Here is a 57,671-nt window from a genome sequence, read left to right on the forward strand (position 1 = left end):
TTGGAAAATATCGCTGATCTTTGGGAAAAAGCATTGTCCGTGATAGAAAAGAAGATCAGTAAACCCAGCTTTGACACCTGGCTCAAGTCGACTAAGGCATACTCGCTGAAAAACGATACGTTTGTCATTTCCGTGCCGAATGAGTTTGCCAGGGACTGGCTGGAGGGCCATTATATTCCGCTCATCACAACGGTCTTGTACGACATAACCGGAGAAGAGCTTGAAATTAAATTTGTTATTCCGCAACAGCAGGACAGTGATGAACCGGAGCTGTTCCCGTCCCCGAAAAAATCAGCGGATAAATTGAATGATACCCGCGATTATCAGAGCATGCTGATTCCAAAGTATACATTCGATACCTTTGTCATTGGTTCCGGTAACCGTTTTGCGCACGCTGCTTCCCTTGCCGTTGCCGAAGCGCCGGCAAAAGCCTATAACCCGTTGTTCATATACGGCGGGGTGGGCCTTGGAAAAACGCATTTAATGCATGCGATCGGCCACTATGTACTAGAGCATAATCCAAAAGCCAAAGTGGTGTATTTGTCTTCTGAAAAATTCACGAATGAATTCATCAATTCCATCCGGGACAATAAAGGAGGCGAATTCCGGAACAAATACCGGAATGTGGATATCCTTCTGATAGATGATATTCAGTTTCTCGCCGGAAAAGAATCCACGCAGGAAGAATTTTTCCATACATTTAATGCGCTGCATGAGGAGAGCAAGCAAATCGTCATTTCAAGCGACCGGCCCCCGAAAGAAATCCCGACGCTTGAAGAAAGGCTGCGTTCGCGGTTTGAGTGGGGATTAATCACAGACATCACACCGCCTGACCTTGAGACGCGCATCGCCATTTTGCGAAAAAAGGCGAAAGCGGACGGTTTGGATATTCCGAACGAAGTGATGCTTTACATCGCGAATCAAATTGACACGAACATCCGTGAACTGGAAGGCGCATTGATCCGTGTTGTCGCCTATTCTTCGCTGATCAACAAGGATATCAATGCCGACCTTGCCGCAGAAGCACTGAAAGATATCATCCCAAGCGCCAAGCCAAAAACGATTACGATCGAGGACATTCAAAAAGTTGTCGGGGAAGAATACCATGTGAAAATGGAAGATTTTAAAGCGAAAAAGCGCACGAAATCCGTTGCATTTCCGCGCCAGATTGCCATGTATTTATCCAGGGAACTGACGGATTTTTCGCTGCCGAAAATCGGGGAGGAGTTCGGCGGGAGAGATCATACAACCGTGATCCATGCCCATGAGAAAATTGCCAATTTGATTCAAACGGATGCGCAATTTCAAAAGAAAATTGAAGAACTGCAAAATTTGCTGAAAAATGGGTAGCCCACGGTTCAAAAAGCGGGCTAGCGCATATTGTGCATAACAACGGATAATGTATGAACAGTCTGTCCACATGTGGATAGACTGTATTTCATTGCAGCGGCAACGTTATCCACATGTTCACAACCCCTATTACTAGTACTACTGTTTTTTAAAAAAAGATTAAGTATAAGTATATGCGTCACACGATGGAGGAATAACCATGAAATTTTCTATTTTGCGGAACCGCCTGATCGAAAGTGTCCAAGATGTGTCAAAAGCCATTACGTCCAAAACCACGATTCCGATTTTAACCGGCATTAAAATTACCGCTTCAGAAGAAGGGATCACGTTTACAGGCAGTGATTCCGATATTTCAATTGAGTCGTTTGTCCCAAAAGAAGAAGACGGGGATGAAATTGCTGTCATTCAGCAAACAGGCGGCATTGTGCTGCAGGCAAAAATTTTTGGGGAACTGGTCAAAAAGCTGCCAATGGATATTGTGGAGATAGAAGTGGCCAATCAATTCCAGACCATCATCCGTTCAGGCAAATCCAACTTTAATTTAAACGGGCTTGATGCGGAAGAGTACCCGCATTTGCCGCAAATTACGGAAGACAAAGTGATCCGGATTCCGGCAGATATTTTAAAAAATCTGATCCGGCAAACGGTATTTGCCGTTTCCACCGCGGAAACCCGCCCGATCTTGACAGGTGTAAACTGGAGCATTAAAGGCAACAGGCTGAACTGTATTGCAACAGACAGCCACCGCCTGGCGCAAAGGACAGTGGAAATCGAAACGGCCGCAGATGCCGAGTATAATATTGTAATTCCGGGGAAAAGTTTAAATGAGTTGAATAAAATTTTGCCGGATTCGAATGAACCGGTGGGAATTGTCATAACGGATAATCAGGTTTTATTTAAAGCAAAGCATTTATTGTTTTTCTCGCGTCTGCTGGAAGGAAATTACCCGGATACATCACGGCTGATCCCGACAGATGGAAAAACGGAAATCGTTGTGAATACAACAGAGTTTCTGCAAGCCATTGACAGGGCATCGTTACTCGCAAAAGAGGGGCAAAACGCAAATGTCGTGAAACTTTCATCCGTTACGGATATCCCGGGCACGATTGAAATCACATCCAATTCGCCGGAAATCGGGAAAGTGACGGACAGGGTAAACTGTAAATCCATTGAAGGGGAAGAATTAAAAATCTCGTTTAGTTCCAAATATATGATGGACGCGTTAAGAGCGCTGGAAGGAACGGAAATCACCATCCGTTTTACCGGGGCGATGAGGCCTTTTATCATCCGGCCGGTGCATGATGATACGACGCTGCAGCTGATTTTGCCGGTAAGGACGTACTGATGAAAATTGCCTGTTGAAAAACAGGCTTTTTTCATCTCCGCTGCATGCGGAAAACTGCGGGCGGCAACGGGAATTCCTTGGTATGCTTTGTGTTTCTGCCTGATTTTTAGTAAAATAATATGTTAGTGAGTACATGAAAAGAGTGAAGAAATGGCAAAAAATGTAAAAATCTCAACAGATACCATTACGCTTGGCCAATTTTTAAAATTAGCGGATATCATTCAAAGCGGCGGAATGGCAAAATGGTTTTTAACCGAACATGAAGTGCTCGTCAATGGAGAACCGGAGCAAAGAAGAGGGCGGAAACTGAAAGAGGCGGACCGGGTTGAAATTGGCGGAATCGGTATGTTTCACATTATCCGCGGTTGACCGGCGCTTTTTCCGCATAAAGGATGTTGGCATATGTACCTGCAGGAACTGGAACTTCACAATTACCGCAACTATGAAACATTAACCATTCCGTTTGAAAACAAAGTCAATGTGATCCTCGGGGAAAACGCCCAGGGAAAAACCAACCTGATGGAAGCCATTTATGTTTTGGCACTGGCGAAATCCCACCGGACATCAAATGATAAAGAACTCATCCGCTGGGACGCAGAATATGCTAAAATAAAAGGGAGACTTCACAAAACGCATGGTACTGTCCCCCTTGAACTGACCATCTCCAAAAAAGGCAAAAAAGCAAAGTACAATCATATTGAGCAAAAAAAACTAAGCCGGTATATCGGCAATATGAATGTGGTCATGTTTGCGCCCGAAGACTTGAATCTCGTAAAGGGGAGCCCGCAGGTCAGGCGGCGCTTTATCGATATGGAGATCGGGCAAATTTCGCCGGTTTACCTGTATGATATGAGCCGGTTCCAAAAAATATTGCAGCAGCGGAACCACTATTTGAAGCAGCTGCAGATGAAAAAACAGACAGACCGGACGATGCTCGATATTTTAACCGAACAGCTAATTGAACAAGCCGCTAAAATTGTCATGCGGCGGTTTGAATTTGTGCGGATGCTCGAAGAATGGGCCCGCCCGATCCATCATTCGATTTCCCGCGGTCTTGAACAACTTGAGATCCAATATAAACCCTCTGTGAATGTATCAGAAGAGCTCGATTGGTCAAAAATGATAAAATCATACGAAAATAAATTTGCCGAAATAAGGGAGCGGGAAATTGACAGGGGCGTTACGATGGCCGGTCCGCACCGCGATGATTTAGCCTTTGCAGTAAACGGCAGGGATGTTCACACATTCGGATCACAGGGGCAGCAGCGGACAGCCGCATTATCTGTTAAATTGGCCGAAATTGAACTGATTTATTCGGAAATCCGGGAATATCCGATCCTGCTGCTGGATGACGTGTTATCGGAGCTGGATGACTACCGCCAGTCCCATCTGCTGAACGCGATACAGGGAAGGGTGCAGACTTTTGTGACAACGACAAGCGTGGATGGGGTGGATCATCAAACTTTACGGGAAGCATCCATGTATACAGTGAAGGCAGGACAAATTGTCAGGTGAGGTGTGCCTATGTATCTCTATCTCGCGGAAGATGTCATGATCCGAAGCGATGATATTATCGCCATTATGGACGAGAGATCGCTCAACAGCTCCATAATCAACGAAGCCTATTTGCAGGCTTTCGAAAAAGCCACGGTCAATTTGGCAAAGGGCAGTTTTAAATCAGCCGTGATTACCCAAAATGCGGTCTATTTATCGCCTTTTTCCCCAGGCATTCTGTTCAAACGGGCAATCGGTCTTTTTCCGGCGGGGTTTTTAACCGAACATTTTACCGGAAAACCGGTTTAACATAAGAGAATGTTGCTTACTCAACCGGTGCTTGCTTGTAACACCCGTTACAGGTTGAACCGGCTTTATGCAAGGCGTGTTTTTTGGCACGTCTGTTTCCGGCTAACCGCAAACACGGCGGGTACAGCCTGCCGGGATAACCGGAGGGTGCTCCAGTATCCGCAGGAATCCCGCAGGTTCAATTTAAGAGAGTGCAGGTGGTATAATTGGAACAAGAACAATTACAGAAGCAGTCTTATGGTGCCGAGCAAATCCAGGTTCTTGAAGGGCTGGAAGCGGTGCGCAAACGTCCGGGGATGTATATTGGCTCGACAAGTGCGAGAGGCCTTCACCATCTTGTCTGGGAAATTGTGGACAACAGCATTGACGAGGCACTGGCCGGTTTCTGCGATGAAATCAATGTTTTTATTGAAAAAGACAACAGCATTACGGTGAAGGACAACGGGCGCGGCATCCCGGTCGGCATCCAGGAAAAAGTGGGCAGGCCTGCCGTTGAAGTCATCATGACCATTTTGCATGCCGGCGGGAAATTTGGCGGCGGCGGATATAAGGTGTCCGGCGGCCTGCACGGGGTCGGCGCGTCTGTTGTGAACGCCCTGTCTACAGAGCTCGATGTCTATGTCCACCGCAACGGGCATATTTACCACCAAAAATACCGCCGCGGTAAACCTGCCTTTGACTTAAAAATCATTGGCGAAACGGACCGTACCGGCACAACGACCCACTTCAAGCCGGACCCGGAAATTTTTACGGAAACGATCGAATTCGACTATGATATTCTTACAACCCGGCTCCGGGAATTGGCTTTTTTAAATAAAGGCATCAAAATTACCATTGAGGATAAACGCGAAAAAAATCCGCGCAAACAAGTATACCATTACGAGGGCGGGATCAAATCGTACGTGGAGCATTTGAACCGCTCGAAAGAAGTGCTCCATAAGGAACCGATTTATGTGGAAGGCGAAAAAGACGGCATTACGGTTGAAGTATCCCTTCAATACAATGACGGGTTTGCCAGCAATATCTATTCTTTTGCCAATAATATCCACACCTACGAAGGCGGCACACATGAGTCCGGTTTTAAAACGGCTTTAACGCGCGTCATCAATGATTATGCCCGGAAAAACAATCTGATCAAAGAAAATGAAGCCAATTTAACAGGCGAAGATGTCCGGGAAGGCCTCACTGCGATCGTTTCCATCAAACACCCGGATCCACAATTTGAAGGGCAAACGAAAACGAAACTTGGAAATACAGAAGCAAGAACGATTACAGATGCGGTATTTTCCGAGGCGTTCGAGAAGTTTATGATGGAAAATCCTCAAGTGGCGCGGAAAATTGTCGAAAAAGGGCTGATGGCTGCCCGGGCAAGGATGGCTGCGAAAAAAGCACGCGAACTGACACGGAGAAAAAGCGCGCTCGAATCGACAAGCCTGCCGGGCAAACTTGCAGACTGCACATCACGCGACCCGTCTGAGAGCGAGCTCTACATTGTTGAAGGTGACTCGGCCGGCGGATCTGCCAAGCAGGGAAGGGACCGGATGTTCCAGGCGATCCTGCCGTTAAGAGGGAAAATTTTAAACGTAGAGAAAGCGCGTTTGGATAAAATTTTGTCAAATGCGGAAATCCGTACCATTATTACCGCGCTCGGCACAGGTGTCGGGGAAGATTTTGACATCTCGAAGGCGCGTTATCATAAAGTCGTGATCATGACGGATGCGGATGTCGACGGCGCCCATATCCGCACGTTATTATTAACGTTTTTCTACCGTTATATGCGCCCGTTAATCGATGCAGGCTATATTTATATCGCCCAGCCGCCGCTTTATAAAGTGCAGCAGGGCAAAAAGGTTGAATATGTATACAGCGACCGCGGCCTTGAGGAGTTGCTTAATACGCTGCCTGCCCATCCGAAGCCGGCCATCCAGCGTTATAAAGGCCTCGGTGAAATGAATCCGGAACAGCTTTGGGAGACGACGATGGAACCTGCTAACCGGACGATGCTGCAAGTGAGCCTCGATGATGCGATTGAAGCGGACGGCACGTTTGAAATGTTGATGGGTGATAAAGTGGAACCGCGGCGGAATTTTATCGAAGAAAATGCCATTTACGTGAAAAACCTGGACATTTAAAGAAAAGGAGGTTGCATAAATGGCTGACACACCGGAATCGAATATTGTGGAAGTAAACTTAACCCAGGAGATGCGCACATCTTTTCTTGACTATGCGATGAGCGTCATCGTATCCCGGGCCATTCCGGATGTACGGGACGGATTAAAGCCTGTGCACCGGAGAATTTTATATGCGATGAACGATCTCGGGATGACTCCTGATAAAGCGTATAAAAAATCGGCGCGTATCGTCGGGGAAGTCATCGGGAAATATCACCCGCACGGCGATTCGGCCGTGTATGAAACAATGGTGCGGATGGCGCAGGATTTCAGCTACCGCTATATGCTGGTTGACGGGCACGGCAACTTCGGATCGGTTGACGGCGACCCGGCTGCTGCCATGCGTTACACGGAAGCGCGCATGTCAAAAATTTCCCTTGAACTGCTGCGCGATATTAACAAAGATACAATTGATTTTCAGGACAACTATGATGGTCAGGAAAAGGAGCCGGCTGTCCTGCCTTCCCGTTTTCCGAATCTGTTGGTGAACGGTTCTTCCGGGATTGCGGTCGGCATGGCGACGAACATTCCACCGCATCAACTCGGTGAAGTCATCGACGCGATTCTTGCTTTAAGCAAAGACCCGGATATCACGATCCAGGAATTGATGGAATATATCCCAGGGCCGGATTTCCCTACGGGCGGTTTAATTGTCGGAAGAAGCGGCATCCGCCGTGCTTATGAAACGGGAAGAGGCTCTATCACACTTCGCGCAAGGGTGGAAATTGAACAAAGATCAAACGGCAAAGAATCCATCATTGTGACCGAACTGCCTTACCAGGTCAACAAAGCCAAATTGATCGAACGGATTGCAGAACTTGTGCATGAAAAGCGGATCGACGGCATTACCGATCTGCGTGACGAGTCCGACCGCAACGGCATGCGGATGGTGATTGAAGTCCGCCGTGATGCAAATGCGAATGTGATTTTGAACAATTTGTACAAGCATACCGCCATGCAGACGACATTCGGTATCAACCTGCTGGCGCTTGTTGCAGGCCAGCCAAAAGTGCTGAATTTAAAACAGGCGCTTAAGTTTTACCTTGACCATCAGGAAGAAGTGATCCGCCGCAGAACGGCTTTTGAACTGAAAAAAGCGGAAGCGCGTGCCCATATTTTGGAAGGCCTGCGCATTGCACTTGACCATATTGATGCGATTATCCAGCTGATCCGTTCCTCGCAAACAACGGATATTGCCCGTACCGGCTTAATGGAGCAATTTTCCCTGTCCGAAAAGCAGGCACAGGCAATTCTCGATATGCGGCTGCAACGTTTGACCGGGCTGGAACGCGAAAAAATTGAAGAAGAATACCGGGGCTTGATCCAACTGATTGCAGAACTGAAAGCCGTTTTGGCAGATGAAGAAAAAGTGCTTGAAATCATCCGAGAAGAGCTTCTCGAAATTAAAGACCGGTTTAATGATGAACGGCGCACGGAAATTATAGCAGCAAGCGTTGATCAGATTGAGGACGAGGATTTGATCCCGCAGGAAAGCATCGCCATCACCCTGACCCATAACGGCTATATCAAACGCCTGCCGATTTCGACGTACCGGAGTCAGAAACGCGGCGGCCGCGGCGTGCAGGGGATGAGCACGAATGAAAACGATTTTGTTGAACATCTCTTAACGACATCAACACATGATACGATCCTTTTCTTCACAAATAAAGGAAAAGTCTATAAGAAGAAAGGATACGAAATCCCGGAATACGGCAGAACGGCAAAAGGCATTCCGATTGTCAACCTGCTTGAAATTGACAGGGATGAATGGATCAATACGATGATCCGTGTGGAAGATTTCGTAGAAGACTGGTTTTTATTTTTTACCACAAAAAAAGGCATTTCAAAACGCACGCCTGTAACTGAATTTGCCAATATCCGGACGAACGGCCTGATTGCCATTCATCTGAAAGAAGAAGATGAGCTGATTTCCGTAAAACTGACGGACGGCCATAAAGAAATCATTATCGGTACGAAGAACGGCATGCTGATCAGATTTCCCGAAACGGATGTCCGTTCAATGGGAAGGTCGGCAACAGGGGTAAAAGGCATTACCTTAAGCGGCGATGATGAAGTGGTCGGCATGGAGATTCTGGAAGAAAACGATGATGTGCTTATTGTGACCAAAAACGGCTATGGAAAACGGACAAAGGGAAGCGAGTACCGTATCCAGAGCCGGGGCGGAAAAGGTTTGAAAACCTGCAATATCACAAGCAAGAACGGCCCGCTTATTGCTGTGAAGACGGTAACGGGAGAAGAAGATGTCATGCTCATTACAGCGGGCGGCGTGCTGATCCGGATGGCTGTCGGGGATATTTCAGTGCTCGGCAGAAATACAATGGGCGTCAAACTGATCCGTCTTGGTGACGAAGAATATGTTGCCACAGTCGCAAAAGTGGAAAAAGATGATGAAGAAAATCATGCTGATCTGGTGGAAGAAACCGGAGAGGAATAAGAAATCTCGGGAAGCATTGCACACAATGCTTCTTTTTTTTGATAAAATATGGGCAGCACAGTTGCTTGTTGACGGAGGGAGAAAAGCTTGAAGATAAAAGTATGCGATCTCGTCCCCGGCTATATTTTGGCCAAGGATGTCATGGGGAAAACGGCCCGCCCCATTATGCCGAAAGGAACCCTTTTAACGCACAAAATGATCAATGTCCTGAAAGAGTTCGGGATAGAAGAAGTGGATGCGGGCCGTTACAATAGCCGCAAAGAGGCGGAAGAAGGCGTGAAGGAAGAAAACCAGGAAATGGCAACAGTGCCTGAAGCATTCCGGGAGCGGTATACGTCTGCAGTTGGCAGCTACAAGAAAATGTTCCAAAGCTGGCAGTCCGGTTCCAAAGTCAGTGTAGGCGCAGTAAGGGATTTTTTTATTCCGCTTTTTGAATTTATTGAACAGGATCCCGGGAAAATCCGCATTATTCATCAATATGCAACAAAAGAGGAATATATCTATCACCATGCCATCTCGGTCGGGCTGTTAAGCGGCGCAATCGCCCAAAAACTGCAGCTCGGGAAGGGGACCTGTTACCAGGCCGCATTGGCGGGCTGCCTCGCGGATGCTGGCATGGCAAAAGTCCCTGCGCATTTGCTTAGAAAATCAGCCTCCTTAACAAAAGAAGAATACGAAGAAATCAGGAACCATCCGGTATACGGTCTGAAAATGGTCCAGCACTCGCCCCTTTTGAAATCCGAAACGAAACTTGCGATTTTACAGCATCATGAACGTCTTGACAAAAGTGGCTATCCATTTGGCGAAAAACCGGACAGAATCCCAATCCTGTCAAGAATTGTTGCCGTAGCGGATGTATACCATGCCATCGTGTGCGACCATATTTATAAAAAGAAGAAAATCCCGTTTCAAGCCATTGAAGAGCTGCTGGAGGACCACTTCGGGGAGTTCGATATCGCTGTGATCCATGCATTGATCCCCCTTGTTGCCCATTTAACGATTGGATCAAAGGTCTTTTTATCCAACCATGAGGAAGCAGAAGTGCTTTACATTAAACCGTCCGCTCCCATTAAACCGCTTGTAAAAATTTTAAGCAGCAATGAAATGGTTGATTTGGAAAGCCGGCCTGATTTGTTTATTACAGAATTAATCCGGTAATGTTTGCAGCAGAAACCGGACTTTTGTTGCAGGAAAATAGAAGCTTTATTATCTTTCGTTCTGATAAACAACTCGTGCTCATGCCGCATTCATTGCCGCACCGGCGCAAGAATGAAAACCAGCCGGCTCATATTTTCGGGTGGATTTTGTTCATTGGACAGAGAATGTTGCACAAACCGAAAAAAACACTTGCGATTTACTGCATAACGAGTATAATAGAAATTGTGCTTTTTATGGTTGCTTGTTGATTTGCTTTTTTTGTTGACACAAGCTTCCGGATATGTTATGATATAAAAGTCGTCACAATATGTGATTGTTCCTTGAAAACTGGACAAAACGAAACGTCAAATTCTTTTTGAGCTTTTATCAAACATCTTTACTGAGAGTTTGATCCTGGCTCAGGACGAACGCTGGCGGCGTGCCTAATACATGCAAGTCGTGCGGACCTTTTAAAAGCTTGCTTTTAAAAGGTTAGCGGCGGACGGGTGAGTAACACGTGGGCAACCTGCCTGTAAGACTGGGATAACGCCGGGAAACCGGGGCTAATACCGGATAGTTTTTTCCTCCGCATGGAGGAAAAAGGAAAGGCGGCTTCGGCTGCCACTTACAGATGGGCCCGCGGCGCATTAGCTAGTTGGCGGGGTAATGGCCCACCAAGGCAACGATGCGTAGCCGACCTGAGAGGGTGATCGGCCACATTGGGACTGAGACACGGCCCAAACTCCTACGGGAGGCAGCAGTAGGGAATCTTCCGCAATGGACGAAAGTCTGACGGAGCAACGCCGCGTGAGTGAAGAAGGCCTTCGGGTCGTAAAACTCTGTTGCCGGGGAAGAACAAGTGCCGTTCGAACAGGGCGGCGCCTTGACGGTACCCGGCCAGAAAGCCACGGCTAACTACGTGCCAGCAGCCGCGGTAATACGTAGGTGGCAAGCGTTGTCCGGAATTATTGGGCGTAAAGCGCGCGCAGGCGGCTTCTTAAGTCTGATGTGAAATCTTGCGGCTCAACCGCAAGCGGTCATTGGAAACTGGGAGGCTTGAGTGCAGAAGAGGAGAGTGGAATTCCACGTGTAGCGGTGAAATGCGTAGAGATGTGGAGGAACACCAGTGGCGAAGGCGGCTCTCTGGTCTGTAACTGACGCTGAGGCGCGAAAGCGTGGGGAGCAAACAGGATTAGATACCCTGGTAGTCCACGCCGTAAACGATGAGTGCTAAGTGTTAGAGGGTTTCCGCCCTTTAGTGCTGCAGCTAACGCATTAAGCACTCCGCCTGGGGAGTACGGCCGCAAGGCTGAAACTCAAAGGAATTGACGGGGGCCCGCACAAGCGGTGGAGCATGTGGTTTAATTCGAAGCAACGCGAAGAACCTTACCAGGTCTTGACATCCTCTGACCTCCCTGGAGACAGGGCCTTCCCCTTCGGGGGACAGAGTGACAGGTGGTGCATGGTTGTCGTCAGCTCGTGTCGTGAGATGTTGGGTTAAGTCCCGCAACGAGCGCAACCCTTGACCTTAGTTGCCAGCATTGAGTTGGGCACTCTAAGGTGACTGCCGGTGACAAACCGGAGGAAGGTGGGGATGACGTCAAATCATCATGCCCCTTATGACCTGGGCTACACACGTGCTACAATGGATGGTACAAAGGGCTGCGAGACCGCGAGGTTAAGCCAATCCCAGAAAACCATTCCCAGTTCGGATTGCAGGCTGCAACCCGCCTGCATGAAGCCGGAATCGCTAGTAATCGCGGATCAGCATGCCGCGGTGAATACGTTCCCGGGCCTTGTACACACCGCCCGTCACACCACGAGAGTTTGTAACACCCGAAGTCGGTGAGGTAACCTTTACGGAGCCAGCCGCCGAAGGTGGGACAGATGATTGGGGTGAAGTCGTAACAAGGTAGCCGTATCGGAAGGTGCGGCTGGATCACCTCCTTTCTAAGGAATAAAAGGAAAACTTCGTTTTCCAAAATCAAGTTTGGCGTTTCCGTTTTGTCCAGTTTTGAAGGTTCAATCCTTCCTTATATTTCCTTTCATTAAGGGCCTGTAGCTCAGCTGGTTAGAGCGCACGCCTGATAAGCGTGAGGTCGATGGTTCAAGTCCATTCAGGCCCACCATTCCTTAATGATCGGGGCCTTAGCTCAGCTGGGAGAGCGCCTGCTTTGCACGCAGGAGGTCAGCGGTTCGATCCCGCTAGGCTCCACCTTTATAAACGTGTTCTTTGAAAACCGGATAGGAGAAATAAACCAAGTAAACCGAGAATCGCTTATTTTTGGATTTAAACCTTTTATGGTTAAGTTAGAAAGGGCGCACGGCGGATGCCTTGGCACTAGGAGCCGATGAAGGACGGTACAAACACCGATATGCTCCGGGGAGCTGTACGTAAGCTTTGATCCGGAGATTTCCGAATGGGGAAACCCCCTGTCTTTAATCGGACAGGATTCCTGCCTGAATCCATAGGGCAGGAAGGGCACACCCGGGGAACTGAAACATCTCAGTACCCGGAGGAAGAGAAAGCAATTGCGATTTCCCAAGTAGCGGCGAGCGAACAGGAAACAGCCCAAACCGGAAGGCTTGCCTTCCGGGGTTGTAGGACACTCATATGGGAGTTACAAAAGAACGGGGTAAGTGAAGCGGCCTGGAAAGGCCTGCCGGAGAAGGTAAAAGCCCTGTAACTGAAACTTCGTTCTCTCCCGAGTGGATCCTGAGTACGGCGGGACACGAGGAATCCCGCCGGAATCCGGGAGGACCATCTCCCAAGGCTAAATACTCCCTAGTGACCGATAGTGAACCAGTACCGTGAGGGAAAGGTGAAAAGCACCCCGGGAGGGGAGTGAAAGAGATCCTGAAACCGTGTGCCTACAAGTAGTCAGAGCCCGTTAACGGGTGATGGCGTGCCTTTTGTAGAATGAACCGGCGAGTTACGGTCTCATGCAAGGTTAAGCTGAAGAAGCGGAGCCGCAGCGAAAGCGAGTCTGAACAGGGCGAAAGAGTATGAGGCCGCAGACCCGAAACCAGGTGATCTACCCATGTCCAGGGTGAAGGCAAGGTAACACTTGCTGGAGGCCCGAACCCACGCACGTTGAAAAGTGCGGGGATGAGGTGTGGGTAGCGGAGAAATTCCAATCGAACTTGGAGATAGCTGGTTCTCTCCGAAATAGCTTTAGGGCTAGCCTCAAGCGGAGAGTTTTGGAGGTAGAGCACTGTTTGGACGAGGGGCCCTCATCGGGTTACCGAATTCAGACAAACTCCGAATGCCAAAAACTTATGCTTGGGAGTCAGACTGTGAGTGATAAGATCCATGGTCGAAAGGGAAACAGCCCAGACCGCCAGCTAAGGTCCCAAAGTATACGTTAAGTGGAAAAGGATGTGGCGTTGCTTAGACAACCAGGATGTTGGCTTAGAAGCAGCCATCATTCAAAGAGTGCGTAATAGCTCACTGGTCGAGTGACGCTGCGCCGAAAATGTACCGGGGCTAAACGTATCACCGAAGCTGCGGATGGACACCGTTTGGTGTCCGTGGTAGGAGAGCGTTCTAAGGGCGTTGAAGCCGGACCGGAAGGACCGGTGGAGCGCTTAGAAGTGAGAATGCCGGTATGAGTAGCGAAAGAAGGGTGAGAATCCCTTCCACCGAATGCCTAAGGTTTCCTGAGGAAGGCTCGTCCGCTCAGGGTTAGTCGGGGCCTAAGCCGAGGCCGAAAGGCGTAGGCGATGGACAACAGGTTGATATTCCTGTACCGCCTCTTCACCGTTTGAACGATGGGGGGACGCAGGAGGATAGGGCAAGCGCGACACTGGTTGATCGCGTCCAAGCAGTTAGGCCGGTGCGGAGGCAAATCCTTCGCGCCAAGGCGGAGCTGTGATGGCGAGGGAAATTAAAGTACCGAAGTTCCTGATTCCACACTGCCAAGAAAAGCCTCTAGTGAGGTGAAAGGCGCCCGTACCGCAAACCGACACAGGTAGGCGAGGAGAGAATCCTAAGGTGAGCGAGAGAACTCTCGTTAAGGAACTCGGCAAAATGACCCCGTAACTTCGGGAGAAGGGGTGCTTTTTGGGGTGTATGCCCCGGGAAGCCGCAGTGAATAGGCCCAGGCGACTGTTTAGCAAAAACACAGGTCTCTGCGAAGCCGCAAGGCGAAGTATAGGGGCTGACACCTGCCCGGTGCTGGAAGGTTAAGGAGAGGGGTTAGCCGCAAGGCGAAGCTCTGAACTGAAGCCCCAGTAAACGGCGGCCGTAACTATAACGGTCCTAAGGTAGCGAAATTCCTTGTCAGGTAAGTTCTGACCCGCACGAAAGGTGTAACGATCTGGGCACTGTCTCAACGAGAGACTCGGTGAAATTATAGTACCTGTGAAGATGCAGGTTACCCGCGACAGGACGGAAAGACCCCATGGAGCTTTACTGCAGCCTGATATTGAATTTTGGTACAGCTTGTACAGGATAGGTAGGAGCCTTGGAAACCGGAGCGCCAGCTTCGGCGGAGGCATCGGTGGGATACTACCCTGGCTGTATTGAAATTCTAACCCGCACCCCTTACCGGGGTGGGAGACAGTGTCAGGCAGGCAGTTTGACTGGGGCGGTCGCCTCCTAAAAGGTAACGGAGGCGCCCAAAGGTTCCCTCAGAATGGTTGGAAATCATTCGCAGAGTGTAAAGGCATAAGGGAGCTTGACTGCGAGACTTACAAGTCGGGCAGGGACGAAAGTCGGGCTTAGTGATCCGGTGGTTCCGCATGGAAGGGCCATCGCTCAACGGATAAAAGCTACCCTGGGGATAACAGGCTGATCTCCCCCAAGAGTCCACATCGACGGGGAGGTTTGGCACCTCGATGTCGGCTCATCGCATCCTGGGGCTGTAGTCGGTCCCAAGGGTTGGGCTGTTCGCCCATTAAAGCGGTACGCGAGCTGGGTTCAGAACGTCGTGAGACAGTTCGGTCCCTATCCGTCGCGGGCGCAGGAAATTTGAGAGGAGCTGTCCTTAGTACGAGAGGACCGGGATGGACGCACCGCTGGTGTACCAGTTGTCTTGCCAAAGGCATCGCTGGGTAGCTATGTGCGGAAGGGATAAGTGCTGAAAGCATCTAAGCATGAAGCCCCCCTCAAGATGAGATTTCCCACAGTTTAACTGGTAAGATCCCTGAAAGATGATCAGGTTGATAGGTCCGGGGTGGAAGCGCGGTGACGCGTGCAGCTGACGGATACTAATCGATCGAGGACTTAACCAAATAGAAAAGCGAAGGTGCCTTGTTTAGCCCCGACAAGCGAATGTTCTGACCGGCATGGAGCCGTCTTTTGGCTCCGTGACGGGCAGGTGACTCGACCTCGAGGGGCTAGGCACCGGAGCTAGACAATAGAAAAGCGGAAGCGCCTTGGTCATCGGCGTATGAACTTCAAGGCCCCCGCCTGAGATAAAGGAAACACGACGAGCCCTAAAGGCGAGTCGATGCCCGCTTATCGTAGGAAAGGGGGACGGGAAGTTCACTAGCCGATAGGCGCTGGAGCTGGACAATTCTCAAAGTTAGAAGCAGAAACGCATTCTCCGTTTACAGTTTTTTCTCCCATCCGGTTTTCAGGGAATACAATTATTTCTCTTGATAAATAACAGCAACTGTGTTATACTATTTCTTGTCATTAAGGTCCGGTGATGATGGCGGAAAGGTCACACCCGTTCCCATCCCGAACACGGAAGTTAAGCTTTCCAGCGCCGATGGTAGTTGGGGGTCTCCCCCTGCGAGAGTAGGACGTTGCCGGGCCAAATCAAAACCGCAGGCGATTTGTCTGCGGTTTTTGCCTGTTTTTATGGAAAAATGGATGTTAAAAACGGCTTCTTTTCGCATTGGGGCGGTTCTTTTCAGACATACACACACCTGGAAAACCGGCATACGATACCATACATCAATCTATTTCGTTGCAACATTTGAAAAAATCCCTTTGATTGTGAATAGTCGGCGGGAATGATGGCAAATATAATGAGCAGGGGGTGGAGCAGATGAATCGGAGTGCCCGGAGAAATGAACCGGAAATGTGCATTGTTTGTGAGAAATTAAAACATAGCGGCATCCATCTTTATACATCATTTATCTGCAGTGACTGCGAACAGGAAATGGTCCGTACTGATACAGGAGATCCGCGTTATTCCTATTTTGTCCGACAGTTGAAGGCAGTCCAAAATCAAAAATGTATACATGACCAAGCGTACTAAAACAGGCTTGGTTATTTTTTTGCCCTGCCCGTGTAAATTCAGCTCTATGAAAAGCGATGCCTGGACAATCGGAAAAAACTTCATCTATCCGTTTCCTGCCCGCTTTTGCCCGTTTATAGTAAAATAGAAAAAGTAAACCCGGGGCTAATTTTTACAGGCGGCCCCGTATGATAAGGGGTACGGATATGGATCAAAATCGAATGCCGTTATTTGAAGCGCTATGCCGCTATCAACATACCAATCCCGTTTCGTTCCACGTGCCGGGGCATAAAAACGGCTTGTTGATCGAGCCGTTATTAAAAGAAAGCGCGTCTTTTTTGCAATATGATGCAACAGAACTGTCCGGGCTGGATGATTTGCACCATGCGGAAGGAGCCATTCAAGAAGCCCAGGATTTGTTGGCTGATTATTACGGCAGTGAAAAGAGCTATTTTCTCGTAAACGGAAGCACCGTTGGCAACCTCGCCATGATCCTTTCCGTGTGCCGGCCGGGGGATCGTGTGCTTGTGGACCGGAACTGCCATCAATCGGTTTTGCATGCCCTCAGGCTTGCCAGGGCCAATCCGGTTTTTGTTTTTCCTGAAATTGATGAGGAACTCCAAATGCCGGCCGGATTTTCAGAAAAAGTATTTGTACAGGCGTTCAGGCAATACCGGGACGTGAAAGCGTGCATTTTGACTTATCCGACTTACTATGGCATTACCTGCGATTTGCGGGCCGTGGCTGAAATCGCGCATCAAAACGGCGCTTATGTGCTGGTGGATGAAGCCCATGGTGCGCATTTTCAGGTTGGCTCCCCGTTTCCGGAGACGGCGCTCCACCAGGGGGCAGATGCCGCCGTCCAGTCTGCCCATAAAATGCTGCCGGCGATGACAATGGGGTCTTTTTTACATATCAGGGCGCCGCATTTTCCGTTTGAAAGGTTAAAATTCTATTTATCAGCGCTGCAATCGAGCAGCCCGTCGTATCCCATTATGATGTCGCTCGATTACGCAAGGTGGTATGCCGCCAATTTCAGCCGTGAAGATATCTGCTATACCCTGTCACAAAGGGAGCAATTTTCCGCGCGGCTCGGCAAGATGTTAAAACTGGAGGAAAAAAAGGGGCAGGATCCGCTGAAATTGCTGGCGGCATTCCCCGGCCTCTCCGGGTTCAAGCTTCAATCCGTGCTTGAAAAAGCCGGTGTGTACACAGAAATGGCGGATTTACAACGGGTTGTCTTTGTGCTGCCGCTTTTAAAAAACGGCATGCCTTTTCCGTATGAGGATGCTGCCGGGCGGATCGAAGCAGCGCTTGCCGGAGCATCTCCACAAGCCGGGAACCAACCCAGGCTGGAACGGGCGGAACAAAAACCGGCATCGGGAGAAACAGCAGGTTTGGACACCCTGCAAGGGTTAACGGAATTGCACCTTGCCTATGATGAAATGGAAGAAAAAGAGGCGGAATGGGTATCATTTGAAGAAGCAAAGGGGCGGATTGCGGCAAAAATGGTTACGCCGTATCCGCCCGGTGTGCCGCTGCTTGTGCCGGGTGAACAGGTTCGAGACGCCCATCTTTACCAAATCCAACAACTGCGCGCTTGCGGGGCGGGGTTTCATGCGGATGCCCCGTTTTTTGAAAACAGGCTGGCAGTTTATAGATAGAAAGGGAGAGAACATGAAAGGAATTTTTATTACAGCAGAAGGGCCTGAGGGCGCGGGGAAAACGACCATTACCGGGATGATTGCCGCACACTTAAAGGAAAACGGCTATCCCATTGTGTTGACGCGGGAACCCGGGGGCATTAAAATTGCCGAACAGATCCGGCACATTATTTTGAACCCGGAAAATACGGAAATGGATGCGCGGACGGAAGCTTTGCTATATGCGGCAAGCCGCCGCCAGCATCTTGCGGAGAAGGTCCTGCCGGCACTGGAAGAGGGGCGCATTGTCCTGTGCGACCGGTTTATTGACAGTTCGCTCGCGTATCAGGGCTATGCGAGAGGAATCGGAATAGAGGAAGTGTACCGGATCAACCAGTTTGCAACGGGCGGTCTGCTGCCGGATTTGACGCTCTATTTTGATGTGGAAGCAGAGACAGGCCTCAGCCGGATTGCCAAAAATCAAAACCGGGAAGTAAACCGCCTTGACCTGGAAGCCATCGACTTCCATAGAAAGGTAAGAGAAGGGTTCCAAATATTGTTAAAACGGTTTCCGGATAGAATCCATGCCATTGATGCCAATAAAGAGGTAGAATATATATATCATACCGCTTTGCAAAAAGTGCTGGGCGCCATTTGCCGGCATTACGGGAAAAATTTCCCCGGATAAAAGGAAATTCACATACAGAAGCAGAATTTCATATATAACGGTAAATGGAAGATGATATAATGAAGGATAAATACACGGTTGGAAATTCAGGAGGGGAAAAAATGAAACTGATAGTCGCAGTCGTACAGGACCAGGACAGCAACCGGTTGATGAAAGCCATGGTTGACCATAATTTTCGTGTGACAAAACTTGCATCGACAGGCGGGTTTTTAAAATCGGGCAATACGACTTTTCTGATTGGGACGGAAGAAATTCGTGTCAATAAAGCGCTGCAGGTCATCAAGGAAAATTGCAAATCGAGGGAACAGTTTATTACCCCGGTTTCACCGATGGGCGGAAATGCCGACAGCTACATCCCGTATCCGGTCGAAATCGAAGTGGGGGGCGCGACGGTATTTGTCCTGCCGGTAGATGAATTTCACCAGTTTTAACGGGGGAATAAGGGATTGAAAATACAACAGGATTTGCGTATTGGTTTGGACAAAACGGCCCGGGAAGCAAAAAGCATGGCAACGGGCACAACAAATTTTGCCGAAGTGATGGACACAAGCAGGGAAAAGCTGCAAATGGATGAATTTCAACAGCTCTTGTCGCAAATTGACGAAGCCGGCAGCCGGCTTGCCCGTTCGCGCAGTCTCAAAGACTTGTCCAAATTCAAGTCGCTTGTAAAACAATTTGTGAAGCAAACTGTCGAATACGGGATGAAAAATAAACAGTCACAAAGCTTCGACCGGTTCGGGGAAAGCCGCAAATTGAATATAGTGGAAACAATAGACAAAAAACTGGCGGATCTTACCGACGCCTGTCTCAGAAAAGAGCAGCCCGCACTCGATATACTGGGGAAAATCGGCGAGGTAAAAGGTTTGCTGATTAATTTATATACTTAAGAGAGTGGAAGAAGCCATGACATGGGAAGAATTTGAAAATATCCAGCCTGTTGCGGCAACTTTGCTGAAAAACAGCATCAGACGCAGCCGGATGGCGCATGCTTATTTATTTGAAGGCGGACGCGGCACAGGGAAAAAAGAGGCCGCGCAGCTACTGGCGAAAACATTGTTTTGCCTGCAGCCGGCGGATGATTTTTTTCCATGTGAAAGCTGTTCGAACTGCTTAAGAATCAGCCACGGCACACATCCTGACGTTCATCTGGTTGAACCGGACGGCCTTTCAATCAAGAAAGAGCAGATTAAAGCGTTACAGCAGGAGTTTTCCAAACGGGCGGTGGAGTCGAAACGAAAGCTGTATATGATTGCGGACGCCGAAAAAATGTCGACAGGCGCCGCCAACAGCCTGCTGAAGTTTTTGGAAGAGCCGAACCCCGGCACGACGGCCGTGCTCATGACAACCCAGCTGCACCGGATCCTGCCGACCATTTTATCACGCTGCCAGGTCGTTTCATTTAAGCCGGTCCCGCCCGCCATACTGAAACAACAGCTGATTGAGGGCGGGGTCAGCCCCGATTTGGCCCCGCTTCTTTCCCATATGACAAGCCACTTGGAAGAAGCGCTTGAATTAAGCAATGATGAGTGGTTTGCACAAGCCCGAAAAATCGTGTTAAAATTGTATACAACCCTTTCAAAATCGCCTTCCCGCGCAATGGTTTTTTTGCAGGAAGCGTGGTTTGGGCATTTTAAAGAAAAAAATCAACTGGATCTCGGGTTGGATCTGTTGATATGGATTTATAAAGATCTTCTTTCCATCCATCTGGGAAAACAGGAAGATGTCGTTTATCCCGATCAGCTAAACCTTTTTTCTGCAGATCTTCTTTCCTGCTCCCCGCGTTCTCTGGCTGAAAAACTGGCAGCCATTCTTGATGCAAAAAAGAAATTGGGTGCCAATGTCAATCAACAGCTGCTCATGGAACAGCTTGTTTTAAATTTGCAGGGGGGAACGGCCTTTGTTTAATGTAGTAGGAATCCGGTTTAAAAAAGCCGGCAAAGTATATTATTTCGACCCAGGCGATTTTCCCGTTAAAAAAAATGATGCCGTCATCGTCGAAACCGCGCGCGGCATTGAGTATGGCTTTGTTGTGACAAATCCCAAAGTTGTCGGGGAACACGATGTCGTGCTGCCGCTGAAAAAAATCATCCGGATTGCCGACCAGAAAGATCATATGACAGTGGATGAAAATAAAGCGGCCGCAAAAGAAGCGTATGGAATTTGCATGAAAAAAATTGCGGAACACCAGCTTGAGATGAAGCTGGTGGATGTGGAGTATACATTTGACCGGAATAAGATTATTTTTTATTTTACCGCTGACGGGCGCGTCGATTTCCGGGAGCTCGTAAAAGATTTGGCGTCCATTTTCCGGACAAGGATCGAACTCCGCCAGATCGGGGTGCGGGATGAAGCGAAAATGCTTGGCGGCATCGGCCCTTGCGGCAGGATGCTGTGCTGCTCCACGTTTTTGGGCGATTTTGAGCCGGTATCGATCAAAATGGCAAAAGACCAGAATTTGTCATTAAATCCGGCAAAAATTTCCGGGCTTTGCGGACGGCTGATGTGCTGCCTGAAATATGAAAATGATGAATATGAAGCGGTAAAAGAAGCGTTTCCGGATGTCGGGGAAATGGTAAAAACGCCTTACGGAACTGGAAAAGTAACCGGCTTGAACATTTTGGAAAGAGTTTTGCAAATTGAATTACAAAGCCAGGGGCGTACGATTGAGTATACGATGGAAGAATTTCTAAGTGCGGATGTTGTGTCAATTCAATCCACGGATTAATGAGGTGGAGAACTGATGGATAGGAAAGAATTATTTGAGGAGATACAGCAAATGGAAGTGCAGATCGGGGCGCTCCAGGAAAAGTTGGGGGAACTGAAACGGGATTTAACGGAAGTCATTGAAGAAAACAGCATTCTGAAAATCCAGAATGACTATTTCAGACGCCAGTTGCAGCCTGAATCCGGCGGGGAAGGCACAGATCCGCATGATGAACCGGCCGAGATTGTTCGGAAAATCAAGGAAAAGGGCGTGCCGCAGACGCTTCTTGATATCGGCGAAGGGTATGACAATCTGGCCCGCCTTTATCAGGAAGGCTTCCATATTTGCAATGTCCATTTCGGCAGCCCGCGCAACGGGGAAGATTGCCTGTTCTGCCTTTCCTTTTTGAATAAGAAGTAACGAACGGTCCAAGATGAAAAGCCTTCCTTTTACCGGGAAGGCTGTTTTATGCAGCCGTTGTTTTTGGAGGCTACAGGATGATGGTGACATTATCAGGAGACGAACGATTGGATTATTTGCTTGCGGAAAATTTAAGGATTGTGCAAAGCCCGTCCGTGTTTGCTTTTTCATTGGATGCGGTGCTTCTGGCAAAGTTTGCCTGGCTGCCGATCCAAAAAGGGAAAGTGCTTGATTTATGCACGGGAAACGGGGTGATCCCGCTTTTATTAAGCAGCCGTACGAAAGCGGAGATTACCGGGGTCGAAATCCAGGAACGCCTCTGGGATATGGCAAAAAGAAGCGTCGCTTATAACGGGCTTGAGGACAGGATCCGGATCATTCACGGCGATTTGAAGGAAATGCCGGATGTGCTCGGCTGCAGCAAATTTGACGTGGTGACGTGCAACCCGCCTTATTTTCCTTCGCAGACGAAGAATTTTCAAAATGAAAATGAGCATTTTGCGATTGCCCGCCATGAAATTTTCTGCACATTGGAAGATGTCGTAAAAGTCAGCAGCCGGATGCTCAAGCAGGGCGGCAAAGCAGCGTTTGTGCACCGCCCGGGACGTCTGGTCGACTTGGTTACGTTGATGAAAAAACACCGCCTCGAACCGAAACGGCTCCGGTTTGTTTATCCGAAAGCAGGCAAAGAAGCGAATACGATTCTGGTTGAAGGCATAAAAGACGGAAAACCGGATTTGAAGGTTCTCCCGCCCTTGTTCGTGTACGGGCAGGATGGCGAATATACGGAAGAAGTGAAAGAACTGCTGTATGGAAACAAAAACTAAATCTTATTTTTACGTGCTTCTATGCTGTGACGGCAGTTTTTACGGCGGGTATACCGTTGATTTGAAACGGCGCTTCCGCGAACACAGCGAAGGCCGGGGCGCCAAGTATACGCGAACGCGGACACCGGTTAAGCTTTTGTATTTTCAGGAATATGAGACAAAAAGCGGGGCCATGAAAGCGGAATATGCTTTTAAAAAACTCCCGCGCCGGGAAAAAGAGCGATTTTTGGAGAAGGCAGGTGTCGACCTTGCACAGGCAGCAAAGTTTCCATGATGAAAAAAATAAAGGGATTCTCTATTTGGTCCCGACCCCGATCGGCAATCTCGAGGATATGACATTCCGGGCAGTGCGCATTTTAAAAGAAGCTGACTTGATTGCTGCTGAAGATACGAGAAACAGCAAAAAATTGTGCAGCTACTTTGATATCCACACGCCGCTTGTAAGCCATCATGAACATAATAAAGAAGCGAGCGCACGCGATTTAATCACGAGGCTCGCGCGCGGCGAAAAGATTGCCCTTGTAAGCGATGCAGGCATGCCGTGCATTTCGGACCCGGGTTATGAGCTTGCCGCTGCCTGCATTCGCGAAGGGATCCCGGTTGTGCCGCTTCCGGGCGCAAACGCGGCGCTTACGGCGTTAATTGCTGCCGGGATTGCACCGCAGCCGTTTACGTTTTACGGGTTTCTGCCGCGGGAAAAGCAGGAAAAGCGGGCGGCACTGGAACGGCTCGCAAAAATCCCTTCCACCTTCATTTTGTATGAAGCGCCGCACCGGCTGAAACATACGCTGCAGATGATGGCGGAAGTGCTGGGGGACCGGAAAATTTCCATCAGCCGCGAGCTGACGAAAAAATTTGAGGAATTTTTGCGGGGGACGATTCAAGAAGCGGTGGAATGGGCCGAAAACAATGAAGTGCGCGGCGAGTTCTGCCTGGTTGTGGAAGGAAGCCCGGAAACAGGGGAAGAAGACGACAATTTCTGGTGGACGGCGCTATCCGTCAAAGAACATGTAGAAGCCTATATGCAGCAAAAACAGCTGCCAACAAAAGAAGCGATCAAGCTTGCGGCAAAAGACCGGAAACTGCCAAAAAGGGAAGTCTACCAAATCTATCACGAACTGTGAATCAAAAACCGGGGAGGATGTTTGGCAACAACGATCTGTCCAAGGCGTAAAAAAAACCCGCGTTTCAGCGGGGGTCCGGTTCCGGCTCAGGTTTGGATGCGAATGGTTCTGCTTCGTCCGCTGCCTGTTCATTTTCAGCCGGCTGATCTTCCAAATGGAAATTTTCTTGGATTTCTTTCATCAGCAATTCTGCACCTTCACGGCTTAAAACAATTTTTCCACCTGCCAGCCGGAGATTGTCATCCGAGACTTCCCCGGTGACGAGGCAGGTCATATTGGGCTTGTACTTTTTCAAAATGATCTTGTCATCATCGACATAAATCTCCAATGCATCTTTTTCAGCAATGCCAAGATTTCTCCGCAATTCAATTGGAATGACAACACGGCCGAGTTCATCGACTTTCCGTACAATGCCTGTTGATTTCATTAACGCTTTCCTCCCTTAAAGTAGATGTGAACCTGTACAGAACCCTGATACCAAACCCGATTGCGCAAATGCTGTACGTCTATATCTATCAAAAACTGGCGAATACCCCTGAATCTTCAAAACCTGTACAACCTATCTAATTGTATTATAGAAGATAAATTGGAATAAAAAAACAAATTTGTTTAAAATATTTTTCGACAAGGATAAAAACCATGGCCCTGCACCGGTTAAGCCGGCGGTATGCCGTCTATAATGGATAATGCGCTGCACCGGGCGCCATGAAGATGCAAGTCATCTCCTTGATGCGGTATACTAAACATAAGAGACTTTTTTTAAAAATCCACGTTTTTTGCTTATTTTCACGAAAAGTTTTATACTTATTGTTTAGAAGTTCTAAGCAGCGCGTGAAATGTGCAAAAGAAATGTCTAATGTTATCGAAAGGTGGAGGCTGGTTTGGAAGAGAAACGGAAAACTTTTTATATCACAACGCCGATCTATTATCCGAGCGGAAATTTACATATCGGCCATGCCTATACAACCGTTGCAGGCGATGCGATGGCCCGTTATAAAAGGCTGCGCGGGTTTGACGTCATGTTCCTGACCGGCACGGATGAGCACGGCCAGAAAATCCAGCGCAAGGCAAAGGAAAAAGGCGTGACACCGCAGCAATATGTCGACGAAATTGTCGCCGGCATCCAGGATCTATGGAAAAAACTCGAAATATCCAATGATGATTTTATCCGCACGACACAGGACCGCCACAAAAAGGCAGTGGAAAAGATTTTCAAGAAGCTGCTCGACCAGGGCGATATTTATTTGGGAGAGTATGAGGGCTGGTACTGTACGCCTTGTGAATCCTTCTTCACGGAACGCCAGCTTGTGGACGGCAAATGCCCGGACTGCGGCAGGCCGGTAGAAAAAGTAAAAGAGGAATCGTACTTTTTCAAAATGGGGAAATATGTCGGCCGGCTTTTGCAGTACTATGAGGAAAATCCAGATTTCATTCAGCCGGAAAGCCGGAAAAATGAAATGATCAATAACTTTATCAAACCGGGGCTTGAGGATCTTGCCGTATCGCGGACAACGTTTGACTGGGGGATAAAAGTGCCCGGGGACCCGAAACATGTCATCTATGTCTGGATTGATGCCCTGACCAATTATATTACGGCGCTCGGTTATGGCAGCGATGACGATTCGGACTACCGGAAATACTGGCCGGCTGACGTCCATCTTGTCGGCAAGGAAATCGTCCGCTTCCACACGATTTACTGGCCGATTATGCTGATGGCGCTCGGCCTCCCGCTGCCGAAAAAAGTGTTTGCACACGGCTGGCTGCTCATGAAAGACGGGAAAATGTCGAAATCAAAAGGAAATGTCATTGACCCGGTTACTTTGATTGACCGGTACGGGCTCGACGCACTCCGCTATTACTTGCTGCGTGAAGTGCCGTTTGGGGCGGATGGCATTTTTACGCCGGAAGGGTTTGTGGAACGGATCAATTTTGACCTCGCCAATGATCTGGGCAATCTGCTGAACCGTACGATTGCGATGATGAACCAGTATTTTGACGGTGTCATTCCAACGTTTGCCGGTTCGCACAATCCGTATTCCATCCAGCTTGTGACCGCATATAAAGAGGCTGTGAAGAAATACGAAGATGCGATGGAAAACATGCAGTTCTCGGTTGCACTCGCTTCTTTATGGGAATTTGTCAGCCGTACAAACAAATATATTGATGAAACAACTCCGTGGACATTGGCAAAAGATGAAACCAAACGGGCGGATCTTGCCGAAGTGATGGTCCATTTGGCGGAGTCGCTGCGCCATATCGCCATCCTTTTACAGCCGTTTTTGACATCAACGCCAAAGAAAATGTTTGACCAGCTGAACATTACGGATGAGAGCTTGCATACATGGGAAAGCCTGTCCTTATTCGGCAGCATTCCGGAAGGCACAAAGGTTGTGAAAAAAGGCAAGCCGATTTTCCCGCGTCTCGATATGGAAAAAGAAATTCAGTTTATCAAATCGCAAATGCAAGGTGCGGCTCCGAAAAAAGAAGAAACGAAAGAAGAAAAAGCGAAAGCGGAAGACACAAAAGCCGGGATCACGATCGATGATTTCGAAAAAGTGGAATTACGTGTCGCAAAAGTAACCGCTTGTGAGCCGGTAAAAAAAGCCGACAAACTGTTGAAACTGCAGCTTGACCTTGGAGATGAACAGCGCCAGGTTGTTTCCGGCATTGCGGAATATTACAAACCGGAAGAACTGGTCGGGCGCAGAGTCATTGTCGTGGCCAATCTGAAACCTGTCAAATTGCGCGGTGAATGGTCACAAGGCATGATTCTCGCAGGCGAAAAAGACGGCATATTGTCATTGGCAACCATTGATGAAAGCCTGCCGCTCGGCGCGATTGTCAAATAAAGGGACCAGATGAGATGAAAAACATAGAGATGTTTCACGTGGAACAAATTTCGACGGATCTCTCTATGTTTTTCTTTTACTTTTCAAGAAAAATAGATGTTTTTCCCGATCATATGTGAAAACAAACGTGAAGAATTTGAGGTGAAAAAGATGTTATTTGATACCCATGTGCATATCAATGATGAAGCGTTCAAAGAGGATTTGGAAGCCACCATCGCACGTGCGCGGGCGGCCGGGGTGGAAAAGATGATAGTCGTCGGGTTTGACAGGCCGACCATCCAAAAAGCGATGGCGCTGATTGACCAATACCCGTTTCTGTATGCAGCGATCGGCTGGCACCCGGTTGATGCGATTGACATGAAAGATGAAGACCTGGACTGGATTGAATCTCTTGCCCATCATCCGAAAGTGGTGGCGATCGGTGAAATCGGGCTGGATTACCATTGGGATAAATCGCCGAAAGCGGTGCAGCAGGAAGTGTTCAGGCAGCAAATCCGGCTGGCCAAAAAGCTGGCATTGCCCATTATTATCCATAACCGGGAAGCGACAGAAGACTGTGTGCAAATTCTAAAAGAGGAAAATGCACAGGAAACAGGCGGCATTATGCATTGTTTCAGCGGCAGCCCGGAAACGGCGAAGGAATGCATCAAAATGAATTTCTACATTTCACTTGGCGGACCGGTGACGTTTAAAAATGCAAAAAAACCGAAAGAAGTGGCTGCCGAGGTCCCACTTGAAAAGCTTTTGATTGAAACAGACTGCCCTTATCTTGCCCCGCATCCGTACCGCGGGAAACGCAATGAGCCGGCATATGTAAAACTGGTTGCTGAGCAGATTGCGGAAATCAAAGGCATTCCTTTTGAAAAAGTTGCCGAGCAGACGATGTTAAATGCAGAAAAATTGTTTAAAATAAAAGATCATGCATAGAAAGCGAGTTTTATCCGCATGGCAAAATTAAAAGAGGTTATTGTCGTGGAAGGCAAAGACGACACAGCGGCCATCAAGCGGGCGCTCGATGCCGACACGATTGAAACAAACGGGTCGGCCATTTCGGAAAGTACGATTGAAAAAATCCGCCTTGCCCAGGAAAAAAGGGGCGCCATCATTTTCACCGATCCTGATTTTCCCGGTGAAAAAATCCGCAAAACGATCGCGGAAAAGGTGCCCGGCTGCAAACACGCATTTTTGGACAAACAGGAGGCACGGGCGCCCGAGGACCGGGGAATCGGGGTCGAACATGCACGCCCTGCGGCGATCCGGCAAGCGCTGCGGGAGGCGCATCAGATGGAGGAAGCCGTGCCGGAAGTCATCACAAGGGATGATTTAATGGCTGCAGGCCTGATTGCCGGACCGCTGGCCAAACAAAGAAGGGCAAGAATTGGGGAACTTTTAAAAATCGGATACACGAACGGCAAGCAGCTCCATAAACGGCTGATGGTGTTCCAAATCGATAAAGACACGTTCCGGGACGCCCTGATGAAAGTGTTACAGGAGGAATCAACTTGCAAAAAGACATTGCCACCCCCATCCGGACAAAAGCGATTTTAAACCGCTACGGATTTTCGTTTAAAAAAAGCCTGGGCCAAAATTTTTTAATTGACCCGAACATACTCCGGAATATTACGGATACGGCGGATTTAACGCAAGAAAGCGGCGTTGTCGAAGTCGGCCCCGGCATCGGCGCGCTCACGGAACATCTCGCCCGCAGCAGCAAAAAAGTCGTTGCTTTTGAAATTGACAAAAGGCTGGCTCCGATCCTTGAAGATACGCTGGCGCCGTACCCGAATATAAACGTGATCTATGAAGACGTGTTAAAGGCCGATATTGAAAAAGTGCTGGAAACGGAATTTGCCGGTATAAACGATATCATGGTTGTCGCTAATCTGCCGTATTACGTGACGACCCCGATCATATTGAAATTTGTCACCGGACAGTATCCGATCCGCGGCATGGTCGTGATGCTGCAAAAAGAAGTGGCCGACCGGATTTCGGCGGTTCCCGGCACGAAAAACTACGGCACGCTTTCCATTGCAATCCAGTATTATATGACGGCGGAAGTGGCGATGATTGTGCCGAAAACGGTCTTTATGCCGCAGCCGAATGTGGATTCCGCCGTGGTCAAGCTTGTGAAAAGGGACAAACCGAAAGTCGGGGTTACCGATGAAGCGTTCTTTTTTCAGGTGGCAAAAGCTTCCTTTGCCCAGCGGCGGAAAACCTTGATCAATAATTTGACTGCCGGCCTTCCCGGCGGAAAAGACAAGAAAGAAACGCTGCTTTCCGTACTCGGGCAGCTTGGCATTGAACCATCGAGGCGGGGGGAAACGCTCAGCCTCGAGGAATTTGCCGCCTTAAGCAATGCCTTGTTTCCCGTTTTTCACACAACAGTATAAATGCCGCATCAAGCCGGGGGAGTGCGTTCCCCCCGGCTTTTTCACCATTTCCGAAGGCAGTGCATATATAGTGTTATGCAGGCGAGAGATGGAAACCAAATGGAGTTGACGGCAATGGAAGCAAGGCTCAACGCAATTGTTGGAAGGAAGTCTTACAATTGTGATATTTTATTCCGGGTCATCGATATACAGGAGCAGAACGGGCGGAAAGTGGCTGTTTTGTACGGGGAGGATGTCCGGCTGATCGCGGATGCCCCGTTTGAAGACCTGGTCACCCCCGGCCCTGCGGAAAGATCGAAAATTACGCAGGAGTTTCGTTCTTTGGAAGAACAGTCATTCGAACTGTTTAAACAGGATATCGAACTGTTGAAGGAAAAGCGCGATTATGAGGCCACACACGGCTATAAAGAGGAACTGAGTTATTTCCAGCTGCCGGGAAGGGTTTTGCACTTGGACGGCGATCCCCATTATTTAAAAAAATGCCTGAATTTATATGAAAAAATCGGCGTGACGGTTTACGGCATCCATTGTTACGAAAAAGAAATGCCGGTTCGCATCAATGCGCTGCTTGACCAATACCGGCCGAATATTCTGGTGATTACCGGCCATGATGCTTATTCAAAATCAAAGGGAAAAATAGCGGATTTAAATGCATACCGCCACTCAAAATCTTTTGTCAGAACCGTGATGGAAGCAAGGAAAAAGGTGCCGAATTTGGATCAGCTCGTCATTTTTGCAGGCGCATGCCAGTCCCATTTTGAGTCGCTTATCCAGGCAGGCGCCAATTTTGCCAGTTCCCCGCTCCGGGTGAATATTCATGCGCTCGATCCGGTCTACATTGTGGCCAAAATCTGTTACACCTCGTTTATGGAACAAGTGAATGTTTGGGACGTGCTCCGCAATACACTGACAGGGCAAAAAGGCCTGGGAGGCGTGGAAACAAAGGGCGTGCTGCGGACCGGGATGCCATATAAGCCAATGGATGAGGACTAAGCGGGAGCCCCGTCCCGGTTCCTCAAAATTGGCCGGGCTGCAGGATTTTACATAATTCGATTGCATTTGGCATATCCAAATTGATAAATATCAGCCTTTGACAGGTATAACATTTTCTCCAAGGCAAACCCCATACACTGAACATGCAAACCCGCTTCTTGGAAAAACGGCAAAGAAGCAATGAAAAATGGTTGACAGACCGGATTGATCACTGATAAAATATATATTTTTATTTGACCGGAAGCGCAAGCTGTGTTATAATTGAGACTAGTGAGGTGGAGCGAAATGCCAAAAACGTTAACAGACATTAAAAGATCCTTGGATTCAAACTTGGGAAAAAGATTAATGTTAAGAGCCAATGGCGGCAGAAGAAAGACGATTGAACGTTCCGGTGTTTTGGCAGAAACTTACCCAGCAGTTTTTGTCATCGAATTAGACCAGGAGGAAAATGCTTTTGAACGTGTTTCCTACAGCTATGCAGATGTCCTGACAGAAACAGTACAGCTTGTTTTTATGGATAAACAACAAGAGGTTTGATGAGCGGCAGCAGACATATGTTTGCTGTTTTCTATTTTACGGGCGGCAGCAGGGATCCCTGCTGCCGCTTTCTTCATATTCCAGGCGTGTTTCGTACATACTACAAAGAGGCGCATGCAGGGATATGACAACCAAATGAAAGGAAAGGCAGGGGCTTTTTTTGCCTTTCCCATCAAAGGGGGAAATTTTATCTAATGGGCCGAAGAAGAGGGATCATGTCTGAACGTTTTAAAGAAGAACTGGCGAAAGATCTCGGCTTTTATGATGTCGTCCAGGAAGAAGGCTGGGGCGGCATTAAAGCCCGGGATGCCGGGAATATGGTAAAGCGTGCCATTGAACTGGCTGAAGCGCACCTTGCTTCGGAAAAACAATCGGGCAACTGACCTGACAATCTTTGCGACTGCTGCATGGCGCCGGGCCGGGGAATTTCCCCGGTTTTTTGCATATTCGGGCGGCGAATGCACATGCGGCAATTTTGTCAATTTTTATGTTCTACGAAATTTGCGTTTTGATGTAAATATTTGCCGGGCGTTATGTTAGAATAAGAAAAATGAAGCAGGAAATACGGCTGGATTGGATGTTGGAAGTAGGTGAAGGATTTGAAGTTGTTGGTCAAGGCACCGGCAAAAATTAATTTATCGCTCGATGTGCTTGGCAAACGGGAGGATGGCTATCATGAGGTGGAGATGGTCATGACAACCATTGACCTTGCAGATCATATCGAGCTCTCGGAGCGGCACGATCAGGAGATTAAAATTGTGTCGCAAAACCGGTTTGTGCCGGATGATGAGAGAAATTTGGCGTACCAGGCTGCAAGGCTTCTGAAAACGCGGTGTAGCGTCAGGCAGGGGGTCGAAATTGCGATTGACAAAGTCATTCCGGTGGCTGCCGGGCTGGCGGGGGGCAGCAGTGATGCGGCAGCTACCCTCCGCGGCCTGAATACGCTCTGGGATCTCGGCCTTTCCTTAGATGAGCTTGCAACACTCGGTGCCGAAATCGGGTCGGATGTCTCGTTTTGCGTATACGGCGGCACTGCGCTCGCAAAAGGAAGGGGAGAAAATATTACAAAACTGCCGGCACCGCCAAACTGCTGGGTCATTTTGGCGAAACCGTCCATCGGCGTGTCAACGGCAGAAATTTACCGCCAACTGGACTTAAATGAAGTGGTGCATCCGGATATTCCCGGCATGATCAGCGCCCTGTGCGCCCGTGATTATGCCGGCATATGCAAGCATGCGGGAAATGTGCTGGAAAGCGTCACATTAAAGGCATACCCGCAAGTGGCGCAAATCAAAAAACAAATGCAGCGCTTCGGGGCGGATCTCGTCTTAATGAGCGGAAGCGGCCCGACAGTATTCGGGCTTGTCCGGCATGATTCGCGGCTGCAGCGGATTTATAACGGCCTCCGGGGATTCTGCGGCCAGGTATTTGCTGTCAGGATGATTGGAGAACGCGAACAATTTTAAATATAAAATAATGATTGTACGGATTTTTGTTTTCAAAAAGAAAAAAATGCGGTATATTAATGTTATTGAATCCGAGTTTCCAGAGCCGCCGTGCCGATTTTGTACGGAGAAGAGCGGGGCCGGCATTTTTGACAGACGGGATTATGACGGGGGTTTTTGACGTGAAATTTCGGCGAAGTGAACGTCTTGTAGATATGACACATTATTTGTTGGAAAAACCAAGGATTCTCGTTCCCCTCAGTTTTTTTGCCGATCGTTACCAGTCTGCAAAATCTTCCATCAGTGAAGATTTGACGATTATCAAAGAAACATTCGAGAAAAGGGGCATTGGGACGTTGCAGACGGTTCCCGGCGCAGCGGGCGGCGTTAAATTTATTTCGCGTACAGATAGGGCGGAAGCAAAAGAGGCCATCAGCGAACTTTGCACGCTGATGGAGAATCCGGACCGGCTTTTGCCGGGCGGTTATTTGTATATGACGGACCTGATCGGCAGCCCGCAGGTCGTCAGCAAAGTCGGGAAGCTTTTGGCAACCGCATTTGCGGACAGGGAGATTGACACGATTATGACGGTCGCGACAAAAGGAATCCCGATTGCGCTGGCAACAGCGGCTTATTTAAATGTTCCGGTTGTGATTGTCCGCAATGACAGCAAGGTGACGGAAGGACCGACTGTCAGCATTAACTATGTTTCCGGATCACAAAAACGGATCCAGACGATGGTCCTCTCAAAAAGGAGCCTGCGGGAAGGCGCAAACGTTTTAATTGTCGATGATTTTATGAAAGCAGGCGGGACGATTAACGGCATGATCAATCTGCTGAAAGAATTCGATGCTTCTGTTTCGGGCATCGGCGTTTTGGTTGAATCGGAAGACACGAAAGAACGGCTTGTTGATGATTACGTGTCCCTTGTGAAATTAAGGGATGTCGATGTCCGCAGCCAGCAGATCAAAGTGGTGGAAGGGAATTATTTTTCAAAAGTTAGCTTGTTCGGAGGGGATTAAGGAATGAAAACCATCTCAACAAATCAGGCGCCTGCGGCAATCGGGCCGTATGCACAGGGCGTTGTGGCAGGAAATTTATTTTTCAGTTCGGGACAGATTCCGCTAAGAGCGGACGGCACGCTTGTGGAAGGCAGCATTGAAGCGCAGGCCCGCCAGGTAATGGAAAATTTAAAAGCGGTGCTTGAGGCAGCCGGGGCTTCTTTTGATACGGTTGTCAAAACGACGGTTTTTATTCAAAACATGGACGATTTTGCAAAAATAAACGACATTTACGGTTCCTATTTTACGGACCATAAACCGGCGCGATCCTGCGTTGAAGTGGCAAGGCTCCCGAAAAATGCCGGCGTCGAAATCGAAGTGGTCGCGCTTATTCCGTGATCTTTATACACTTCCATTTTTTCACCTTATGAAAAATTTTAGAATTTTTTTCTGGAAAAGAAGGAAATTTTAAAAGGGTGTTGAATAATAAAGATGATCCTAAATCTTTTGAGGTGGTGAAAGAATGGAAGTGACGGATGTAAGGCTGCGCCGTGTCCATACGGAGGGCAGGATGAGGGCGATTGCCTCGATTACCATGGACAACGAATTTGTCATCCACGATATCCGGGTGATTGATGGCAACAATGGCCTGTTTGTTGCAATGCCGAGCAAAAGGACGCCGGATGGCGAATTCAGGGACATTGCCCACCCTATTAATTCGGGTACGCGCAGTAAGATTCACGATGCAGTCTTGTCGGAATATCACCGTTTAGGGGAATTGGAACAAGTGGAATTTGAAGAAGCTGGCGCGTCCTGATAGATTTTTGCAACAAGAGCCTACTTCAACAGTAAGGCTCTTCTTTTTTGTCCTCCCGGCGCCGTTTGGCAGCCTGCACTGTTATTGTTTTCACCATTATTGATTGAATTTTTGCGGATGTGTGGGCGGGAGAGGAGGCATTTTAAATGAAAAAATAGTTTTGCCCGTAAGGTTATTGTTCTGGTTGTGATTGGTGGGTTCTTTATATACCAACACAATCAAAATCAAAGCGTATCAAGTGGCCGGGACCATTCTGAAATAAACCCCTCTCCGCAGCCTAAAGATAAAGCGGAACAAAAGGACGCCAGTTAGGATGAATCCGCCGCTTCAACAACAACGGGAAGTGGCGGATTCATTCTGAGGGACAGTCAAAAGAAAGCAGCCCGGCAGCTACCGGGTCTGGCAATGCAAAATAGGCCGGCCCACATCAAGGCATTCACCGGCATCCGGGAATCCGGCATCGGATAATGGAGGAACATCAAGCAACAGCACCAGTTCCGGCACGGATAAGACCAGCCAGGCTGTAAACCGGCCAAAAGGTGCCTGGGTAACCACTTTCGAGAAAGAATTGTATAAAGGCTACCACGTCACACCCAGCCGCTATAAATATATTGGCAACGGGAATTGGGAAGTTTGGGTGAAAGAAGTGGATACGGGTGAAAATCCATATGTAACCGTCAACCAGAAGACGGGCGATTTTCATGGATAATGAAGTTTCACAAAAAAAGCCCCATAAAATGCCCCCGCATAAAGCGGGGGTTTAAATCTGGGGTGCTCATTCATATTCCGGACGGTTCGTTAAAATTGTTTAAGACTTTATATGCAAACCAATCCGCTTTATCTTTTCAATGATAAATGCAAAAAAGCCAATCGCCCTTTCATTCAAGAAATCTATCATCCATTCATCATCCAATACTCATCGCATCAACGAAAAACAATCTTTTAATCCAGGGTTAGCATTATTTCTTTCATGCAAACAAAGTATGGGACTTAGATAAATAGAAAGGGCTGGCAATCCTCCCCAATCCATGCCCCAACATTCCCAATAATTGTAATATCCTGCCTTTCCTTGAAATATGCCCTTATTTACGATATATTTTTTTATGGATAATAAGGTTTATTGGGGGATCATAAATGACAAACAGATTCGCTGTAATCCTGGCTGCAGGCCAGGGTACCCGCATGAAGTCGAAATTGTACAAAGTGCTGCATCCCGTTTGCGGGAAACCCATGGTTGAACATGTTGCCAGCCAGGTTTTACAGCTTGAAACGGATAAGATTGTGACGGTGATCGGGCATGGTGCAGAACAGGTTCGCTCCTGCCTGGAAGGAAAAACCGCATTCGTCCTGCAAGAAGAACAGCTGGGCACAGGGCATGCCGTCCTGCAGGCAGAACCGGTTCTCGGCAACAAGGACGGGACCACTTTGGTTGTTTGCGGGGATACGCCGCTCCTTCAGGCGGAAACCTTAAAGGCCCTGTTTGAAGAACACGAACGGAAACAGGCAAAAGTGACCATTTTAACAGCAACGGCCCCCGACCCTGCCGGATACGGGCGGATCATCCGCAATGCGGCAGGCTTCGTGGAAAAAATTGTCGAACATAAAGATGCCAGCCCCGAAGAACAGCAGGTAAAGGAAATCAACACAGGCGTTTACTGCTTTGACAACCGGGCGCTTTTTGAAGCGTTGAAGCGCGTTTCCAACGATAATGCCCAGGGCGAATATTATCTTCCTGATGTGGTGGGCATTTTAAAATCGCAAGGGGAAACGGTTGTGGCTTACAAGACAGAAAGTATCGAAGAAACATTAGGGGTCAATGACCGGGTGCAACTTTCGGAAGCGGAAAGGATCATGAGAAAGCGCATCAATGAACGCCATATGCGTAACGGCGTGACCATTCTCGACCCTCGGCAAACTTACATTGAAGCGGATGTTGAAATCGGGCAGGACACGGTAATCTACCCGGGGACAAAGCTGTCCGGCAAAACAGTCATCGGGGAAGACTGCAAAATCGGCCCGAATTCCGACATTACAAATTGCGTGATCGGAAACGGAACAGAAGTCAGCCAGTCCGTTGCAGAAAACAGTGAAATTGGCGCTTCTGTCCATGTCGGCCCGTTTGCCCATATCCGGCCGAACTCCTCGATTTCCGATGAAGCGAAGATCGGCAATTTTGTGGAAGTAAAGAAATCAACAGTTGGCAAGGGTAGCAAAGCATCCCATTTGACGTACATAGGCGATGCGGAAGTCGGGGCAGGTGTCAATATCGGCTGCGGCACGATTACAGTGAATTATGACGGGAAACATAAATTTAAAACGGTCATAGAAGACGGCGCGTTTGTCGGGTGCAACTCCAATCTGATTGCGCCGGTTACAGTCGGGGAAAATGCTTATATTGCAGCAGGCTCGACCATTACAGATGATGTCCCGGGCGAAGCATTGTCCATTGCGCGCGCACGCCAGGTGAACAAGGAAAACTATGTCCAGAAGTTAAAACATAAACAACAATAATTGGAGGTCCATCATGTCTAACCAGTATTTAGATCCGAATTTAAAGATTTTCACCCTGAACTCCAACCCGAAACTTGCCAAGGAAATTGCCAACGTTGTCGGAGTCGAACTTGGAAAATGTTCCGTTTCACAATTCAGCGACGGGGAAATCCAGATCAATATTGAAGAAAGCATCCGTGGTTGCGATGTTTATGTGATACAGTCGACAAGCGATCCTGTCAATGAACATATGATGGAACTTCTGATTATGGTTGATGCTTTAAAACGGGCATCGGCACGGACCATTAATCTTGTGATTCCTTACTATGGTTATGCGCGCCAGGACAGAAAAGCGCGTGCACGTGAACCGATTACCGCAAAACTGGTGGCGAACCTTCTCGAAACGGCCGGTGCGACAAGGGTCATTACCCTTGATCTGCACGCCCCGCAAATTCAAGGGTTTTTTGACATTCCGATCGACCACCTGATGGGCGTTCCAATTATTGCAAAGTATTTTGAAGATAAAGGATTCCAAGCGGAAGATATCGTTGTCGTTTCCCCTGACCATGGCGGTGTCACCCGTGCGCGCAAACTGGCTGAACGTTTAAAAACGCCGATCGCCATTATCGACAAACGCCGCCCGCGCCCGAATGTGGCGGAGGTAATGAATATTGTTGGAAATGTTGACGGAAAAATTTGCATCATTATTGATGATATTATTGACACGGCAGGCACGATTACGCTTGCGGCAAAAGCGCTGATTGAAAGCGGCGCAAAAGAAGTGTACGCCAGCTGCACTCATCCGGTTTTATCCGGGCCGGCGATTGAACGGATTAACAATTCCCCGATTAAAGAACTGGTGGCGACCAATTCCATTAACATTCCGGAAGAACGAAAAAGTGAAAAACTGGTTGAATTGTCTGTAGCCCCGCTTTTGGGCGAAGCGATTATCCGTGTGCATGAAGACCAGTCCGTAAGCCCGCTGTTCGATATTTGAAAGAATCCGGCGATTGGGGTATGAAAATATTTTTCAAAAGCAGTTCAAGTTTTTACAAGAAAAGCACGCAATCCTGCAAAACAGGAAAAGCCTCACTTATATCGGTAATTTTAAGCCATTTTTTCAAAACAGGTTTATAATGGATAATGGCAGGGTAAAGATATATTTGATGTTTGCTTAAACATTAGGAGGTCAATATTTATGGCAGATGTACTTGAAGCAAAAAAAAGAGAGGTTAAACACCATTCTTCCAGCCGCCGGTTAAGAAGAAATGGTTGCATACCGGGTGTTGTTTACGGCTACCAGACGGAAAATACGCCGGTTTATGTCAATGACGCCGAGTTTGAAAAATTACTGCGCGAAAACGGGAGAAATGCGGTGCTTTCCCTGAATGTGAACGGGACACAGCGGAATGTGATGGTACATGAAGTGCAAACCGATCCTTTGAAAAATAAAATCATTCATGTCGATTTTCTTGCCGTCAATATGTCGGAAGATGTCGATGCCACTGTGCGCGTTATCCTTTCTGAAGAATGCGCCGGCGTAAAGGACGGCGGCGTGCTGCAGCAGGCACTGCATGAATTGTCGATTACAACAAAACCGGATCAAATTCCTGATGCCATTACGGTGGATGTTTCCAATCTGCAAGTTGGGGAAAACATTACTGTTGCGGACATCCGCGGACAATATGGATTTACCATCAATCATGAAGATACGGAAACCATTTGCTCCGTTCTGCCGCCTCGCCAGGAAGAAGAAATCAGCACCGGCGAACAGCAGGAATCAGGGACGCCTGAAAATCTTGAAGGACGGGAAACAAGCGAAGCATAACATCCGGGTTTGTGAAAAAAAGGCGTATGAGCATACGCCTTTTTTTGCCGTCATGCCGGATCCTTTGCTAAGATAGAAAAGTACCCGCCATGTTGTGTGTGAATTTTCATAAAATATTTTACGTTTTTTATGCACGAGCAAGCTTGCCGGGGGCAAATGATGGGGGCACAAAATGCGCCACTTGTTCCGTTCCTTTATTTTCAAGTGGCATGGAAGGCATGAGGAGCAGCATTTTCCGGGAAAAACTTGCCACATGCCCACAGTCCGGCCTGCTTGCACTTTTATCTGTCTTCGTGGATAATTAAAACAGGGTTTTATGTATGGAGAGAAACCGGCACGGGTGGAAAACGGGCGCGCCCTGTTTTTTGCCCGTTGCATGCACAAATGGGCTGCCTGTTGGCTGAAAAGGCATCACGGTAACATGATGCTGCTGTCCCTTAAAAACGGCTGCAGGCAGTTTTCCTTAGCAGCTTATTTCATTTCAGCAGGGAATGAATCAATCGGGGTGTGAATATGAAATGTATTGTCGGGCTTGGAAATCCGGGAGCCCAATATGAACATACAAGGCATAACATCGGTTTTGAAGTGGTCAATCTGCTTGCAGAACGGCTGCAGGCCCCTTTTAAACAGTCGAAATTCAAGGGGTTGTGTGCAGAAACAATTGTAAATGGCGAAAAAGTGCTGCTTTTAAAACCGATGACATATATGAATTTATCCGGCGAGTCGGTCAAAGCAGCCATGGATTATTACCGTCTTGGCACCGGAGATTTGCTTGTCGTCTACGATGACCTCGATCTTCCGCCCGGCAAAATCCGCCTGCGGCAAAAAGGAAGCGCCGGCGGCCATAACGGAATCAAATCCATCATCCACCATCTTGGAACACAGGAGTTTAACCGGATCCGCATCGGTATCGGGCGGCCGGACAGAGATATCTACATGCCGGATTATGTGCTCGGCCGCTTTTCAAAAGAAGACCGGGTGAAAATGCAGCTGGCGGTTGAAAAAAGCGCCGATGCTTGCGAAGCTTGGCTGGAAAAGCCGTTCCCTGTCGTGATGAACCTTTATAATTGAGCCGCCATTTATGCGGAATATGGGGAATTTCCGCGAAATTCCGCGGCCATTTCTTCCGTTTTTATAAAAAAACGAATAACCCCTTCCCATTGCGCCCATACTATATAAGGACGATATGAAAAAGGGGGCCGGAAGATGGCCGTTCATTACTATTGCCGGCACTGCGGCATAAAAATCGGCACCATCCCGGGTATTGAAGCAGACCGGATGGGACTTTTCTTTTTAACGAATGAGGAGCGGAAGGAAATGGTGCTTCCCCAGGAAGACGGGAGCGTCCGCATCCAGTCGATTTGCGAAGAATGCCAGGATTCATTTGAACGCGAACCCGCATTTCATCAATACGGCTATTTAATCCAATAATCCGCTTTGGAAGGGAGTCCAAAGCATTTTTCTGTTTTGCTGCAGGAACATTTATGCTTTCTGCAGCCCCTTCCCGTTTAAATTTTACAAAACAGTGTGAATAGTAGAGAAAAGGAAATCGGATCAAGAGAGGAGTTGGCCCTTTTTGGACGGAATACAAAAAATGATCCTTGAACACAAGGAAGCAGAATCGGTCATAAGCGGCATAACGGCCGGCCTGAAAGAGCAGCTTGTTTCCGGGTTGTCCGGTTCCGCCCGCAGCGCTTTTATTGCTTCGGTCTATCAAAAAACGGAACAGCCGGCCATTGTGTTAACTTATAATCTATTACAGGCGCAAAAGTTGTATGATGATCTCCTGCAATTTATGGATGAAAGCGCCTTATTTCTGTATCCTGCAAATGAACTGATTGCGGCCGAAATGGGCGTGGCAAGCCCCGAACTGATGGCCCAACGGATAGATGTGCTGAATGCGTTGCTATCGGGAAAAAATTGCCTGATCGTTGTCCCGATGGCCGGAATGCGGAAAATTTTGCCGCCGAAGACGGTTTGGGAAAAGTACCAGCTACACTTCGAAACAGGAAAAGAAATTGAGCTTGATCGTATATTGGAAATGCTTGTGGAAATGGGTTATACCCGGTCGGATATGGTCGATTCACCGGGAGATTTCAGTGTGCGCGGCGGAATTCTCGATATATACCCGCTGACGGAAGAAGACCCGGTCCGTATCGAATTATTTGACACCGAAGTAGACTCCATCCGGACGTTTTCCGCTGAAGACCAGCGTTCCCGGAATAAACTTTCTGCTGTCTCCATCGGGCCGGCGACGGAATATCCGGCAGGCCGCCCTTCGCTCATCAAAGCGGCCGGAGCCGTAAAAGAAGGGCTCAGCAAAACACTGGCTAAAATTAAAGATGACCAGGTCAAACAACTGCTTGCCCAAAACATCGGTTTTGACATCGAAAAGCTGAAAAACGGGGAAAAACCCGATCAAATTTTTAAATATTTATCGATTCTGTATGACCAGCCTGCCAGTCTCTTAGACTATGTGGAAACTTCCGGCATTTTGTTTTTGGATGAGTTCGGCCGGATCCAGGAAATGCAGGAGCGCCTCGATAAAGAAGAAGCTGAATGGTACACGGCGATGATGGAAGAAGGCGAAATGATCTATGATTTGGCCGTTTCCCATGCCTTAGATACACTGTTGTCAGGAAAAAAATGGAAGAAGCTCTATTTGTCACTGTTTTTGCGCCATATCCAAAATACAAATCCGCAAAACATTGTAAATATCGCTTGCAAGCCGATGCAGTCGTTCCATGGGCAAATGCATGTGCTGAAGGCGGAAATCGAACGCTGGAAGAAAGGCCGTTTTACGGTGGTTTTCCTTGGTGCGGACAAAAACCGGGCTGAAAAAATCCAAAGTGTTCTGGAAGATTATGAGATTGAAGCTGCCTACGCGGCGGGTATCATCCCTGGGCGTATCCAGGTGGCGGAAGGGAACCTGAACACCGGTTTTGAGCTTCCGATGTGCAAGCTTGCCGTCATTACGGAAGAAGAACTTTTCAATAAAAAGGCGAAGAAAAAAACGCGCCGGCAAAAGCTGTCCAATGCCGAGCGGATTAAAAACTATTCCGAGCTGAATGTAGGAGACTATGTGGTTCATGTCAACCATGGGATCGGGAAATATTTGGGGATTGTGACGCTTGAAATCAACGGCGTTCATAAAGACTATCTCCATATTAAGTACCAGGGTTCGGATAAGCTATATGTGCCGGTTGACCAGATCGACCTTGTCCAAAAATACGTCGGTTCGGAAGGAAAAGAGCCGAAACTTTACAAGCTGGGCGGCAGCGAATGGAAACGGGTTAAACGGAAAGTCCAGTCATCCATCCAGGATATCGCGGACGACCTCGTCAAATTGTATGCGGAGAGGGAAGCATCAAGAGGGTTTGCCTTTTCTCCGGACGGGGATATGCAGCGTGAGTTCGAGGCGGCTTTTCCGTATAAAGAAACGGAAGACCAGCTCCGGTCGATCCAGGAAATCAAGCGGGACATGGAAAAAGAGAAACCGATGGACCGCCTGCTGTGCGGGGACGTCGGCTACGGCAAGACGGAAGTGGCCATCCGCGCCGCTTTTAAAGCAGTGATGGACGGCAAGCAAGTGGCCATGCTTGTGCCGACCACCATCCTTGCCCAGCAGCATTTTGAAACGGTCACGGAAAGGTTCCATGGCTATCCGATAAAAGTCGGGCTGTTGAGCCGTTTCCGGACGCGGAAAGAGCAGAATGAAACGACTAAAGGCTTGCGCAACGGGACGATTGATATGGTGATCGGCACGCACCGGCTGCTTTCAAAAGATATCCAGTTTCGTGATCTGGGCCTCTTGATCATTGACGAGGAGCAGCGGTTCGGTGTCAGCCATAAGGAAAAAATCAAGAAATTAAAGACGAATGTCGACGTGCTGACCCTGACCGCAACGCCAATCCCAAGGACGCTGCATATGTCCATGGTCGGCGTGCGGGATCTGTCTGTTATTGAAACGCCGCCTGAGAACCGTTTCCCGGTGCAAACTTACGTGCTGGAATATAATGACCAGATGGTGCGGGAAGCGATCGAACGCGAACTGGCGCGGGACGGGCAGGTGTACTTTTTGTATAACCGGATTGAAGATATTGAGCGGAAGGCGGAGGAAATTGCGCGGCTTGTTCCTGATGCGCGCGTGGCGTATGCCCACGGCCGGATGACAGAATCCCAGCTTGAAACGGTCATTCTCGGTTTTCTTGAAGGCGAATACGATGTGCTTGTGACGACGACGATTATTGAGACAGGCGTGGACATCCCGAATGTCAACACCTTGATCGTCAATGATGCGGACCGGATGGGGCTGTCGCAGTTATACCAGCTGCGCGGGCGTGTCGGGCGGTCCAACCGGGTAGCGTATGCTTATTTTACGTACAGAAAAGACAAGGTGCTGGCGGAAGCATCGGAAAAAAGGCTACAGGCGATTAAAGAATTTACGGAACTCGGATCCGGCTTTAAAATTGCGATGCGCGACTTGTCCATCCGCGGCGCCGGCAACCTGCTGGGCGCACAACAGCACGGGTTCATCGATTCGGTCGGTTTCGATTTGTATTCGCAAATGCTGAAAGAAGCGATCGAAGCGCGGAAAGGGACAGACGGCGAAGAGGAAAAACTGCCGCCATTTGAAGTCGAACTCGAAATTGATGCGTATATTCCGGATGCCTATATTAAAGACGGATACCAGAAAATTGAAATGTATAAGCGGTTCAGGGGCATCGAGACGCTTGAAGATGTTGAAGAATTAAAAGAAGAGATGATTGACCGTTTCGGCGAGTATCCGCAGCAGGTAAGCGACCTGTTTACGATTGCGGAGATGAAAGTATACGCCAAAGAAGCGATGCTTTCATCGATTAAACAAAACAAGCAATTGATCACGATTTTAATGTCCGAAAAAGGCTCGAAGCAGGTAAACGGCCCGAAAGTCGTGGACATTGTGAGAAAATACGGGCGTTCGGCCGGATTCGGCATGGAAGGCAACCAGCTGAAAATTACGCTGGATATTAAAAAAAGCAAGGGCCATGAGTGGCTTTACACCTGCACGGAAATGATCCGGGAACTGCGGGGCGCCTTCGAAAGGGCCGAAACGACGAGCGCTTCCCGGTAAGTTGGAGGCTAAAACCTGAAGGGGCGGCTTTTTGGCAAAGGCCTGTTTGTAAAAGCACGGAACAGCGGTTTGTTCCGTGCTTTTTATGGTTCTTGATGTTTGCCGTGGAAAAATTCCGGGAAAAAGATAGAGAAGAATTGGAAATCAATCCAATCGATAGCAATTGTACAAAAAACGTTCATGATGTATAGAACTTGCCAGATGAAAGATACTAATGTCAACGTAGGTAAAGGATTCAAGAGCCATCTGAGGATGGAAAAAAATTATCTGATGAAAGTGAGGGCAACTTTAGATGAAAGCAACTGGTATTGTTCGTCGTATTGATGATCTAGGCAGAGTTGTCATCCCGAAAGAGATACGAAGGACGCTTCGTATCCGTGAAGGGGACCCCCTTGAAATTTTTGTGGACCGCGACGGAGAAGTTATTTTGAAAAAATATTCGCCGATCAGTGAACTAAGTGATTTTGCCAAGGAGTATGCCGAAGCGCTGTATGACAGTTTAACGAGCCCTGTCCTGATCTGTGACCGGGATGCCGTGATTGCAGTCAGCGGCGGTTCAAAAAAAGAATACTTAAATAAAAGAAATGGCGAAGTGATCGAAAAAGTCATGGAGGACAGGATGCCGGTTTTATCAAAAGAAAAAGGGAAAACAGCGCTGGTGGACGGGGTGGAAGAGGAACTGGCTTCTTATACGATTGCCCCGATTGTCGCAAGCGGCGATCCGATTGGTGCTGTCGTCATTTTTTCAAAAGACCGCACGTTCGGGGAAGTGGAACAGAAATCGGCGGAAACGGCTGCCGGATTCCTGGCCCGCCAGATGGAACAGTAAGGCTTTTTTCTCCCGTTTTTTTCCGGGATTTTTTTGTCATCATTTGTTTTCACGCACGGCCAAAAAAGCGCAGGCAAAGGGTCTGCGTTTTTTTGATCTGTTTTTTCGCAGGTTGTCTGTAAGGCGCGTCTTGTATCCCCTTTTATGGTATAATACATTCGATTTTATTCTATGTACGGTGTTACGGCCGTGTGAAAGGCAGAAAAGACGTGCAGCAGGATCATGAGTCAAAAAAGCTTTTTCAAGGCATTCTGATTTTAACCTTGTCATCCGTCATTACGAAAATCCTCAGTGCAGTTTACCGCGTGCCGTTCCAAAATATTGTCGGCGATGTCGGTTTTTATATTTATCAGCAAGTGTATCCGATTTACGGGATTGTGATCGCACTCTCATCTTCCGGTTTTCCGGTTGCCGTTTCCAAAATGGTGGCGGAACGGGAAGCAGCGGGGGAAAACAGCCACCGCGCATTTTTAAACGCGGTATTCCTCACCCTCGGCTTATTCGGTTCCGGATTGTTTCTTGCCGTTTTTTTCACCGCAGGGAAACTGGCGGCGTGGATGGGGGATCCCCGTCTTTCCCCGCTTATCCGGACGGTTTCCTGTTCCTTTTTGCTGATGCCGGTCATTTCTGCGATCAGGGGTGTTTATCAGGGGCAAGGAAAGATGGTGCCGACTGCACTCAGCCAGGTGCTCGAACAGGCGGTCCGGGTTGCGGCCATTCTTCTTCTTTCCTTTTGGCTGGTCCACGGCGGTTTTTCGCTTTATGCAGCGGGGCAAGGGGCTGTGGCCGGTTCCGTGCTGGGGGGAGCGGTGTCTGCAGCAGTCCTTGTATTTTATCTGGTCAAGGGCGGCAGGCAGGAAAAGGCAGCCCGGCTCCTTGAATGGAAAGACGTAAAGCAGGCGGCCCGCTCCCTGTTTTGCGGCGGGATTGCGGTCTGTATCAGCGGCCTCGTCCTGGTTTTGTTCCAATTTGTCGATTCCCTCCATCTTTACGCGTTGTTAACAGACGCCGGCTGGGGGGCGGAAGCGGCAAAAAAACTGAAAGGCATTTACGACCGCGGGCAGCCGTTTTTGCAGCTTGGTACAGTGACAGCGTCTTCCTTTGCCCTGAACCTTGTCCCGGTGATTGCACTTGAATATAAGAAGGGCAGGCGAAAAAGCCTTGAAAAACAGGTGCAGGCTGCTTTAAAAATCAGCACGGCGGTCGGCGCGGGCGCTGCAGCCGGACTGATCGGGATCATGCCGTTTGCCAATACGATGCTGTTTGAAAACAGCGCGGGAACAGCTGTCCTGTCTGTTTTTTCGGTTTCCATTTTATTCAGCACCTGGATTTTGACATTGTCGGGGATTTTGCAGGGAATGGGGAAGGTGTACACTCCTGCAGTGGCCATTGCGGCAGGCGTCCTGTTGAAATATGGTTTGAACGAGATTTGGGTCCCCCGTTTCGGGACCATGGGCGCTTCCGCTGCCACCGTTGCCGCTTTAGGGTTTATTTCGCTTATATTGATGATAAAATTGGGTAAAGCCTATTTTCAAATGCTGCCGGCTCTATTTTTCGGCAAGCTCGCTCTCTCCCTTTTCGCCATGTCCGCTTGTTTGCAGCTTTGGCTCCGCCTGTTTGCCCACGGGCTTCCTGGCAGGGCGGCAAGCGTTCTGGCTGCTTTGGGGGGGACGGCAATCGGTGCGGCTGTTTTTCTATTTTGTGCCGCCCGGCTGCGTTTGCTGACGGATGAAGAATGGGGGCTTGTGCCTTTTGGAACAAAATTAGCCGGCCTGAAAGGAAAGAATCGGATTGGAAAACAAAAACCATAGCATTACCGTTGCCGGTCTCGGGGCCGGGGATATGGGCCAGCTTCCGCTCGGTGTATACAAGCAGCTGAAAGCAAACAAGAAAATTTTTCTGCGGACAAAAGAACATCCGGCCGTGCCGGAACTTGAACGGGAAGGGATGAAGTATACGGCATTTGATGACGTATACGAGCGCCACGACCAATTTGAAGCGGTATACGAAGAAATTGTGGGGATCCTTTTCCGGGAAGCGGAACATCAGGATATTCTTTATGCCGTGCCCGATCACCCGTTTGTAGCGGAACGGACGGTGCAGCTGCTGTTCGAACAAAGCGCGGCGAAACAGACGGAGATCAAAATCGCGGGCGGGCATAGTTTTATCGATGCGCTGTTCGCTTCTGTCAGGGCGGATCCGATTGAGGGCTTTCAGCTTGTAGACGGCACTGCTTTAAACCCGCACGACATTCAGGCGGACCAGCATCTCGTAGTCGGGCAGGTGTATGATGCGTTGGCGGCTTCTGAAGTCAAGCTGGCCCTCATGGAAAAATATCCGGATGAACACCGGGTGGCAATCGTCCGCGCTGCCGGCAGTACGGACGAAACTGTCAAATGGCTGAAGCTGTATGAACTGGACCGCGGATTTGAGCTCAATAATTTAACGAGCGTCTACGTTCCGCCGCTTAAAGAGCAGGATTTGCGGGACTTCGCCGAACTGCGGCAAATCATCGCGGCTTTGCGCGCGCCGGATGGCTGTCCATGGAACCGGGCGCAAACCCATTTTTCGCTGAAAAAATATTTGGTTGAAGAGTGCGGGGAAGTGCTTTCGGCGATTGACAATGAAGATGAGGAAAACCTCGTTGAAGAGCTTGGCGATGTGCTGCTCCAGGTTTTGCTGCATGCGCAAATTGGCGAAGAGGAAGGCATGTTTACGATGGAAGATGTGATAGAAGGGCTTGCTTCAAAAATGATCCGGCGCCATCCGCATGTGTTTGGCAATGTGAAAGCCGAAAGCGCGGAAGAAGTCGCGCAAAACTGGGAGCGGATAAAAGCCGCCGAAAAACAGGAAAAACGGGAGTGAGGGATGGACATGGAAAACACGACAATGCGCCTCGATAAATTTTTAAAAGTCTCGCGGCTGATTAAACGGCGTACGCTTGCAAAAGAAGTCGCCGACCAGGGCAGAATCCAGATCAACGGCGTCCAGGCAAAAGCCAGTTCAAACGTGAAAACGGGGGATGAACTGACCATCCGTTTCGGCCAGAAAGTGGTCAAGGTGAAAGTGGAGAACTTAAGGGAGTCGACAAAAAAAGAAGACGCCGCCGGCATGTACACGATGATCAGTGAAACGCGGGTCAACGAATAAAAATGTTTCAGGGTGTCCCGAAGCTGTGAACCGGCTATGGGCGCTCTTTTTATTTTTCTGGCAGAAACGCGCCCCCCGGGATATGCGGGAGATGGGCCATACGCCCGATGCAGTTGCGGAATGGAAGCTTTGCGGGAAGGCGTTTCCGGAGGGCCGCGCGAATTCCGCATGGCCGTGCTTCCGTTTCGTGTGCCGTTCCCTTTTGGTCTTTTTTTGTCCGGACGGGCATAGTATAGTACAAAGTTTGGACAAGGAAAGTGGGGATCAGGATGAGTGACTTTTATAATACACCGCAAGGCAGCAAACCGGTTCTCCAGGAACACGATGTGATGATGCGCGGCCGCAAGCTGCTGGATATTACCGGCGTGAAACAGGTGGAAAGCTTTGACAATGAGGAGTTTTTGCTGGAAACGGTAATGGGTTTTCTCGCCATCCGCGGGCAGAATTTGCAAATGAAAAACCTGGATGTTGACAAAGGGGTCGTCTCGATAAAAGGGAAAGTGTTTGATCTTGTTTATTTGGATGACCATCACGGGGAGAAAGCTAAGGGACTCTTTAGCAAGCTGTTTAGATGAGCCTGAGCGTGCAATTTTATACGATGCTTGCCATGATCGCGATGGGAAGCTTTTTTGGCGGCACCCTTGATACGTATAACCGTTTTTTGCAAAGGCGGAACAGAAAGCGCTGGGTTGTCTTTGTCCATGATGTCCTTTTTTGGCTGTTCCAGAGCCTGCTGCTGTTTTATGTCCTGTTCCTGGTAAACGCCGGGGAAGTCCGGTTTTATATTTTTATCGCTCTCTTGTGCGGGTTTGCCGCTTACCAGGCATTATTCAAAAACGGTTACTTGAAGCTTTTGGAATGGTGCATCCAGGCAGCATGCCGCACTGGCCGGTTTACAGCCGGCATGTTCCGGCTTCTTGTTTTCCGCCCGGCCAAAGGATTTGTCCTTCTTTTGTTTGCCCTTTTTCTCGGTGCGGGGCGATTGCTTTATACGATTGTAAAAATGATGGCAAAAATGGTAATATGGTTATTAAAGACCGGGCTTAAACCGTTTTCCGCACTGGGTGTTTTTTTATGGCGCATCAATCCGCTGCGCGTCTCTTTTGACCGTTTTTTTATGAAAACGGCAGGATTTTGGAAAACAATCCAGAATAAGTTTATCAAACTGAAAAACCGGATCGGCAAGTTTTTTAAAAGATAAGCCCGGTGGCTGTACTTTCCGCTCTGCCTAGGGCTTTTTAGGAGGGAGTATGTTGGGACGCAATATTGCTTCAATGGACAATGCTTATACGAAACAGCAATCGGTCAAAGAAAAAGTACTGGCAAGAAGGCGCAAGCTGCTTTTCCGGCGATTGGCGCTTTTCGGTGTTATGGCAGTGCTTGTTTCCGCACTGCTCGTCTCTACCCTGGTCTCACGGAACGCACAGCTCGCTGCAAAAAAAGAACAAAAAGCAAAGCTGGAGCACCAGGTAAGGGACATTGACAAGCAGCAGGCGATGCTTAGAAGCGAGATTAAGAAACTGAAAGATGATAACTATATTGCAAAACTCGCCCGCAGCGAATATTTCCTTTCCAAAAAAGGGGAGATCATCTTTAATCTGCCTGATTCCAAAAAGAATGCCCAAGAAGAAGACGTGTCTTATTGACACTCTTTTTTCATGTTCGTTATAATATGTTAAAGGTTGATTTTTTTATCTTTTAAGGAGGAAAAATTTTTTTATGTCAATTGAAGCAGGCAGCAAGTTACAAGGTAAAGTAACAGGCATCACGCATTTCGGGGCTTTCGTCGAATTGCCGGACGGCTCAACCGGGCTGGTTCATATCAGTGAAGTTGCTGATAACTATGTAAAAGATATTCATGACCATTTAAAAGTCGGCGATATCGTTGAAGTAAAGGTGCTGAATGTCGAAAAAGACGGGAAAATCGGTTTGTCGATCCGCAAGGCGAAAGACCAGGCGCAGCAATCCCAATCCCAGTCCCATTCCCATCGGCCGCAAAGGCATGGCCGGGGAAATAACCGCGGAAAAGAAGATTTTGAATCCAAAATGGCGCGCTTTTTGAAAGACAGTGAAGATCGCCTGTCTTCGCTCAAACGAAATACAGAATCGAAACGCGGCGGCCGCGGCGCGAGAAGAGGCTAACTTGCTGTCTAGTTGACTCATATATCCGTATCATTGCTTTTCATTGGAGGGCGGAACCGGTTCAAACAGAAATGTTTGTCGGATCCGCTTTTTCTTTTTGCTGTTTCGGACAAAAATCGCCGAATCACACGAAAAAAACCGGCCTTTAACGGGCCGGTTTTTTCAAAACGAATATAGCGGCGGAGGGGATCGAACCCCCGACCTCACGGGTATGAACCGTACGCTCTAGCCAGCTGAGCTACGCCGCCATGGCTTAAATGAAAAAGCACATTTTCTATAATAACGGCACTGCACCCATTTGTCAACTTCTCTTTTTGAAAAAAATTGTAAAATGCATCGCATATTTGTGGAAAAAGTCGAACTTTTCTTTGGTGTTGCATTGGAATTTTGACAAACTTTTAAAACTTGTCCTTTTATAATTGCTTGTATCAAAGTGATGAGGGGGAGTTTATGATGAATTTGGGGAAAGTTGAGCGGGGAATGATCGAGCAGGGGGGGCATGTGGATCTTGAGGAAACAAAAAAAGAGTTTGCGAAAGGGTGGAAGCAGCTCCGGGGGAAATTTGAATCGTTGTTTATCCAAAAAGGCATCAGCCTTTTGATCATCGGCTTTTTGCTGGGAAGGGCCCTTATTTTGTCCCATTTTACGCCGTTTGCATTGCCCTTTTTCGCAGCTGTCTATGTGATGAAACGGGATAAGGCGCCCATCACGCTGCTCGGCCTCACTGCGGGCGGATTAACATTATCCGTTGCGAACGGGATGTACACGCTGGCTTCGACCATCCTCTTTATTCTTGTATTCAGGTTGTTCGGCAAATACCATAAAGAGGAAACACGGGTGCTGCCCTTTTACATCTTTGCTGTCTCGCTCGTTTCAAAATGCGCTTATCTTTATCTTCAGCAGCAGTTCCAGCTCTCTTTTTATGACGGCCTGATGGCGGGTGTGGAATCGTGCTTAACCTTTATCCTTACCATGATATTTATGCAAAGCATTCCAATCTTATCACAAACAAGGCGAAAAAAAACATTAAAGACGGAGGAAGTCGTCAGCCTCATCATTGTGCTCGCGTCCGTTTTGACCGGGACAATCGGCTGGACGGTGAACGGGCTGTCCGTCGAGCATATTTTTTCGCGCTATCTTGTCCTGCTGTTTGCGTTTGTCGGCGGTGCGACGGTCGGTTCCACTGTCGGGGTTGTGACCGGCCTCATTTTCAGTCTCGCCAACGTGTCCAGCTTTTATCAAATGAGCCTGCTTGCGTTCGCAGGGCTCCTGTGCGGATTGTTAAAAGAAGGGAAGCGTGGGGGTGCTGCTGCCGGGATGCTTGTTGCCACCCTGCTGATTACGATGTACGGCGATGCCGGGGCGTCTTTAAGCGCTGCGCTGTATGAAACATGCGTGAGCATTGCCCTTTTCTTTTTAACGCCGTCCCCGTTTACGGCCAAAATGGCGCGGCATATCCCGGGGACAGCCGAATATATGAAGGAGCAGCAGCAATATTTAAGGAAAGTGCGCGATGTGACGGTTCACCGCGTGGAGCAGTTCTCGTCCGTTTTTCAGGCGCTGTCCAAAAGCTTTTCGCAGTATGACCATACGAAAGAAGAGGAGGACCGCGAACGGGATCTGGATTATTTTTTCAGCAATGTTACGGAACGGACATGCCAGACCTGCTTCAAAAAAGAGCAGTGCTGGGCGAAAAACTTTGATAAGACATATGATTTGATGAAAATGACGATGGAGGACCTGAGTGAAAGGGACGGAGCGGTTTCGAGGCGTGTCCATCGCGAATTGGAGAAACATTGTGTCAGGGCCCAAAAAGTGGAAGAGGCGATCAACCAGGAATTGACGTTTTACCAGGCCAATCAAAAGTTCAAAAAAATGATCAAAGAAAGCCGGAAAATCGTCGCAGAACAGCTGCAGGGCGTTTCAGAAGTCATGGGGGATTTTGCAAAGGAAATTCAGCGGGAGCGCGAGAACCATCAGCGGCAGGAAGAAATGATTCTTGAGTCATTACAGGACTTCGGGCTCGATATTGACCAGGTGGAAATTTACAGCCTGGAGTCGGGCAATATTGACATTGATATAACCTTACCGCAGTACAGTGGCTATGGCGAATGCGAAAAGATCATCGCGCCAATGCTTTCCGATATATTAGGGGAAACAATTGTTGTCCAGAAAGAAGAGTTCGGTTCGCAGTCGGGCGGGCTTGGCTATGTGACATTCCGTTCGGCAAGGGCGTTTGTCGTCGACACTGGTGTGGCGCATGCCGCAAAAGGAGGCGGTTTTATATCCGGTGACAGTTATTCAATGATCGAGCTTGGCTCAAGAAAGTATGCCATTGCCATCAGTGACGGCATGGGAAACGGCGAGCGCGCCCATCACGAAAGCAATGAGACACTGAGGCTTTTGCGGCAGATTTTGGAATCGGGCATAGAAGAAAAAATTGCGATCAAATCGGTGAACTCCATTCTGGCGCTGAGGACGCAGGAAGAAGTGTTTTCCACGCTTGATCTGGCGATGATCGACCTGCAGGATGCAAGCAGCAAATTTTTAAAAATCGGATCGACGCCGAGTTTTATCAAACGCGGCGATAAAGTGATCAAAATTGAATCCGGGAATTTGCCGATGGGCATGATCCAGGAATTTGATGTGGATGTCGTTTCCCGGCAGCTGAAAGCCGGCGATATTTTAATCATGATGAGTGACGGGATTTTGGAAGGCCCGCGTTACATTGAAAACCCGGAATTATGGATTAAGCGGAAAATCCGGGAGCTGGAAACGGAAAATCCCCAGGAAATTGCCGACCTGCTCATAGAAGAAGTGATCCGTTCGCGATCCGGTTTAATTGAAGATGATATGACGGTCGTCGTTGCAAAAATCAAACACAATACGCCGAAATGGGCGGCTATCCCGGTCAGCAAAGGAAAAAAAATGATCTCTTAGATGCCGTGCCACACTGAATGCGATACGTGCTGAAACGGCCGGGCCAAAACGGCGGCTGCAAGCATAAACAGCGCACGTGTCCACGATCAGCTAAAAATGCGGTACGGAAAGGATAAAATTGAATATTCAGGCGGGGCACCTATGCTAAAGCGTGCAGGGCGGGCAAAAGGGTGAACATCAGCTGCCGCACATTTTCAGGACAGAAGCCTGTGCCGCAATGAATGCGGCAACAGGAGAAAAGGAATGGACATCAACGGGCACCATTTTTCAGGATAGAAAAGGAGGCGGGCGGCCGGATAAGGGAATTTCGTTAGGATTGGAACGTTTGCTTGATAAAGCGCCCGAATTTCAGGCGGGCACTTTACAAGCGAAGATATGTCTGAAAAGCGGGAATTAAATAGAAGAAGCGGAAGGCAACGGTATATATTTTCTCCCGATTGTCGATGATGGTAAAAACGCAAGAAATGCCGTCAATGACAAGGAGGAGAAAAGATGAATGCAGGCACTTTAAAACAAATTTTGCTGATTACGGACGGATGTTCAAACCAAGGGGGTGATCCGGCTGCAGCTGCGGCACTGGCAAGGGAAGCAGGCATAACCATTAATGTAATTGGCGTCATGGAACGGGATATCATTGATGAAAAAGGGGCAGCGGAAATTCAAAATATCGCCATGTCAGGGGGCGGCGTCAGCCAGATCGTATATACGAAACAATTATCGCAAACTGTGCAAATGGTCACACGGAAAGCGATGACCCAGACGATTCAGGGAATCGTGAACAAGGAATTAAAACACATTTTGGGAAGTAACGGATCCATTGAAGCACTGCCGCCTGAAAAACGCGGCGATGTGTTGGAGGTGGTGGATGAGCTGGGGGAAACAGTGGATTTGGACATTCTTGTGCTCGTCGATACAAGCGCAAGCATGAAACCGAAGCTTGAGACGGTAAAAGAAGCTTTGCTTGATTTGTCTTTAAGCCTGAATGCGCGGATGGGAAATAACCAATTTTCAGTTTTTATATTTCCTGGGAAAAGGAAAGAGACGGAGAAACTGCTTGACTGGACACCGAAACTGGAATCACTGGCGGCAATATTTCCGAAACTGCAGACAGGCGGGATTACGCCGACAGGGCCGGCCATTCATGAGGCGATCCGCCATTTTGACCGGAAAAGGAAGCTGAGGGGATATCATACGCATGATGACGGACAATACTTTGAAGAATCCATTTAATGATCCGCCGGGTACGGTTGTGACGGGGAAATGGCATAAAAACCGGTACAGATTGCTAAAGCGCCTTGGGGCCGGTGCAAATGGCGCAGTATATCTGGCGGAATCGGCGGCCGGTCTGGTTGCATTAAAAGCCGGTGTGAGCACTGCCCAGGTGGCCTCCGAGTCCAGCGTACTAAAAACCATATCCAAGGCCCGGGGGCAGTCCCTCGGGCCTTCCTTTTTGGAAGCGGATGACTGGGAACGCGGGCGGGAGGTCATTCCCTTTTATGTCATGGAATATATAGAAGGCCCGGACCTGCTTTCCTTTGTTTCCGGGAAAGGTTTTTCCTGGGCGGCAGTGCTTGTGATCCAGCTTCTTTCCGATTTGCAGCATTTGCATGAACAGGGATGGATTTTCGGGGATTTGAAGCCCGAAAACTTGCTGGTCGGGACGCCTGGAAACAGGATCCGCTGCATTGACCCGGGCGGGATGACAAAGATCGGGCGTTCTGTAAAAGAATTTACGGAGTTTTTTGACAGGGGTTACTGGGGGTTGGGATCGCGGAAAGCCGAGCCCTCCTATGATTTGTTTTCCGCCGCAATGGTGATGATCAATCTCGCTTATCCGAACCGGTTTTTAAAAAAACAGGCAAATGGCTTCCCGCAGCTGATGGCGGCGGTCAGGCAACATGCCGGGCTGTGCAAATTTGAGGCGGTGCTGCGGAAAGCGCTGGGGGGTGGATACCAGACAGCTTTTGAAATGAGGCAGGACATGCTTAATCTGCTGACTGCGGACGGAGAAAAGAAGAAAGCCAAAACAACGCACAGGCCGGAAAAACAAAAACCCGGACAGTCTCGTTCAAAAAGGCGCAGATTCCGAAAATTTAAAAGGTTCGTGGCTGCCATGATGATCATCTTGATGATCTCTATGTTATACTGGTATTATACTTACGGACAAACCAGCATCCCTTTTTAAATATCCACAAATTTATGCCGGTTCATGCGGCGGCTCCTTGTCCGGGATTTCAGCATGGGCGAAAAGATGCGCGCAGCGGCAACATGCGGGTACGGGCAAGGATGGCCATCACATGTTTTATTGAGACAGGCGCCTTTTTATAAAGAAAAGCATCGCAAATTTCCGGCCGTTTAAAAATGCCAGCGCAAATTTTTACGAAAACGTCCATGCGGCAAGATCAGCGCCAAAGGGGTGGAAATAAATGTTCAGGATAAATACACCGGCACCCATTCTCAAGGCGGAATATGTTTAGAAATTTGGAAATGCCCGTGTTACAATGGAAATAACAAAACGGTACCGAAAAGGACAGGTTTTATGCTCGCATTTGAGGACAACGTATTCCATTTTATCAGGAAACACCAGCTGATTGAGGCGGGAGACCATTTGCTCGTAGCGGTTTCCGGCGGGCCGGATTCCCTTGCGCTCCTCCACTTTCTCACTTCGCGGATAGAGCGCTTCCGTGTAAAGATAACAGCCGCCCATGTCAACCATATGCTAAGAGGGGAAGCGTCCCGTAAAGACCTTTTGTTTGTCAAAAGCTTCTGTGAATCTTGCCGTATCGGTTGTGAAACGGCAGAAATCCCGGTGCTGGAAAAAGCGGAGGAAGAAGGCCTTGGCATTGAAGAGGCAGCGAGAAAATACCGGTACGCTTTTCTCGCTGAAGCAATGGAGAAAACCGGCGCCAATAAAGTTGTACTGGGCCACCATGGCGATGACCAGATGGAAACGGTGCTTATGCGGCTTACCAGGGGCGCAGGCGGAAAGGGAAGGGCAGGCATTCCGTTTCGCCGGCCGTTTGCAAAGGGTGACATCATCCGCCCGCTGTTGGGCACGGCCAAAAAAGAAATCATAGATTACTGCGCCCATTATCATCTGGAGCCGCGCACCGATGAAAGCAACGCATCCCCCGCCTTTGCAAGAAACCGGTTTCGCGCGTCCGTACTGCCTTTTCTACAAAAAGAAAACCCGCGGGCCCATTTGCATTTTCAAAGATTCAGTGAAGAGCTTTTGGAAGATGAAACCTATCTTTACGGGCTGGCGCAGGAGAAATTAAAGCAGATGGCGGAAACAGGGCCCGGAACTTGCACCCTCGATCTCCGGAAGTTCAAAGAGATGCCTATGCCTTTACAAAGGCGGGCGATTCATCTAATATTAAAATATCTTTACAATGAAGACATAAAAGACGTCACAGCGATACATACAGATGCCGTTTTAAAACTGGCTTCAGGCTCCAATCCGTCCGGGAGCGCCGATCTCCCCGGCGGATTAAAGGCTGTAAGGGATTACGGGCGCATGGCCTTTTCTTTCGGGCGCCGCCCCGCCCGTTCTGCATATCAATACGTCTTGGATGAAGGGATGAAGATTGATCTGCCGAACGGGTATACGATAAAGCTTGTAAAAAGCAAAATTTCATATTCATCCCTGCCAAAGAATATGCTATTATTACACATAAACGACACTTCTCTCCCCCTTATTGTCCGTACAAGGAAACCGGGGGACAGAATTGAAGCAAAAGGACTAAATGGTTCAAAAAAGGTAAAAGATATATTTATTGATGAGAAAATTTCAAAGCCGGAGCGGGATTTGTGGCCGGTTGTAACCGATTCAAAAGGGAACATCCTGTGGCTTCCGAATCTGAAAAAAGCAAAATTTGAATCCGGGCTTATTTTACCTGATGAAACCTATTATGTCGTGCACTATTGTAAGCAAACAACTTCTAGGGGGCAATCGCAAGATGAATCAGGATATTGAAAAAATCCTAATTGCAGAAGAGGAAGTCCAGCGAAAAGTAAAGGAATTGGGGGAGCAGCTGACGAAGGAGTATGATGGCAGATTTCCGCTTGCAATCGGGGTATTAAAAGGCGCCATGATGTTTATGGCCGATCTTGTCAAGCATATTGATACATATTTGGAAATGGATTTTATGGACGTATCGAGCTACGGGAATTCCACTGTTTCATCCGGGGAAGTCAAAATCTTAAAAGACTTGGATACCTCGGTGGAAGGGCGCGATGTCTTGATTATTGAAGACATTATTGACAGCGGGATGACGCTCAGTTACCTGGTTGAATTGTTCCGCTACCGGAAAGCAAAATCCATTAAAATCGTCACATTGCTCGACAAACCATCGGGACGGAAAGCGGACATCCAGGCTGACTACGTCGGTTTCATTGTCCCGGATGAATTCGTTGTCGGATACGGCCTTGATTATGCGGAAAAATACCGCAACCTTCCGTATATCGGCATCCTGAAGCCGGCTGTTTATACCCATGAGGGGGAATAAGAATTCCGGAAAAAGAGGACTATCCTTGTGAAATTCAGGCTATATGTATGGAAAAGCAGACGGTCTGTGAAAAAAAGATGAAAAACGGGTGCAAAATATTGTTAAATTAAAAACCACTATAGTACTATTGAATATAGTTTTTTAAGACCGTGGGAGGAGGTAAGGAATGAATCGGATCTTCAGAAATACAATTTTCTACGTATTATTATTTGTCGTCTTGATCGGGATCGTAAGTTTTTTTAACCGCAGCAACGAAACGACGGAAACGATATCCTATGATCAATTTGTTTCTTATTTGGATAATGGCAGTGTAAAGAGTATAACAACGCAGCCTTCAAGGGGCGTTTATGAGATCCGGGGCCTGCTGAAAGACGGCAATAAACAGTTTATTACGTATGTCATGGATGACCAGTCCATGCTGAACCGGATCGATAAAGCGGCGCACGATCAAAAAGTGAAAGTCGATGTCCTCCAGGCAAAAGAAACGAATGGATGGGTTTCTTTCCTAACGTCCATTATTCCGTTCGTGATTATTTTCATTCTGTTCTTCTTCATGATGAATCAGGCACAGGGCGGGGGCGGCCGTGTCATGAATTTCGGGAAGAGCAAAGCAAGGCTTTACAATGACGACAAAAAGAAAGTCCGTTTCCGTGATGTTGCCGGCGCGGATGAAGAGAAACAGGAACTTGTCGAAGTCGTCGAATTCTTAAAAGATCCGCGTAAGTTTTCCGAACTGGGTGCCCGTATACCGAAAGGCGTACTGCTTGTCGGGCCTCCGGGA

50 protein-coding genes, 3 tRNA genes, 3 rRNA genes and 1 pseudogene (1 of these 57 running past the window's edge) are annotated in these 57,671 nt (G+C 48.5%); 55 read left to right on the forward strand and 2 right to left on the reverse strand.

The window, feature by feature from the left end:
• From dnaA to rsmI, 24 genes are all read left to right on the forward strand, one after another.
• Window positions 1-1,350, forward strand: coding sequence for a chromosomal replication initiator protein DnaA (gene dnaA, locus NST20_RS00005; RefSeq protein WP_017552556.1), 1,350 nt, complete (start codon window positions 1-3; stop codon window positions 1,348-1,350).
• Between the two features lie 199 nt (window positions 1,351-1,549).
• A complete protein-coding gene (gene dnaN, locus NST20_RS00010; protein ID WP_340702151.1) occupies window positions 1,550-2,695 on the forward strand; it encodes a DNA polymerase III subunit beta in 1,146 nt (381 codons plus the stop codon).
• Window positions 2,696-2,845: 150 nt separating this feature from the next.
• Window positions 2,846-3,064 carry a S4 domain-containing protein YaaA gene (gene yaaA / locus NST20_RS00015; RefSeq protein ID WP_013857968.1) on the forward strand — a complete coding sequence of 73 codons (219 nt, stop codon included), beginning with the start codon at window positions 2,846-2,848 and terminating at the stop codon, window positions 3,062-3,064.
• A gap of 33 nt (window positions 3,065-3,097) precedes the next feature.
• Window positions 3,098-4,210, forward strand: coding sequence for a DNA replication/repair protein RecF (gene recF / locus NST20_RS00020; RefSeq protein WP_017552553.1), 1,113 nt, complete (start codon window positions 3,098-3,100; stop codon window positions 4,208-4,210).
• Between the two features lie 9 nt (window positions 4,211-4,219).
• A complete protein-coding gene (locus NST20_RS00025) occupies window positions 4,220-4,498 on the forward strand; it encodes an extracellular matrix/biofilm biosynthesis regulator RemA family protein (protein ID WP_013857970.1) in 279 nt (92 codons plus the stop codon).
• 206 nt (window positions 4,499-4,704) lie between these two features.
• Window positions 4,705-6,630, forward strand: a complete 1,926-nt coding sequence (gene gyrB, locus NST20_RS00030; protein ID WP_237348746.1) for a DNA topoisomerase (ATP-hydrolyzing) subunit B — start codon at window positions 4,705-4,707, stop codon at window positions 6,628-6,630.
• Window positions 6,631-6,649: 19 nt separating this feature from the next.
• The gene (gene gyrA, locus NST20_RS00035) at window positions 6,650-9,124 is read left to right on the forward strand and encodes a DNA gyrase subunit A (RefSeq protein WP_342399832.1); all 2,475 of its coding nucleotides are present in this window, start codon (window positions 6,650-6,652) and stop codon (window positions 9,122-9,124) included.
• Between the two features lie 87 nt (window positions 9,125-9,211).
• Window positions 9,212-10,282 (forward strand): HD-GYP domain-containing protein, encoded by a 1,071-nt coding sequence (locus NST20_RS00040; RefSeq protein WP_342399833.1) that lies wholly within the window; start codon window positions 9,212-9,214, stop codon window positions 10,280-10,282.
• 375 nt (window positions 10,283-10,657) lie between these two features.
• Window positions 10,658-12,211, forward strand: a 16S ribosomal RNA gene (locus NST20_RS00045).
• Window positions 12,212-12,313: 102 nt separating this feature from the next.
• A tRNA-Ile gene (locus NST20_RS00050) sits at window positions 12,314-12,390 on the forward strand.
• 13 nt (window positions 12,391-12,403) lie between these two features.
• Window positions 12,404-12,476: transfer RNA gene (locus NST20_RS00055), tRNA-Ala, on the forward strand.
• A gap of 88 nt (window positions 12,477-12,564) precedes the next feature.
• Window positions 12,565-15,496, forward strand: a 23S ribosomal RNA gene (locus NST20_RS00060).
• Between the two features lie 412 nt (window positions 15,497-15,908).
• Window positions 15,909-16,024, forward strand: a 5S ribosomal RNA gene (gene rrf / locus NST20_RS00065).
• The 16S, 23S and 5S rRNA genes sit together here with 2 tRNA genes alongside, the layout of an rRNA operon.
• Before the next feature lie 236 nt (window positions 16,025-16,260).
• On the forward strand, window positions 16,261-16,473 hold the full coding sequence (locus NST20_RS00070) for a sigma factor G inhibitor Gin (RefSeq protein WP_017553991.1): 213 nt from the start codon (window positions 16,261-16,263) through the stop codon (window positions 16,471-16,473).
• 185 nt (window positions 16,474-16,658) lie between these two features.
• A complete protein-coding gene (locus tag NST20_RS00075) occupies window positions 16,659-18,116 on the forward strand; it encodes an aminotransferase class I/II-fold pyridoxal phosphate-dependent enzyme (protein ID WP_029141899.1) in 1,458 nt (485 codons plus the stop codon).
• Between the two features lie 13 nt (window positions 18,117-18,129).
• Window positions 18,130-18,783 (forward strand): dTMP kinase, encoded by a 654-nt coding sequence (gene tmk, locus NST20_RS00080; RefSeq protein ID WP_017553989.1) that lies wholly within the window; start codon window positions 18,130-18,132, stop codon window positions 18,781-18,783.
• Window positions 18,784-18,884: 101 nt separating this feature from the next.
• Window positions 18,885-19,214, forward strand: a complete 330-nt coding sequence (locus tag NST20_RS00085) for a cyclic-di-AMP receptor (RefSeq protein ID WP_013857978.1) — start codon at window positions 18,885-18,887, stop codon at window positions 19,212-19,214.
• 15 nt (window positions 19,215-19,229) lie between these two features.
• Window positions 19,230-19,670, forward strand: a complete 441-nt coding sequence (locus tag NST20_RS00090) for a YaaR family protein (protein ID WP_013857979.1) — start codon at window positions 19,230-19,232, stop codon at window positions 19,668-19,670.
• Between the two features lie 16 nt (window positions 19,671-19,686).
• Window positions 19,687-20,688 (forward strand): DNA polymerase III subunit delta', encoded by a 1,002-nt coding sequence (gene holB, locus NST20_RS00095; protein WP_118500465.1) that lies wholly within the window; start codon window positions 19,687-19,689, stop codon window positions 20,686-20,688.
• A complete protein-coding gene (locus tag NST20_RS00100; protein WP_013857981.1) occupies window positions 20,681-21,508 on the forward strand; it encodes a stage 0 sporulation family protein in 828 nt (275 codons plus the stop codon). The genes holB and NST20_RS00100 overlap by 8 nt, the downstream gene beginning before the upstream one ends.
• Window positions 21,509-21,523: 15 nt before the next feature.
• Complete coding sequence (gene yabA, locus NST20_RS00105; protein ID WP_019722094.1) at window positions 21,524-21,907, forward strand: DNA replication initiation control protein YabA; 384 nt, start codon at window positions 21,524-21,526, stop codon at window positions 21,905-21,907.
• A gap of 80 nt (window positions 21,908-21,987) precedes the next feature.
• Window positions 21,988-22,734: a tRNA1(Val) (adenine(37)-N6)-methyltransferase gene (locus tag NST20_RS00110; protein WP_041819583.1), complete on the forward strand. Its 747-nt coding sequence runs from the start codon at window positions 21,988-21,990 to the stop codon at window positions 22,732-22,734.
• Entirely contained in the window at window positions 22,718-23,008 is a 291-nt protein-coding gene (locus tag NST20_RS00115) for a GIY-YIG nuclease family protein (protein WP_013857984.1), read from the forward strand. The genes NST20_RS00110 and NST20_RS00115 overlap by 17 nt, the downstream gene beginning before the upstream one ends.
• Window positions 22,974-23,858 (forward strand): 16S rRNA (cytidine(1402)-2'-O)-methyltransferase, encoded by an 885-nt coding sequence (rsmI, locus tag NST20_RS00120; protein ID WP_342399834.1) that lies wholly within the window; start codon window positions 22,974-22,976, stop codon window positions 23,856-23,858. Before NST20_RS00115 ends, rsmI begins: the two co-directional genes overlap by 35 nt.
• 166 nt (window positions 23,859-24,024) lie before the next feature.
• Here the strand turns inward: rsmI and NST20_RS00125 are convergent.
• Window positions 24,025-24,285 (reverse strand): annotated as a pseudogene (locus tag NST20_RS00125) (AbrB/MazE/SpoVT family DNA-binding domain-containing protein); the annotation flags it as partial.
• Window positions 24,286-24,739: 454 nt separating this feature from the next.
• Between NST20_RS00125 and metG the strand changes: the two are divergent.
• From metG to NST20_RS00250, 25 genes are all read left to right on the forward strand, one after another.
• Window positions 24,740-26,707, forward strand: a complete 1,968-nt coding sequence (gene metG / locus NST20_RS00130; protein WP_342399835.1) for a methionine--tRNA ligase — start codon at window positions 24,740-24,742, stop codon at window positions 26,705-26,707.
• Window positions 26,708-26,857: 150 nt separating this feature from the next.
• On the forward strand, window positions 26,858-27,634 hold the full coding sequence (locus NST20_RS00135) for a TatD family hydrolase (protein ID WP_174760516.1): 777 nt from the start codon (window positions 26,858-26,860) through the stop codon (window positions 27,632-27,634).
• Window positions 27,635-27,652: 18 nt separating this feature from the next.
• Complete coding sequence (gene rnmV / locus NST20_RS00140; RefSeq protein ID WP_013857989.1) at window positions 27,653-28,255, forward strand: ribonuclease M5; 603 nt, start codon at window positions 27,653-27,655, stop codon at window positions 28,253-28,255.
• Window positions 28,210-29,097, forward strand: a complete 888-nt coding sequence (rsmA, locus tag NST20_RS00145; protein WP_013857990.1) for a 16S rRNA (adenine(1518)-N(6)/adenine(1519)-N(6))-dimethyltransferase RsmA — start codon at window positions 28,210-28,212, stop codon at window positions 29,095-29,097. The genes rnmV and rsmA overlap by 46 nt, the downstream gene beginning before the upstream one ends.
• Window positions 29,098-29,211: 114 nt before the next feature.
• On the forward strand, window positions 29,212-30,090 hold the full coding sequence (gene yabG / locus NST20_RS00150; RefSeq protein WP_017553981.1) for a sporulation peptidase YabG: 879 nt from the start codon (window positions 29,212-29,214) through the stop codon (window positions 30,088-30,090).
• A 285-nt stretch (window positions 30,091-30,375) separates the two neighbouring features.
• Window positions 30,376-30,627 carry a Veg family protein gene (locus tag NST20_RS00155; protein WP_013857992.1) on the forward strand — a complete coding sequence of 84 codons (252 nt, stop codon included), beginning with the start codon at window positions 30,376-30,378 and terminating at the stop codon, window positions 30,625-30,627.
• 194 nt (window positions 30,628-30,821) lie between these two features.
• Window positions 30,822-31,010, forward strand: a complete 189-nt coding sequence (locus NST20_RS00160) for a small, acid-soluble spore protein, alpha/beta type (RefSeq protein WP_017554888.1) — start codon at window positions 30,822-30,824, stop codon at window positions 31,008-31,010.
• A gap of 216 nt (window positions 31,011-31,226) precedes the next feature.
• Window positions 31,227-32,093, forward strand: a complete 867-nt coding sequence (gene ispE / locus NST20_RS00165) for a 4-(cytidine 5'-diphospho)-2-C-methyl-D-erythritol kinase (protein WP_026104901.1) — start codon at window positions 31,227-31,229, stop codon at window positions 32,091-32,093.
• Window positions 32,094-32,254: 161 nt separating this feature from the next.
• Entirely contained in the window at window positions 32,255-33,094 is an 840-nt protein-coding gene (purR, locus tag NST20_RS00170) for a pur operon repressor (RefSeq protein ID WP_029141894.1), read from the forward strand.
• 3 nt (window positions 33,095-33,097) lie between these two features.
• On the forward strand, window positions 33,098-33,472 hold the full coding sequence (locus tag NST20_RS00175; RefSeq protein WP_342399836.1) for a RidA family protein: 375 nt from the start codon (window positions 33,098-33,100) through the stop codon (window positions 33,470-33,472).
• 124 nt (window positions 33,473-33,596) lie between these two features.
• Complete coding sequence (spoVG, locus tag NST20_RS00180) at window positions 33,597-33,890, forward strand: septation regulator SpoVG (RefSeq protein WP_013857998.1); 294 nt, start codon at window positions 33,597-33,599, stop codon at window positions 33,888-33,890.
• A 1,134-nt stretch (window positions 33,891-35,024) separates the two neighbouring features.
• Window positions 35,025-36,401, forward strand: a complete 1,377-nt coding sequence (glmU, locus tag NST20_RS00185) for a bifunctional UDP-N-acetylglucosamine diphosphorylase/glucosamine-1-phosphate N-acetyltransferase GlmU (RefSeq protein ID WP_342399837.1) — start codon at window positions 35,025-35,027, stop codon at window positions 36,399-36,401.
• Window positions 36,402-36,414: 13 nt separating this feature from the next.
• A complete protein-coding gene (locus tag NST20_RS00190) occupies window positions 36,415-37,377 on the forward strand; it encodes a ribose-phosphate diphosphokinase (protein ID WP_019722084.1) in 963 nt (320 codons plus the stop codon).
• A 201-nt stretch (window positions 37,378-37,578) separates the two neighbouring features.
• Window positions 37,579-38,208, forward strand: a complete 630-nt coding sequence (locus NST20_RS00195) for a 50S ribosomal protein L25/general stress protein Ctc (RefSeq protein WP_315957835.1) — start codon at window positions 37,579-37,581, stop codon at window positions 38,206-38,208.
• Window positions 38,209-38,721: 513 nt separating this feature from the next.
• Window positions 38,722-39,279 (forward strand): aminoacyl-tRNA hydrolase, encoded by a 558-nt coding sequence (gene pth / locus NST20_RS00200; RefSeq protein WP_207369418.1) that lies wholly within the window; start codon window positions 38,722-38,724, stop codon window positions 39,277-39,279.
• Between the two features lie 135 nt (window positions 39,280-39,414).
• The gene (locus NST20_RS00205) at window positions 39,415-39,639 is read left to right on the forward strand and encodes an anti-sigma-F factor Fin family protein (protein WP_013858005.1); all 225 of its coding nucleotides are present in this window, start codon (window positions 39,415-39,417) and stop codon (window positions 39,637-39,639) included.
• Window positions 39,640-39,784: 145 nt separating this feature from the next.
• Window positions 39,785-43,321, forward strand: coding sequence for a transcription-repair coupling factor (mfd, locus tag NST20_RS00210; protein ID WP_342399838.1), 3,537 nt, complete (start codon window positions 39,785-39,787; stop codon window positions 43,319-43,321).
• Between the two features lie 292 nt (window positions 43,322-43,613).
• Window positions 43,614-44,150 (forward strand): stage V sporulation protein T, encoded by a 537-nt coding sequence (spoVT, locus tag NST20_RS00215; protein ID WP_013858007.1) that lies wholly within the window; start codon window positions 43,614-43,616, stop codon window positions 44,148-44,150.
• 191 nt (window positions 44,151-44,341) lie between these two features.
• The gene (locus tag NST20_RS00220) at window positions 44,342-45,961 is read left to right on the forward strand and encodes a polysaccharide biosynthesis protein (protein ID WP_265114561.1); all 1,620 of its coding nucleotides are present in this window, start codon (window positions 44,342-44,344) and stop codon (window positions 45,959-45,961) included.
• Window positions 45,942-47,015: a MazG family protein gene (locus NST20_RS00225; protein WP_342399839.1), complete on the forward strand. Its 1,074-nt coding sequence runs from the start codon at window positions 45,942-45,944 to the stop codon at window positions 47,013-47,015. The genes NST20_RS00220 and NST20_RS00225 overlap by 20 nt, the downstream gene beginning before the upstream one ends.
• Before the next feature lie 24 nt (window positions 47,016-47,039).
• Window positions 47,040-47,300: an RNA-binding S4 domain-containing protein gene (locus NST20_RS00230; protein ID WP_277613379.1), complete on the forward strand. Its 261-nt coding sequence runs from the start codon at window positions 47,040-47,042 to the stop codon at window positions 47,298-47,300.
• A gap of 269 nt (window positions 47,301-47,569) precedes the next feature.
• Window positions 47,570-47,875, forward strand: a complete 306-nt coding sequence (yabP, locus tag NST20_RS00235; RefSeq protein ID WP_017553419.1) for a sporulation protein YabP — start codon at window positions 47,570-47,572, stop codon at window positions 47,873-47,875.
• Window positions 47,872-48,501: a spore cortex biosynthesis protein YabQ gene (yabQ, locus tag NST20_RS00240; protein ID WP_207369394.1), complete on the forward strand. Its 630-nt coding sequence runs from the start codon at window positions 47,872-47,874 to the stop codon at window positions 48,499-48,501. Before yabP ends, yabQ begins: the two co-directional genes overlap by 4 nt.
• Before the next feature lie 49 nt (window positions 48,502-48,550).
• The gene (locus NST20_RS00245) at window positions 48,551-48,946 is read left to right on the forward strand and encodes a septum formation initiator family protein (RefSeq protein WP_013858014.1); all 396 of its coding nucleotides are present in this window, start codon (window positions 48,551-48,553) and stop codon (window positions 48,944-48,946) included.
• A 73-nt stretch (window positions 48,947-49,019) separates the two neighbouring features.
• On the forward strand, window positions 49,020-49,442 hold the full coding sequence (locus NST20_RS00250; protein ID WP_014096558.1) for a S1 domain-containing RNA-binding protein: 423 nt from the start codon (window positions 49,020-49,022) through the stop codon (window positions 49,440-49,442).
• A gap of 174 nt (window positions 49,443-49,616) precedes the next feature.
• Here NST20_RS00250 and NST20_RS00255 read toward each other — a convergent pair.
• A tRNA-Met gene (locus NST20_RS00255) sits at window positions 49,617-49,690 on the reverse strand.
• A 205-nt stretch (window positions 49,691-49,895) separates the two neighbouring features.
• On the opposite strand from NST20_RS00255, the gene spoIIE reads away from it, so the two are divergent.
• From spoIIE to ftsH, 6 genes are all read left to right on the forward strand, one after another.
• Complete coding sequence (gene spoIIE, locus NST20_RS00260) at window positions 49,896-52,382, forward strand: stage II sporulation protein E (RefSeq protein WP_013858017.1); 2,487 nt, start codon at window positions 49,896-49,898, stop codon at window positions 52,380-52,382.
• Between the two features lie 492 nt (window positions 52,383-52,874).
• Window positions 52,875-53,612 (forward strand): VWA domain-containing protein, encoded by a 738-nt coding sequence (locus NST20_RS00265; protein ID WP_013858018.1) that lies wholly within the window; start codon window positions 52,875-52,877, stop codon window positions 53,610-53,612.
• The gene (locus tag NST20_RS00270) at window positions 53,578-54,567 is read left to right on the forward strand and encodes a serine/threonine protein kinase (protein WP_013858019.1); all 990 of its coding nucleotides are present in this window, start codon (window positions 53,578-53,580) and stop codon (window positions 54,565-54,567) included. Before NST20_RS00265 ends, NST20_RS00270 begins: the two co-directional genes overlap by 35 nt.
• A 354-nt stretch (window positions 54,568-54,921) precedes the next feature.
• Complete coding sequence (tilS, locus tag NST20_RS00275) at window positions 54,922-56,358, forward strand: tRNA lysidine(34) synthetase TilS (RefSeq protein WP_013858020.1); 1,437 nt, start codon at window positions 54,922-54,924, stop codon at window positions 56,356-56,358.
• Window positions 56,342-56,890, forward strand: a complete 549-nt coding sequence (gene hpt / locus NST20_RS00280; protein ID WP_013858021.1) for a hypoxanthine phosphoribosyltransferase — start codon at window positions 56,342-56,344, stop codon at window positions 56,888-56,890. Before tilS ends, hpt begins: the two co-directional genes overlap by 17 nt.
• 166 nt (window positions 56,891-57,056) lie before the next feature.
• Window positions 57,057-57,671, forward strand: partial view of an ATP-dependent zinc metalloprotease FtsH gene (gene ftsH, locus NST20_RS00285; protein ID WP_029141883.1) — the 5' end (the start) only. 1,398 nt of this gene lie beyond the right edge of the window; only the first 615 of its 2,013 coding nucleotides appear in the window; the start codon lies at window positions 57,057-57,059; its stop codon lies beyond the right edge, outside the window.

This window comes from Weizmannia sp. FSL W8-0676 (assembly GCF_038593015.1).
In the GTDB taxonomy this organism is placed as follows: Bacteria; Bacillota; Bacilli; order Bacillales; family Bacillaceae_C; genus Weizmannia; species Weizmannia coagulans.

Excerpts from the sequence above, each read along its gene's own strand:
- dnaN (WP_340702151.1), top strand. The coding sequence starts at position 1,550 with ATGAAATTTTCTATTTTGCGGAACCGCCTGATCGAAAGTGTCCAAGAT.
- yaaA (WP_013857968.1), top strand. The coding sequence starts at position 2,846 with ATGGCAAAAAATGTAAAAATCTCAACAGATACCATTACGCTTGGCCAA.
- recF (WP_017552553.1), top strand. The coding sequence starts at position 3,098 with ATGTACCTGCAGGAACTGGAACTTCACAATTACCGCAACTATGAAACA.
- NST20_RS00025 (WP_013857970.1), top strand. The coding sequence starts at position 4,220 with ATGTATCTCTATCTCGCGGAAGATGTCATGATCCGAAGCGATGATATT.
- gyrA (WP_342399832.1), top strand. The coding sequence starts at position 6,650 with ATGGCTGACACACCGGAATCGAATATTGTGGAAGTAAACTTAACCCAG.
- NST20_RS00070 (WP_017553991.1), top strand. The coding sequence starts at position 16,261 with ATGAATCGGAGTGCCCGGAGAAATGAACCGGAAATGTGCATTGTTTGT.
- NST20_RS00075 (WP_029141899.1), top strand. The coding sequence starts at position 16,659 with ATGGATCAAAATCGAATGCCGTTATTTGAAGCGCTATGCCGCTATCAA.
- tmk (WP_017553989.1), top strand. The coding sequence starts at position 18,130 with ATGAAAGGAATTTTTATTACAGCAGAAGGGCCTGAGGGCGCGGGGAAA.
- NST20_RS00085 (WP_013857978.1), top strand. The coding sequence starts at position 18,885 with ATGAAACTGATAGTCGCAGTCGTACAGGACCAGGACAGCAACCGGTTG.
- holB (WP_118500465.1), top strand. The coding sequence starts at position 19,687 with ATGACATGGGAAGAATTTGAAAATATCCAGCCTGTTGCGGCAACTTTG.
- yabA (WP_019722094.1), top strand. The coding sequence starts at position 21,524 with ATGGATAGGAAAGAATTATTTGAGGAGATACAGCAAATGGAAGTGCAG.
- NST20_RS00110 (WP_041819583.1), top strand. The coding sequence starts at position 21,988 with ATGGTGACATTATCAGGAGACGAACGATTGGATTATTTGCTTGCGGAA.
- NST20_RS00115 (WP_013857984.1), top strand. The coding sequence starts at position 22,718 with ATGGAAACAAAAACTAAATCTTATTTTTACGTGCTTCTATGCTGTGAC.
- NST20_RS00135 (WP_174760516.1), top strand. The coding sequence starts at position 26,858 with ATGTTATTTGATACCCATGTGCATATCAATGATGAAGCGTTCAAAGAG.
- rnmV (WP_013857989.1), top strand. The coding sequence starts at position 27,653 with ATGGCAAAATTAAAAGAGGTTATTGTCGTGGAAGGCAAAGACGACACA.
- yabG (WP_017553981.1), top strand. The coding sequence starts at position 29,212 with ATGGAAGCAAGGCTCAACGCAATTGTTGGAAGGAAGTCTTACAATTGT.
- NST20_RS00155 (WP_013857992.1), top strand. The coding sequence starts at position 30,376 with ATGCCAAAAACGTTAACAGACATTAAAAGATCCTTGGATTCAAACTTG.
- NST20_RS00160 (WP_017554888.1), top strand. The coding sequence starts at position 30,822 with ATGGGCCGAAGAAGAGGGATCATGTCTGAACGTTTTAAAGAAGAACTG.
- NST20_RS00175 (WP_342399836.1), top strand. The coding sequence starts at position 33,098 with ATGAAAACCATCTCAACAAATCAGGCGCCTGCGGCAATCGGGCCGTAT.
- spoVG (WP_013857998.1), top strand. The coding sequence starts at position 33,597 with ATGGAAGTGACGGATGTAAGGCTGCGCCGTGTCCATACGGAGGGCAGG.
- glmU (WP_342399837.1), top strand. The coding sequence starts at position 35,025 with ATGACAAACAGATTCGCTGTAATCCTGGCTGCAGGCCAGGGTACCCGC.
- NST20_RS00190 (WP_019722084.1), top strand. The coding sequence starts at position 36,415 with ATGTCTAACCAGTATTTAGATCCGAATTTAAAGATTTTCACCCTGAAC.
- NST20_RS00195 (WP_315957835.1), top strand. The coding sequence starts at position 37,579 with ATGGCAGATGTACTTGAAGCAAAAAAAAGAGAGGTTAAACACCATTCT.
- pth (WP_207369418.1), top strand. The coding sequence starts at position 38,722 with ATGAAATGTATTGTCGGGCTTGGAAATCCGGGAGCCCAATATGAACAT.
- NST20_RS00205 (WP_013858005.1), top strand. The coding sequence starts at position 39,415 with ATGGCCGTTCATTACTATTGCCGGCACTGCGGCATAAAAATCGGCACC.
- spoVT (WP_013858007.1), top strand. The coding sequence starts at position 43,614 with ATGAAAGCAACTGGTATTGTTCGTCGTATTGATGATCTAGGCAGAGTT.
- NST20_RS00230 (WP_277613379.1), top strand. The coding sequence starts at position 47,040 with ATGCGCCTCGATAAATTTTTAAAAGTCTCGCGGCTGATTAAACGGCGT.
- yabP (WP_017553419.1), top strand. The coding sequence starts at position 47,570 with ATGAGTGACTTTTATAATACACCGCAAGGCAGCAAACCGGTTCTCCAG.
- yabQ (WP_207369394.1), top strand. The coding sequence starts at position 47,872 with ATGAGCCTGAGCGTGCAATTTTATACGATGCTTGCCATGATCGCGATG.
- NST20_RS00245 (WP_013858014.1), top strand. The coding sequence starts at position 48,551 with ATGTTGGGACGCAATATTGCTTCAATGGACAATGCTTATACGAAACAG.
- NST20_RS00250 (WP_014096558.1), top strand. The coding sequence starts at position 49,020 with ATGTCAATTGAAGCAGGCAGCAAGTTACAAGGTAAAGTAACAGGCATC.
- spoIIE (WP_013858017.1), top strand. The coding sequence starts at position 49,896 with ATGAATTTGGGGAAAGTTGAGCGGGGAATGATCGAGCAGGGGGGGCAT.
- NST20_RS00265 (WP_013858018.1), top strand. The coding sequence starts at position 52,875 with ATGAATGCAGGCACTTTAAAACAAATTTTGCTGATTACGGACGGATGT.
- NST20_RS00270 (WP_013858019.1), top strand. The coding sequence starts at position 53,578 with ATGATGACGGACAATACTTTGAAGAATCCATTTAATGATCCGCCGGGT.
- tilS (WP_013858020.1), top strand. The coding sequence starts at position 54,922 with ATGCTCGCATTTGAGGACAACGTATTCCATTTTATCAGGAAACACCAG.
- hpt (WP_013858021.1), top strand. The coding sequence starts at position 56,342 with ATGAATCAGGATATTGAAAAAATCCTAATTGCAGAAGAGGAAGTCCAG.